The organism is Streptomyces sp. NPDC001549, assembly GCF_042894025.1.
In the GTDB taxonomy this organism is placed as follows: domain Bacteria; phylum Actinomycetota; class Actinomycetes; order Streptomycetales; family Streptomycetaceae; genus Streptomyces; species Streptomyces kutzneri.
The window spans coordinates 1-57,077 of record NZ_JBIAVJ010000017.1 but is presented as its reverse complement, the minus strand read 5'-3'; the positions used below and the strand labels follow the sequence as shown (position 1 = coordinate 57,077).

Sequence of the window (57,077 nt, the reverse complement as noted above, 5' to 3'; positions counted from 1 at the left end):
CCGGAGGCCGGCATCCGCTTGACCAGTTCGTCGAACGGCAGCGTCGGCAGCTCCATGCACGTGGAGTCGGCAAGCACGCTGGAGACCCCGGGCCACTGCCGGTGCAGCTCCTCGGCGGCGGCCCCGGGACGTACCTCCCGCAGGTCCACGACGGCGCCGCGGGCGGCCCGGTGCAGCCCGCGGGCCAGCGCCGGGACGACCTGGTCGGCGTGCTCCGCGGCCACGAGCACGTCGAAGTAGTCGGTGATGGGGCCGCCGAGCGGCACCAGCAGGGGCATCGGCCGGTGTACGAGCATCAGCGCGGCCGCGCCGACCAGCTCCTCGCCCCGCCGGACGAGGACGATCCGGAGCCGGCCGTCCTTGCCGTACGACAGCCACCAGGAGTGGAGCCAGGCGTGGCTCTGGAAGGGGGTGGCGGTGGGGCAGCCGCGGAAGAGCCTGTTCCAGGACTCCTCCAGCGCGGCGAACTGCCGGGGGTCGCGGCACAGCGTCACCGACAGGGCCCCGGCGGAGCCCGACCTCATCGAACGGACTCCTTCTCCTTGGCCGAGACCGGCTCGCCCTGGGCGGGCAGCGAGGCGTACTCCTCGACCGGGGACGGGGCGGCGGCCTCCACCGGGGACTCGACCGGGGACTCGACCGGGGAGCCGGCCTCGGACCCGGCCGCGGACCCGGTCGCACTGTCCTCGGAACGCCGCGCCCGGCCCGGCCGGGCGAGCAGCCACAGTCCGCCCAGCAGCCCGCCGGCGCACATCCCGACGGCGCCGCTGATGGGGGCGGACGGGGAGGCGGGCTCGGACGGGGCGACCGCCTGGTTGAAGAGGAGCAGCTGGACACCAGTGTTCTTGGCGGCCTGATTGCTGCTCAGGGACAGCGCGTCGGCCACCGCGTTCGCGACGTCGGCGGCCTCGGCGGGGCTCTTCGAGGTACCCGTGACGGCGATCATCGGGGACTCGGGGGAGGTCTCGGCCCGTACCTGGGTACGCAGCTTCGCGGCGCTGATGCCGGCCCGCGGCTGGGCGTAGGCGAGGGTGGAACTGCTGGTCGCGATACGGGCGTAGGCCTGCGCGAAGCCCAGGGCGGTGGCCGGCTCGGTGGTGTCGTCGGGTACGGCGACGACATAGCTGGTGGCGGCGTACTCGGGGGCCTTGAGCACCCCGTACGCCCCGCCCGCGGCCAGCCCCAGCAGGGCGCAGGCGGGCAGCGGCCACCACAGGGGCGCCGACAGCTTCCGGCGGCGCGGCCTCCGCTCGGAGCGGTGGTCCGGCTTCCGCTCGGACCTGCTCTCGGACCTGCTCTCGGACCTGCTCTCGGACCTGCTCTCGGCCTTCTTCTCGGCCTTCTTCTCGGGGTTCTTCTCGGGGTTCTTCTCGGTGTTCTTCTCGGGGTTCTTCTCGGACGTGTCGGCCATGGACGTGCTCGCTTCCTGGGTGGAGGGGAGTTCTTCGGGTCCCGTCGGGACCCCTTCGGGCAGGGGAGGGATCAGCCGGTGCCGGTCGGCTCCGCCGGTCCGGGCCCGACCGGCTCGCGCCGGGCGCCGACGACGGCTGCGCCGCCGGCGCCGGGCGCCGGGTCGGCTGCGGCGCGGCCCCGGGCCGTCCCGGCGGCGCCCGGCGCGGCCGAGAGGGCGAGGTCGTACACGTCCAGCAGCTGCCGTGCGCTGCGGGCGATGTCGTAGCGGCGGACCACCGGCGGCGGGGGCAGCCGGCGCGCGCCCGCCTCCATGTGGCCCCGCAGCGCCGCGACCAGTTCCTCCGTGCCGGTGCCGATGCGCCGGGCCCCGGGGGCCTGCGCGGCGGGCAGGTCGTCGATGGCCGGGCAGGTCACGTGCAGGACGGGGAGTCCGGCGGCCAGGGCCTCCACGACGGCGAGCCCGAAGGCCTCCTCCCGCGACGGGGAGACGAACACGTCCATGGCGGCCAGCAGCGCCGGAATGCCCGGGGTGCGGCCGTCCGCGCTGTCGCCCAGCGGATCCCGCTCCCCCAGGAGGTGGATCCGGCTCTGCGCGCCGAGCTCGGCGGCCAGCCGGCGCAGCCCCGCCCGCTCCGGCCCGTCCCCGGCCAGCAGCAGATGCGCCCCCGGCAGCGCGGTCACGGCCCGCACCAGGACGTCGAACCGCTTGCCGGGGACCAGCCGGCCGACCCCGCCGACCACGAAGGCCCGCTCGGGCAGCCCGGTGCGGGCCCGGGTGGCGCGGCGGACGCCCTCGTCGAAGCGGAAGCGGACGGCTTCGATCCCGTTCGGTACGACGTGCACCCGCGCGGCCGGCACCCCCCACCCCTCCAGCCGGGCGGCCACGGTGTCGGAGACGGCCACGGTGGCCGCACCCAGGCGTTCACTGGCCAGATACAGCGTGCGTACCCCGCCCGAGAGCGGCCTGCCCTCGATCTCGCCCTCGCCGAGGGAGTGTTCGGTGGCCACGGTCGCCCCGGTGCCCGCGAGCCGGGCCGCGAGGCGCCCGTAGACACAGGCCCGGTACAGGTGCGTGTGCACGAGGTCGTACTGGCCGCGCCGGATGAACCGCACCAGCCGGGGCAGCGCCCCCAGGTCCCGGTTGCCCCGCATGCCCAGGTGGACGACCCGGACCCCGTCGGCGCGCAGCCCCTCGGCCACCGGCCCGGGGTTGGTCAGCGTCAGCACGTCACACTGCATCGGCATGTGGCGCAGCAGCAGCCGCAGTTGCTGTTCCGCGCCGCCGACGCCGAGCCCGGTGATGATGTGCAGTGCCTTGACCGACTGGAGCGTCTTCACCGCTGCACCCCGCGCCGCAGCTCGCGCACCTGGTGGCGGAGCTGCTTGATCCGCAGCCGGGCGCCGCCGTCGGCCTGGCTGACGTGCGTACGCGGCAGTGCGTGCGGGCCGGCGAGCCGTCCGGGGTCGATGGCGCACGCATAGCCGTAACCGGCGGCCCGGGTGGCGTCGACGACCCGGGCGTCGAGGTGCCCGTACGGGTAGCAGAACCCCTCGGGCAGGGTGCCGGTCAGCTCGCGCAGCAGGTCGCGGCTGCCCCGCAGTTCCTGCTGGAGCACGTCGTCGGCGGTCGCGGTGAGGTCCTGGTGGAGCAGTCCGTGCGAGCCGATCTCCTGTCCAGCGTCGGCGACTTCACGGATCCCCTCGGCGGTGAGCAGGGACTTGCGCGGGCCCAGCGGGTCCCACACGTTGTCCACACCGAGCCGCCCGGGCAGCACGAACAGGGTGGAGGTGCAGTCGTAGCGGCTCAGCAGCGGGAGCGCGTGGGTCAGGAAGTCGGTGTATCCGTCGTCGAAGGTCAGCCCGACCAGCCCGGCTCCGCGCCCGGCGGCGCGGGCCCGCAGCAGTTCGCCGACGGAGACCCCGCGCAGGCCGCGGGAGCGCAGCCACAGCAGCTGGGCCTCCAGAGCGAGCGGGGTGACGGTGATCCCGTACGGATCCTCCGCGGGGTCGGTGAACTCGGCGACCGAGTGGTACATCAGGACCCACGGCGAAGCGGTCCGGCGGGTGGGGACCACCACGGCGTCGGGGGCCGTGTCGGTGTCAGCGGACATTGCGGAACCTCTGCGTGAGCTGGGAGATCTGACCGGGCAGGGCGGTGACTTCGAGGGCGCGTATGGCCATGCCGGTGGCTCCGAACATGGCCGGGACCAGCAGGCAGCCGAGGGCGGCGCTGACCATCGGGTCGGGGATCATCGGGCCGGCGATCCAGCCGGTGGCGCCCGCGGCGACGGCGGCGACGGCGAGCCGGCCGATGCTGACGGCGACCCGGCGGACCTGGATGGCGATGATCCGGGAGCCGAGGCCGGTGAGCAGCAGGACGGCGGTGGTGGAGATGCCGGCGGCGTTGGCGGCGGCGATGCCGTAGATGCCCCACCAGCCGACGGCGAAGGCTCCGGCCACGACGTTGACGAGCAGTCCGGCACCCATCGCGAACGCCGGGAACCAGGTGGGCCGGGCGGTCGAGAAGAAGGGCCGGGACAGTGCGCCGACGAGGCAGTGGCCGAGGAGTCCGAGTCCGTAGACCCGCATGACGGAGGCGGTGGCGAGGGTGTCCGCGTGGGTGAAGGCGCCGCGTTCGAAGAGGACCTGGATGATCTGGGGCGCGTAGCCGATGACGAGTGCGGTGCCCATCAGGACGGCCAGCGAGGCCAGCGCGAGGTCCTGCTCCACCCGCCGCCGGGCCTTCTCCCGCTCTCCCCCGGCCATGGCCTGGGCGACGACGGGGAAGGTGACGGTGCAGATCATCAGCGAGAGCACCATCGGCATCTGCGCGACCTTCTGCGCGTAGTTGAGATGGGAGATCGCCCCGGACGGGAGCGAGGCGGCCAGGAACCTCTCGACGAGCACCTGGGACTGCCGGAAGACCGCGAAGAAGATCACGGGGGCGATGACCCCGAAGGCGATGAGGGTGGGGCGGTCCCGGTCGCGCTGGTTCCGCGGGGCGGCCTTCTTCGCGCGGGGCGGGCCGAAGCCCACGTTCCGGACGAAGGCGGGCAGTTGGACGAGCGCCATCAGGAGCCCGCCGACCGCGACGCCCGCGGCGGCGGCCCGGACGCCCCACAGGGCGTGCAGGGCCACCATCGTGCCGATGATGCCGACGTTGTACGAGACGTAGATCGCGGCGGGTGGCAGGAAGGACCTGTGCGCACGCAGGGCGGCGCTGAAGTATCCGGCGATGCCGAAGGAGAGCACGGTCAGCGCGGTGAGCCGGGTGCACTCGACGGCCAGTGCGGGGTCGGGGAGGCCGGGGGCGAGTACGGCGACGACGGCGGGCGCGGCCACGATGAGCACGGAGGCGACGGCGGCCAGCAACACGACGAGGCGCGGCAGGGTCGCCCCCACCAGGAGCCGTACGGGGTCCTGCGCGCGGGCCTCCCTGCGGGTGAGCCCGGCCCGGCTGGCGGCCCGGCGGGCCAGGGCGTGGCTGAAGGCGGGCACCATCAGCAGCGCCATGGCGTCCTCGATCAGCAGCGTCGAGGCCATCTCGGGCACGGTCCAGGCGATCAGGAAGGCGTCGCTGTCGTGCCCGGCCCCGAAGAGGTGCGCGATGGTCTGGTCGCGCACCAGTCCGAACACCGCCCCGGCGGCGGTCAGTCCGGCGGTGACGGCGGCGGCCTTGGCCAGGAACCGCCCGAGCGGCTGGCCCCCGCCGGAACCGCTCCCACCGGGGATGGCGGACTCGGGCCCTTGGCCCCCGGCGGGGGTGGTGGAGAGCTCGCCCGCGCGGCGGGCATGGCGGAGCCGGGCCCTCCCCCCGAGGGCGGCGGGCTCGGACAGCTCGCCCTCCGCCCGGGCCTCGGGGGCGTCGGCGGAGCCGCTCGCGGCCCGCGCCGCCACCCGCATGCTGTGCCGGCCCGGGGCTCCGCCCGGATATCCGGCGGAGCCGAACACCTCCCTGCGCGTACCCGGCGTACCGCCCGGGAGCCCCCCGGCGACGAACCCGGGGTCCGCCGGGACCGGCACGGCCGGTGCGGCCGCGGCGGCGAATCCCGGATCCCCGGCGGCCGGTGCGCCGTTCCCTACGGCGGGCCGCCCGGCCACGGGTACGTTCCGTGAACGGCCGGCGAAGCCGGGGTCCGTCGGGACACGCGTCGGACCGGGGGCCGGGGCCTCCGGGACACGGGCGTGGCCCGCCCCGGCCGGGGAGCCGGAGGCGGGCCGCCAAGGCGTGGTGTCCGTCACGGGCGAGCCGCAACCCCGGGGGCCTTACCCCGTGAACCCGCACCGGAGGCGAACCCGGAACCCGCAGCCGCCCCACGCAGTGGACCGGCAACCCCCCGGGAGGGAAGCGCCCACCAGGCCGCCAGGCCGATGATCACTCCGGTCAGCACCGTGGACGGCCCGCCGATGTCCGCGTAGAGGAAGTCGGTCAGCTGCCACACGAACAGCCCGATCGCGATCAGCCCGCAGTCCCGCGCGCCCGCGCCCGCGCCTCCGCCGGAGGCGAGCCGACGCAGCCCCGCGACCAGCAGGGCCGCCCAGCCGCCCGCGAGGGCGGCCAGCCCGATCAGGCCCTGCTCGCTCAGGATCAGCAGGTACATGTTGTGCGGGGAGAGCAGCGGCTGGCGCAGGTACGCCTGGCCGGCGCCGGCGGTGTCGCTGCCGGAGGACAGGCCCAGCGAGGCGTGCCCGTCCCGGTTGGCCGGGAAGCCCTTGAGCCCCACCCCCACCGCCGGCCGCTCGCGCCACATCGACTCGGCGGCGGCCCACATCGTGTAGCGGTCGGTCACCGACTGGTCGGGGGCGCTGGAAACCTGGGTGATGGACGTCAGCCGTTCGGCGACCATCTCCGAGCCGACCCCGAACCCGCCGACCAGGACCACCCCGGCGGCGGCGAGAGCGGCGACCACCTTCAGGGCCCGCCGGATCCCGGCCAGTGCCATCACCAGCACCGCCGCGCCGACGGTGGCGATCCACACGCCCCGGCTGAACGACAGCACCAGCGGCAGCACCAGCACCAGTGCCACGCCCCCGCCGATCCGCCGGACCCGCCGTGGCAGCCCGGGCGCCAGACCGGCCGCGGTGGCCACGATCAGCCCGTACGCCACCACGGTGGCCATGCCCATGACGTCACCGGGGCCGAAGGTGCCCACGGCGCGGACGTCCTGGCCCTGGTACGAGGCCCCGGTGTGGGTGGCGTACTGCACCACCCCCACCGCGCCCTGCACCAGCGCCAGGACCACGAAGCACCCGGCGGCCAGCCGGAACTCCGCGGCGTCGCGCACCAGCAGCACCACGGCCGCCGGCACCAGGACGAAGACCTGCAGGTAGCGCACGAAGCCGGGCAGGGCGGCGTACGGATCCCCCGCGGTCATCGTGGCGACCGCGAGGCCCACGGCCGGCGCCCCGAGCACGAGCACGCCCAGCGGGGTCAGCGCCCGTACCCGGCCGCGCAGCGCCTGCACCGCGCAGACGAAGACCAGCAGCAGCGAGGCGGCGTCGGCCGGGCCGACCTTCCCGGAAGCGGTGGCGTCCCCCGCCGGGAGCGGGGCGAGCAGGAACAGGACGGTGGCGGCGAGCGGCAGCAGCGGCCAGTGCCGGCGCAGCAGATCCGTCCCGTCCGGCCGGATCCACCGGCCCGGTACGGCGAGACTCATCAGCTGCCCCCCAGCCGGAAGCGGAAGAAGGAGGCCGCGGTGCGGGCGAGGATCCACAGGTCCTGCCAGAGCGACCAGGTGTCGATGTAGTGGTTGTCGAAGCGGGCCCGGTCCTCGATGGAGGTGTCCCCGCGCAGGCCGTTGATCTGGGCGAGGCCGGTGATGCCGACGGGCATCCGGTGCCGGGCCTCGTAGCCGGGGTGGACGGTGGAGAACTTGGCGACGAAGAAGGGCCGCTCGGGGCGGGGACCGACCAGGGCCATGTCACCGCGTACGACGTTCCACAGCTGCGGCAGCTCGTCCAGCGAGGACTTGCGCAGGAAGGACCCGACCGGGCTCATCCCGCGGTCTCCCGCCACCGTCCAGCGGGTGGCGGCCTCGTGCGCGTCGGCGCGCAGGGTACGGAACTTCAGCAGGGTGAAGGGGCGCCCGTACAGGCCGACGCGCTCCTGACGGAAGATCACCCCCGGCCCGTCCCAGACCCGTACGGCCAGCGCGCACACCCCCATGACGGGCGCGGCGGCGAGCAGCGCGATCAGGGCGAGGACGGTGTCGATGCCCCGCTTGGCCCAGCGTTCCAGCGGCCGGGCCGGGCGCGGCAGCAGCGGCTGCACGGCGTACCCCCAGAGCTGGTCGGCGGGTTGCGCCACCCGCATGCCGGTGACCTTGGCGGTGCCGGCCGGGTCGGCGAGCCACAGCCGGCAGCCGTGGTCGTGGAAGAGCCGGACCAGGGAGGCGGTGCGCTCGTCGGCCTCCGGGGGGCGGGTGAACACCGCGTGCCCGACGGAGTTCTGGATGACTGCGCGCCGGATGTCCTCGTGGGTGGCGAGCAGCGGCAGGGCGCCGCCGTCGCCCTCGGCGGGCGCCGCGGCGTCGGCGAGTCCGACCGGGCGCAGCCCGAATTCGGGGCGGCCGTGCAGGGCGGCGGCCACCGCGTTCGCCCCGGCGCCGGGTCCGACGACGAGGGCGGAGGCGGGTCGGCGTACGGCCGAGCGGCGCTTGAGCTGGTTGACGAGTCCGCGGCCCGCGCACGCCAGGACGACCTGCAGGCAGACGGCGGTGAGCAGCGCGCTCCAGCCCATGGCCCGGGCCGGGTCGGCGGCGGCCGTGACGGCGGCGACCGAGCACCACAGGACGGCGGACCGCCCGGCGAGCACGGGCAGTTCGAGGAGTGCGGAGGGGGCGAGCCGCGGCCGGTAGAGCCCGGCCTGCGCGTGCAGCGCGGCGAGCAGGACGGGGGCCGCGGACAGGACGGGCAGCGCCGTTGCGGGCAGGGTCGTCGCGGTGAGTACGGCGGCCAGCGCGTCGGCGGTGAGCAGTGGGAGCACTCGGCCGTGACGGCGGATGCGCCGGGGGTGTACGGCGGAGCGGGCCTGGTCGGCCCTGGGCCCGCGCGGGGGGTGGATGGCGGTCGCTGAACGGCGGGCCGCCGCGGGATGCGCGGGCGCGAGGGCGCCTCCGCCGGTGGGCCCCGTGCCGCCCTGCCCGGTGTGCCGGGCGGGTGCGCTGTCCATCGTCATCGGCTGATGCGCTCCTGGTTCAAGGGCCGGGGCCTGCCCAGCAGTTCGTGGTACAGGCAGGTGACCGCGTCCGTGGTCCGCCGCACGTCGAAGTCGGTCCGGGCGTGCTGCCGGGCCTGCTCCCCGAGTTCGGCGAGGAGCCGCGGCTCGGCGAGCAGCCGTCCCAGGGCCTCGGCCAGGGCCGTCGGGTCCTCCGGCGGCACCAGGCACAGGCGCCCCTGGCCCGGCGGCAGGCTCTCCCTGGCACCGCTGACGTCGGAGACCAGGACCGGGCGGCCACAGGCCATGGCTTCGAGCGGGGCGAGCGCCATGCCTTCCCACCGCGACGGCAGTACAACGAGATCGGCGGCCCGAAGCCACGGTCGGATGTCGGCGGCGGCGCCCGCGAAATACACGCTGGTGCCGGACAGCGCGGCGATGTGGCGCAGCCGTTCGGTGTCGGGGCCGTCCCCGACGAGGGCGAGACGGGCTCCGGGGACGGTGGCGAGCAGCTCCGGCCAGGCCCGCAGCAGGATGTCCTGCCCCTTCTGGAGGCAGATGCGGCCCACGCACACGGCGAGCGGCCCGTCGCCCGGAAAGCCTGCGGGCAGCGGCAGTTCGGCGCGGGCCCGGGCCCTGTCCCGGTCGGGGTCCGGTCCGCCGGGGCGGAAGTGGTCCAGGTCCACGCCGTTGCGGATCACCGACCATTGGGCGGTGATCCCTTCGGTCTCCCCCGCGCGGCGTTCGGCGTCGCTGACGCAGAGCACCCGGTCGGCCCAGCGGGCCCCGTACCGCTCCCAGCGCAGCGCGAGCGCGCCGGTGGCCCCGCCGACCGCGTCGAAGGACCAGGCGTGGGGCTGGAAGACGGTGGGCAGGCTCCCGCGCGCGGCGAGCCGGCCCACCAGGCCGGCCTTGGCGCTGTGGGCGTGCAGGAGATCGGGCCGCACCTGGTGGAGCACCTGCCGGGCGCCGATGATCTCGGCGGGCAGTCCGGGCCCGGGGGCCCGTCCGGCACGCCAGGTGAGCACCTCGGCCCCGGCGGCGCGGGCGGCGTCGCCGAGCATGCCGCCGGGTGGACACCCGACGACGGTGCGCATCCCTTCGGCGGTCTGTGCGCGGACGAGGTCGGTGACGACCCTGGCCACACCGCCGTCGACGGGTTGTACGAGGTGGAGGACGGTCGTGGGCTGTGCCGCCCGAGGCTGACTGGGCACGTGGAGTGGTCTCCTACGTTCAGCGGCGCGCGTCTGTCTGAACGAAGAGCACACCGAGGAAATGACCCTGACTTTCACCCGTGAACCTGAAGCTCAGACTGCGGGCACCACCGGACAGGGCGGGACTCAGGTCGAACACGTCCGCGTCATATCCGAGATTATTCATATGTTCGGGCTGTCGCACGAACGACTGATCACCGAATTCCGTGATCGTGGAATTCATAACATCATTAAAAGGATTTTCTCCATCGTTGAGACTCACCCGGCGACCACTGTCGGCCGTCACGGTGAGTGAATCTCCGAGGAGGCCCCGGTCCCCGTCGTACCCGACCACCCCGACCCGGCCCGCAGAGCCGGCCGGCGAGTCCAGGCCCTCGATCTCGACGGTTCCGTCACCGCCGCGGGCGGCGATCGACTCGAAGCCGTCCCACAGCGAGATCCGGCGCACCGGCTCCTGCGGGTGCTCGTAGGCCACGACCAGCGTCCAGCCGCCCCAGGCCCCCACGTCGGAGTGGCCCATCGCGATGTTGAGCTGGGCCACCGTCCACAGGCCGGCGCCGCCCTTGCGGACCAGCGGGGTCACGTCGGCGGAGGCCTGGTAGGCATCGCTGCCCGCGTCCGTGCGGTGGCCCATCACCGTGTCGGCGAGGACCTCCTTGTACGCGCCGCCGGGCTCGGCGACCAGCACCCGGCCGTTGTCCTCCGGCGGCTTCTGCTCGCCCACCCGCAGGTTCCCGCCCCAGTAGAGACGGGCGTACGAGACCTTCGCGCCCTGCGGGACCTTGAGCTCGGCGCGGGTGGAGTTGTAGGTGTCCGGGTCCTTGTCGACCTCGCTGTAGAACATCTCGAAGTCGCTGTTGACCCCGGCCGCGCCCTTCTTGACCTCGGCGCACGGCTCGGCCTGCGGGGACTGCTCCTTGCGGCAGCTGATGCCGGAGTTGGAGGCGCGCACCAGCCCGCCGTGCTGCACGGACTGGTAACGCTGGGTGAACGGGATCCGGGGCAGCTCCTTGGGAGCGGGAGCCGCAGCACCCGCCATCTGGGCGTTCACGGAAAGGGTGAGGCAGGACAGCAGACCGAGCGTGCCGAGGATTCTGCGGGAGGAACCCATGACCCTGTCTCCATTTTCAATCAAGGGGACAAAACAGGAGTGAACCTTGGCAGAAATCGGGCTGGAAATCACGCCGGACTCGCTCGTACGGCCTTTTGGGCGATAGCACGCACCCTCGCAACGGGCGGGTCGTTATGGGTTGCACCATCGTTCGAGCCGAAAGGAAATGGGGAGATGAAGACCGGCGGGTCTCCCGGCGCCCTGAGCGGCGGCCCGTTCCAGGCGCCCGTCGGCGTCCCGGTGGACGCCCGCGGCCCCAGGCGAACATGGCCGCCCTGCCGAACCCCACGTTCGGCACCACCCGCAGCAGCGCCTGATCGTCAACCGTGCTGCCCGAAACGCCCGCATCCGAGTGAAGCCACGCAACCCGAGCCGGGGCCGCGGCGTTGTTCCGGGTGCTCCACTACCGGGCAATCCTGCAAAAAAGGGACGACAATGATCAAGAAGATGATGGCCTCGGCCGCGGTTGCCGCCTCGGTCGTGGGCATCGGTGCCGCCATGGCGCCGCAGGCGATGGCCATCGGGAACGACAACGGCGTCAACACCGTCCAGGGCAACGGCGCCGCGCAGATCTACGGCAACCAGGCCACCTACGGCAACATGAGCCCGCAGATGGCGCTGATCCAGGGCTCCTTCAACAAGCCCTGCATCGCCCTGCCCGCGAAGGCCAACGTGCAGTCCGTGCTGGCCCTGATCAACGTCGGCGTCCAGGACATCCCCGTCCTGTCCAGCCCGCAGAACCAGCAGTGCACCGAGAACTCCACCCAGGCCAAGGGCGACGAGGCCCTCTCGCACATCCTGGACAACATCCCGGTCCTCTCCGGCAACGTCTCGAACGGCAGCTGACCGAGGCCCGCGCCAGCGAGGCCGTCGCACCCACCGGGTCGCGGCGGCCTCGCCGCATGTAGGGCCGGGACGCTCCCGGCCCCGGAATTTTCGATATAAATCCGCCGGCACCAGGAATTCGATCCGGACATCGGACCGGGCATCGGGGTGAATTACCGGCGGACGGCCGAAAATGTGCGGTTTCTTTTTCCCGGACCGCTCGTTGTTATTTCTGCAGTGGACACGCCTCTGCGGGAAGGAAAGAAATCAAAATGACGTACAAGAAGGCAGTGGTGCTGGCCGCCGGCGCTCTCATGCTCGCCGGTGCCGCCTCCCCCGCCATGGCCGACGCGGCCGCCGACGGCAAGGCCGTGGGGTCCCCCGGCGTCCTGTCCGGCAACCTGGCCCAGGTGCCGGTGCACGTCCCGGTCAACGTCTGCGGCAACACCGTGAACATCATCGCGCTGCTGAACCCGGCGTTCGGCAACACCTGCGTCAACGCCTGACGAAGCGCTTGTGCCCGCAAGGGCAAGCCTCCTCGGGGTGGCCTCGGAGTGCACGGCGGTGCACTCCGAGGCCACCTCCGATTCCACACCGGCCGTGGCGCCGGTAGACAGGGAAGGACCCATGCGACAGGTACTGAGCCGACAGGTACTGGGCAAGGGGATGCTCACGGCGGCAGCCGCGTCGAGTCTGCTGTCGATCGCGACCGGCGCGGCCTACGCGCACCCCGGATCGAGCGCCGAGGCCTCGCATTCACCGGGCGTGCTGGCCGGCAACAGCGTCTCGGTACCGATCACCTTCGCACCGAACGTGTGCGGCAACAGCGTGGACGGCGGTGCGGCGCTCAACCCTGCGATGGGGAACACGTGCGTCACCGGCACCGGCTCGCACACGGACGACGGCTACGACTACGGGCGCCACCTCAGCCCCGAGCACGCCGAGGCCTTCGAGCGCTACCTCGACGAGCGCGAGGGCCGGCACGCGGTGCCGGAGCAGCGCCACGGGTCGCCGCGCCACGCGGGCGGGTACGAGCAGCCCCACCAGGAGCAGGCCCGGCACGAGCAGCCCCGGCAGGACGGGCCCCGGCACGCGAAGCCGCGCCAGGAGGAGCCGCGCCACGAGGGCGGCTACGGCGGCCCGGGTGAGCAGCAGGGCAAGGAGGAGTGCGACGACCACCCCGAGTCGACGCCGCCGCCCCCGCCGGCGCACCACGCTCCCCCCGCGCCCGAGCGGCCGCACCCCAAGCCGGAACCGGTGGAGGAGCATCCGGCCCCGCTGCCCACCCCGGAACCGGTCCAGGAGGCGCCCGCGCCGATGCCGGAGGCTCCGCCGGCACCCCCCGCGCCGCAGCCTCCGGCCGAGGAGGCCCCGCACACGCTCCCCGCCCCGGCGCCGGCCGAGGAGGCTCCGCACACGCTCCCCGCCCCGGAGCCCGTCCCGGCGCCGGCCGAGGAGGCTCCGCACACGCTGCCGGCCCCCGCACCGGGACCTGCTCCCGTGGTGGAGGAGGGGCCTGCACCCGGGCCGCCGCACGGCAGCCTGCCCGTGGAGCACCCGGCCCCGGCCCCCGCGCCCGTACAGCCGTCGGCTCCGGCTCCGGCTCCGGCTCCGGCGTACGTGACCGGGCCCGTACTGGCCGAGACCGGCGCGGGTCAGCCCGCGGCCGCGGCGGCCCTCGCCAGCGCCCTGATCCTGGGCGGCGCCATTCTGTACCGGCGGTCGCGCGTCTCCTGACCGGCAACACCGGTAATCGGAATAAATATCGGCCGGAGAATCCTCGTTGGATTCTCCGGCCGCTGTCGCGCCCCCGTCCCTTAACCGCGTGCGCGTTCGCGTTTCCGCAGCGATGGGGAATCGTTACCCAGGGCGAAAGCGGCGCGACGGTCGCCGCTGACGCCTCTGTCCACGAAAGAAGAGGATTTCGATAATGAAGCTCACGAAGGTCGCCGCTGTCGTCGTCGGCTCCGTCGCCGCCCTCGGCGCCTCCGCCACCGCCTTCGCCGCCGAGCCCGCGGCCGCGATGCCCCCCATGAGCCTGACCGGCGGGGTGACCGAGACGCTGAACGCCGTCGGGCCCGTCTCCGAGTCCCTTCCGCAGACCGTGGGCAACGGGCTGGCCGAGCAGGGCGACACCGTCAACAAGGTCGTGGGTACCGCACAGAAGGTCAACAAGGTCCGCAACGACGTGCCCGGCACCGTGCTCGGCCTCGCGAACGGCGCCACCCAGGCGTCCCCCATGCTCGGCGGCGTGAAGCTCAACGGCGGCCAGGGCTGAACCGTCCCGGCTGACCACCCGCCGACACGACTGTGGGCGCCACCGGCAAGGCCGGGGCGCCCACAGTCGGTTGTCCGGCAGACGTCAGTGGTTGATGCAGACATTGCCGAACGCGGGGTTCAGCAGGCCGACGATGTTCACGGAGTTGCCGCAGACGTTGATCGGGATGTGCAGCGGCACCTGGGCCAGGTTGCCGGACAGGACGCCGGGAGAACCCACGGCCGCGCCTTCGGCCGACGAGTCGGCGGCGGCGGAGCCGGCGGCACCGGCCGCAGCGAGACCAGCGGTGGCCAGGACCAGGGCGGCCTTCTTGGCAGAGTTCATGGGAAGTGCACCTTCTGTTCGATGTTCTGCCCCGAACCGGGGCTCACATCGAGCGAAACGGTCCAGCATCCCAGACGACACGGTCACGCGCACGATGAGACCTGTTCGGCTCAATTGTCGTAACCATCGGACGGGTTACCGGTCGGCGCCGCCCCTACGGGAGGGCCGGAATCGCCGGGAGAGCGGGAATCGCGGGGGTGACCGGGACCGCCGGGACCGCCGGGACCGCGGGCAGGGCGGGCACCGCGGGCAGGGCGTCCACCGGGGGAACCGCGGGCAGGGCGTCCACCGGGGGAACCAGCCCGTCGACCGGCGGGAGCTCCGCCGGCGGCAGCAGGGGGATGAGGCCGGACAGGCCGGGAAGCTCGGGGAGCGTGATGTCCGGCAGCTTCGGCAGTTCGATCGGCGGCAGCTTCACCCCGTCGGGCAGCAGACCTCCGACCGTCGCGAGAAGCCCCTCAAGGGTCTTGGTGAGGCTCGCCAGAAGGTCGTCGATGGGACCGGCGGCCGCCGCGCGCCGCTCGATCTTCTCGACCTGCTGCTGGACGGAGGCCACACGATCGGTGAGGGCCGCGGAGCCGTCACCCTCCGCGGCGCCCGCGGGGGCAGCCGCGCCGGACAGTATGACGACGGCGAGGGCCGACGGGACGAGGAGGCGGGCGCGGGACGGCTTCGTGCGGTGCATGGATGTTCCTTCGCGGTGGGGACACGAAAGTGGACCTGAACGGTCCGCTTCCTCACCCACCGTGCGAACACCTCGCACGGAGCGCAACCGGAGCCCCGGCGGGTACTGGCTGCGTACGGGCTTCGCGCAGGCGTCCGGAGGGCACTCACCCGGGCCGGGGAAAACCTCGACACGCGCAGGCCGTTTGAGTGAAGCAGCGGAACCAACCGCCTGGTCGGGCAGTTGACCAGGGCGCTCCATCAGCGGGCACTCGTGCGACAGAAGGATCAAGATGTTCAAGAAGTTCATGACCGCCGCCGCGGTCTCCGCCGTTGCGATCGGCGCGGGCGCTGCCGCCGCGGCCCCGGCCATGGCCATCGGCAACGACAACGGGGTCAACACCGTCAACGGCAACGGTGCCCAGCAGATCTACGGCAACCAGAAGACCCACGGCGACATGAGCCCGCAGCTCAGCCTGGTCCAGGGCACCCTCAACAAGCCCTGCATCGGCCTGCCGGCGAAGCTCAACGCCCAGTCGCTGATCGCCGCGCTCAACATCGGCGTCCAGGACATCAACGTCCTGTCCAACCCGCAGAACCAGCAGTGCACCGAGAACTCCACCCAGGCCAAGGGCGACGAGCCGCTCTCGCACATCCTGGACAACATCCCGGTCCTGTCGGGCAACCTCTCGAACGGCAGCTGATCTCCGGCTGCTCCGCCCTTCGGGTGATCGCGGGCCGCTGAGCCTGTGGAGTGAAGGACGAGGGCCCCGGCGGCGTCCAGCCGCCGGGGCCCTCTTCGCGTTCCGCGCCACCGGCGGTCAGCCGGTCCAGAAGTCCCACCAGCGGGTGAGGACGAGCATGCCGATCACTCCGATGTGCAGGGCGGGCGGGGCCCAGCCGAATTCGGTGAAGAAGCCCCGCAGCGGGCCGGGGGCGGGCAGGGCGCGCGTACGGACGTTGTGCGCGGTGACCGCCCAGAACATCAGCAGGGTCGCGACCCAGGCCAGGCAGCACCACAGGCAGAGCGCGTTGATCTCGTAGAGCGACTGGACCATCAGCCAGCTGCAGAAGCCGACGCCGAAGAGCGTGCCGGCGTTCAGTCCGAGCCAGAACCAGCCGCGGTAGCGGGCGCCGGCCAGCAGCCCCACGCCGACGCAGACCACGACGGCGTACGAGACGAGCCCCAGCATCGGATTGGGGAAGCCGAAGGCCGCCGCCTGCTCGCTCGCCATCACGCTGCCGCAGGAGACGACCGGGTTGAGACTGCACGCGGGCTTGAAGTCCGGGTCCTCCAGCAGGAGGAACTTGTCGAGGGTGATCACCCACGAGGCCAGCAGCCCGGCCGCCCCGGTGACGGCCAGCAGCCAGGCCAACCCCCTCGGCGCGGCGCTCTGTTCGCCCTCGTGTCCGCTGCGGGGCCGAGCCTGCTGACGCGGGAGGCCCACTGTATTCGTTGCCATGTGGCCCATAGTCCCGCGCTTCCCCTCAGATCGGGCCCAACCGTGCGCATCCGTACGCAAGTTGACCTGAAGGTGTGGCGGGAACCTCCGATGCTTCCCGGACGTTTTACCGAACCCCGGACGTGATGTCAGAACCAGGGGTTACGTTGAGCTTCCGCGAAGTGACAAGCTGCGACGGCCTGGAGACCCACCTTGAGCGATCCGTACGAGACAACCGAGGCGCACCTCGAACGACTCCTCGGCCGCGCCCTCAACTCCTTCGACCTGCCGGACAGGCTGGTCGAGCGCCTCGGCACGGCGCTCGCCCACAGCTCTTCGCTCTACACCACCCACCACAGCCCGGAGGCGGGCATCTGGCGGGAGACCCACCGGCACACCTATCTGCTGACCGACGGCGGTTCGGTCTCGCTGTGGGAGCTGGCCTACCGGCTGGAGGGCGACCGGGCCGTCCGGCACGAGGTCTTCGCGAGCAAGGCGGAGACCTGCCTGGCCGTGACCCGGCTGTTCGGCGAGGCGTCGGCCGGGGCGTCCCCGGATCCGGTGCTGGTGCCGGGCGAGGACGAGCCGGAGGGCGGCGTGGCACTGCTGAGCGCGCTGTATGCCGCGGCCCCGGCCCCGGTGCGGCGGCACCGGGAGTACGCGGTGGAGGACTCCGCCGACCATGCCCGGCGGGTGCTGCGCCGCGCGGAGAACGCCGACCGGCCGGGCGATCGGGTGGCGACGCTGCTGCGGTCGGCGTACGCGCACCAGATCACGCAGGCGTTCGGCGCGCGGCACTGCCTCGCGGACGGGCGGGGCGCGGGTTTCAGCCTGTACGAGCACGCCTTCGTCCTGCTGGACGGGACCGAGGTCAGCCTGTGGGAGGTCGAGCACACGGCGACGCCCGACGGGCGGCACATGTGCGAGGTGTACGAGAGCGAGGCGGCCGCGCGCGGAGCGATGGAACTGCGCTCGCGGGTGCGCTGAGGCGGGCCGGGTGGAGCGGGGGTCCGGATGCGCGGAACGGCCCGCCGGAGAATTCGGCGGACCGTTCCGAGAACCGGAGGGAATGATTCAACCCCGCGTGGAGGACCCCTGGTACCCACGGGCAACGCGGCGGTCCCTGCGGCTGCGCCGAATGGATGCCATGTAGCCGATCAGCGTCAGGGTGACGATCCCGATGCTGGCGCCGAGGATCAGCTGATCCATGTTCTCCACTTTGGTCAGCGCGAAGGCGATGGCCCCAAGCACCGCGCAGACCCCCAAGCCCTTGAGGGAATTCATTGCTCTCCTTGAATCATTTCCACGCGGATACGCGGGTCACGTACGACTTGATGATGGAGGACACGAGCCAGTAGGTCCGGACCACGGTGAACACCAGCTCGGGGAGCAGCAGCGCCTCGACGAGCATTGCCTTCCAGCCCATATTCCGTACGCGGAGTGCGGGATAGACGATCCAGAAGGCGAAGAGCAGCAGGAGGATCGGCTGCGTCGAGAAGCCGTGCTTCGCCGCCGCCACCAGCTGCGTCGTTCCCCAACCGAGAATGTAAGCAGCGCCGAGCAGCCCCAGGATCAGGGTGCTGATGGAATGCCAGGTGAACTTTGTCCAACCACGGGCGCGCAAAGTGTCGACCGTGCCGCGGCTCCACCGCTCGCGCTGCTGGATCAGCTCGCGCAGCGTGGGCATGAGGTCGGTGTACGCGATGCAGAGCTGGTTGGCCGTGACCTTCCAGCCCGATTCCTTGAGGGCCAGGGTGGTCTCGTAGTCCTCGACCAGATTGGCGTGGTCCTCCCAGAAGACCTCGCCCCGCCAGTCGAGGAGTCCCTGCAGGGCCTCCGCCCGGTAGAAGGAGCCGGCGCCCGACATGGTGTGGACGTCCCTGCGGAAACGGGTGTTGGCGGCGCGGCCGTACTCGATGATCTGCATGCCGAGGAGGTACCGCTGCCACGGGTTGCGCCACAGGTCGGTGCGGCCGAGGCAGGCGGCGCTGACGCCGCCGAGCTCCGGGTCGGACGCGATGACGTTGCGGGCCCGTTCGATGAACTTCGGGTGCAGCTCGGTGTCGGCATCCATGACCAGGACGTGCTTCACCCGGTTGGTGAGCCGGCCACCGACGGCCTCCCTGAGCCAGCGGAGACCGTGATTGAGGGCGCCCGCCTTCTTGTGGGGGTTGTTCTCCAGGTTCAGGACCACCGTCGGCGGCGTGTTCTCGTCGTCCGCGAACTGCTGGGCGAAGTCCAGGGTCCGGTCGGTCGAGTTGTTGACCACCACGATGATCAGGTCGGGGGTTCGGCTCTGGCCGGCCAGGGACCGCAGGGACGTGAATACCCCGACCTCCTCGTTCCGTGCCGGAACGAGGACAACGGTCTCGTAGAGGGCGGCGCTGTCGACCCCCTCGGGGGAGACGCGGCCTCGCCGGTGCCGACTGCGCGACGCACGCGCCGCATCACCGCGATCACGGCGTAACGCCGCACCGCGCCCACGGCGCGACGCATCGGCACGCTCACGGCGCGCAACAGTGCCCGACAAGATCTCTCTCCCCCACCCAAGTCAACATCACACGATCTGCACAGTGTGCAGATCCAGTGAAAGCACACGCAGAAAGTACCGCACACCCGTGCGGCCGCCCCGCGCCAGTCGGCCCGGTCAGAGGGTGCGACGGCCACTCGGCGGCGCACCGCGAGGCCTTTACTCTCTGGCAAAACACGACAACATGGGCACCGAGAGTGCAGCATCCCCGCCGCACAGTGATGAAGAACACTTCTGGATCGGCTCTATGGCCGATCTCCCCCCGAACAATTGACGATTGAGCCACAGTTTCGGCGCCGAAGGAAATCGGGCCCAATTATTGCCCTATCCGCGGCTTCCGAGCTCTGGCGCACCATGGTTACGATGGCGCTCAATATGCCACCCCGTCAAGGAGTTTCTGTGAGCCGTTCCAGCCGAAAACCTCGCCGTCGAGGCTGGAACGTACTCAAAGTGCTCCTCTTGGTGGGCGCACTGGCAGTCGGCGGCGGCGCCTTCGTGCTCTATCCCAAATGGCGTTCCGGTTCTGCCGCTCACGGGTCCGCCGACCTCACGGTCCGATACCGGACCGACGCCCCGGCCACAGGCGCTGCGGCCAAGCCGTGGTTGGAAGTCATCAACAATTCCAAGAAGACCGTGGCGTTGAGCGATGTGGCCCTTAGGTACTACTTCTCTGCGGATGATGCTTCCGCTTACGGTTCCAATTGTGTCCAGACGGCTCTCGGCTGCTCGAACATCACCGCCAAGATAGGCACGCTGACCGGTTCCGGTCCGACTTCCAGCCATTACCTCCAGATCGGCTTCACGGCGGCGGCCGGCAGCCTGGAGCCGGGCAAGACCAGTCAGGGGATCGGGCTCCAGCTCTTCCGTCTCGACCACAAAGAGCTGAACCAGGCGAACGACCTCTCGTTCGACGCCAAGTCCACCCACTACGCCCCGTCGGAGCGGGTGGCGGCGTACCTCGGCGGCAAGCACGTCTGGGGTGACGAGCCGAGCGGCAGCGACGCGGCAGCGGGGCAGGGCCCGCTCGCCGTGACGGCACCGGCCGCGGCCGCGCCGCCGGCGGGGGTCATGTTCGACGACTTCTCCTACACCGGCCCCGACGACCCCGCGCTCGCCTCCAACGGCTGGCGGGTCCGCACCGGCCAGGGCGGTCCGGGGATCAAGGACACCTGGTCCGCCGCGGGCATCAGCTTCCCGGCCGAGGGGACCGGCAAGGCGGGCCAGTCGCTGCAGCTGCAGGTCACCAGCGACGGGACCGCGAAGGGCACCCAGCAGTCCGAGCTGCAGACCAGCAAGCCGTACTTCTTCACGGGGACCCTCGCCGCCCGGGTCTACTTCAGCGACAAGCCCACGAGCGGACGCAACGGCGATCACATCAACGAGTCCTTCTTCGCGATCTCGCCCGACCACACGTCGGCGCAGTACAGCGAACTCGACTACGAGTACATGCCGAACGGCGGATGGGGTGCGCCGGGTCCCAGGCTCGACACCACGAGCTGGCGCAACAGCACGAAGGGCGACCGGGTCACCAAGGCCCAGAAGGACAAGCTCGAAGGCTGGCACGTCCTGATGATCACTGCCGTGAACGGATCGGTCACCTACTCCATGGACGGCCGGGAGCTGTTCACCAGCGACAGCAAGTACTTCCCGCGCGAGCGCATGGGCATCCACTTCAGCGCCTGGCTCGTCGACCTCCCCTTCCAGGGGCCGCGCACCTGGGATATGCGGGTCGACTGGCTCTACTACCAGGCCGAGAAGGCCGTGCCGACAGCGGAGGTCGAGAAGGCCGTGAAGGGCTTCTCGACCAACGGCACCGCCTACGTCAACACCGTGCCGCTGCCCAAGTCCTGACCGTCACCCGCTGCGGGACCGGGACCGCGGGCGGGGCGGAGGGAGACAAAAAGGAACGGACATGCCCGCCCGGGAGGGCGGGCATGTCCGTGCGGCGGTTCCCCGGGTCCGGCTCAGCCGGCCGGGACCTTCTCCACGGTGCGGCCGGCGTGCTCGGCGGCGCCCTCGCGCTCCTCCATCGGGAGCGCCCTGCGCGGCAGTACGAACATCACCGCGAAGATCACGACGAGTACGGCCACGACCCACCAGAGCGCGCCGCGGAAGGCCTCCACGTACGGCGGACCGAAGACCATGTCGTCGTCGATCAGGCCGAAGAAGACGACTGAGGTCAGGGCGAGGCCCAGCGCGTTGCCCATCTGGCCGGTGGTGTTGATCAGGCCCGAGGCGGAGCCGGCGTGCTCGCGCGGCACCTCGGAGAGCACGGTGTCGTTCAGCGGGGCCACGATCAGGCCCATGCCGACGCCCATGACGATCAGCGGGGCGGCCATCTGCCAGGAGGCGATCTCCATGCCGTAGTGCTGCGACTCCCAGATGTAGAGGAGCAGACCGGCGGCCATGACCAGCGCGCCGGCCTGGAGCACCTTGCGGCCGAAGCGGGGGACGAGCTTCTCGACCGAGAGGCCGGCGGCGACCGAGACCGCGATGGAGAACGGGATGCCGGTGAGGCCCGCGCGCAGCACGCTCCAGCCGAGGCCCATCTGCATGTACATCGTCCAGACCAGGAAGAAGATGCCGGTGGCGATGCCGAAGGTCAGCTGGACGGCGATACCGCCGGCGAAGCTCTTGACCTTGAAGAGGGAGAGTTCGACGAGCGGGGAGCCATCCTTCTTGATCTTGTACTTCTCGTACGCGATGAAGGCGGCGAAGACGAAGGGCGCCGCGCTCATGCAGACGAAGCCCCACAGCGGCCAGTCGTTCTCGTGGCCGTGGGTCAGCGGGAAGATCAGCAGGACCAGGGCGAGGGTGGCGAGGACGACGCCGACCAGGTCCAGGCGCAGCGCCTTGGGGGCCTTGGACTCGGCGATGAACTTGCGGCCCAGGATCACGCCCATGATGCCGACGGGCAGGTTGATCAGGAAGATCGGGCGCCATCCGAGACCGAAGAGGTCCCACTCGATGAGCAGCGCGCCGAGCAGCGGACCCGAGACGGCGGCGAGGCCCACGATCGCGCCGAACATGCCGAAGACCTTGCCGCGCTCCTGCGGCGGGAAGGTGACGTGGATGATCGCCAGGACCTGCGGCACCATCAGGGCGGCCATGCCGCCCTGCAGCAGGCGGGCCACGACGAGCACGTCCGGGTTGGCGGCGATGCCGCAGAGGAGCGAGGCCACGGTGAACCCGGCGATGCCGATGAGGAAGACGCGCTTGCGGCCGTAGATGTCACCGAGACGGCCGCCGGTGATCAGGCCGGCGGCGAAGGCGAGGGCATAGCCCGCGGTGATCCACTGGATCGCGCTGGTGGAGGCGCCGAAGTCCTCACGCATGGTGCGGATGGCTATGTTGACGATCGTGACGTCGACCAGGTCCATGAAGGCCGCGGTCATGACGATGGCGAGCGCCAGCCAGCGGCGGCGGTCGGCGGGCGAGCTGGGTGCGTCGTGGGCTGCGTCGTTCCGCTCTTCTTGTACGGGCCCGTTCTCTCTTTCGGGCGATGTCTTGGACGTCTCGGTGCTCATGAGGAGAAACTTAGACGGCGTCTAGGTCAGTCTGTGTCCTATTTCGCTGGCAGCCTGGATTCATGACCGACACACCCGCACGGCTGCTCTCCCTGCTGTCCCTCCTCCAGACCCCGCGGGAATGGCCCGGGAGCGAGCTGGCGCAGCGGCTGCGGGTGAGCGCGCGGACCATCCGGCGCGACATCGAGCGGCTGCGGGACCTCGGCTACCCGGTGGAGGCCACCCTGGGCGCCGAGGGCGGATACCGGCTGGTGGCGGGCGCGGCGATGCCCCCGCTGCTCCTGGACGACGAGGAGGCCGTGGCGATCGCGGTGGGGCTGCGGGCCGGGGCCGGGCATGCGATCGAGGGGGTCGAGGAGGCCTCCGTACGGGCCCTGGCGAAGCTGGAGCAGGTCCTGCCCTCGCGGCTGCGGCACCGGGTGAGCGCGCTCCAGTCGGCCACGATCGCCCTGTCCCGGGGGGACGGGGCGAGCGTGGACCCGCGGACGCTGACCACGATGGCGGCGGCGGTGGCGGGGCCGGAGCGGCTGCGGTTCGCGTACCGGGCGGGGAACGGGGCCGAGACGCGGCGGCTGGTGGAGCCGTACCGGCTGGTGAGCACCGGGAGCCGGTGGTACCTGGTCGCCTACGACCTGGAGCGCGAGGACTGGCGGACCTTCCGGGTGGACCGGGTGGAGGAGGCCTTCGCGACGGGGGCCCGGTTCGCGCGGCGGGAGCTGCCGATGGAGGCGGAGGAGTTCGTCCGGCGGGGGCTGCGGGGCGGGGAGAAGCAGCCGTACCGGGTGGAGGCCGACTTCGCGGCCGGCCCGGCGGAGCTGCCGGCCTGGCTGCGGGCCGCGGCCCTGCCGGGTGAGGGGACGGGGACCTCGGTGCGCTTCGAGAGCGCGGACGCGCCGGAGTGGACGGCGGCGCGGCTCGCCCTGACGGGGCTGCCGTTCACCGTGCGGGAGCCGGCGGAGCTGCGTGCGGCGGCCGGAGCGCTGGCCGCGCGGCTGTCCGACGCTGCGGCGCCGTAGCCGGGAGCCCCGGCGCCTGGGGGGGATAGGCACCGGGGCTCGTCTGGGGGGCTTGGCTGCGGGCCGCTCTAGGCCACGGCGTCGAAGCCGGTGTCACGCGCCATCCGCTTCAGTTCCAGCAGCGCGTGCTTCTCGATCTGGCGGATCCGCTCACGGGTCAGGCCGTGCTGCTTGCCGACCTCCGTCAGGGTCCGCTCGCGGCCGTCGTCGATGCCGTACCGCATCTTGATGATCGACGCCGTGCGCTGGTCGAGCTTGCCCAGCAGGTCCTCCAGCTCCTCGCTGCGCAGCAGGGAGAGCACGGACTGCTCGGGCGAGATCGCCGAGGTGTCCTCCAGGAGGTCACCGAACTGGGTGTCGCCGTCGTCGTCGACCGCCATGTTGAGGCTGACCGGGTCGCGCGCCCAGTCCAGTACGTCGCCCACGCGCTTCTCCGTCGAGTCCAGCTCGGCGGCGATCTCGGCGTGCTCCGGGTCGCGGCCGTTCTCGCGGTTGAATTCCCGCTGGATGCGGCGGATCCGGCCGAGCTCCTCGACCAGGTGGACGGGGAGGCGGATGGTGCGGGACTGGTCCGCGATGGACCGGGTGATCGCCTGCCGGATCCACCACGTGGCGTACGTGGAGAACTTGAAGCCCTTGGCGTAGTCGAACTTCTCGACCGCGCGGACCAGGCCCGCGTTGCCCTCCTGGATCAGGTCGAGGAGGGGCAGACCGCTGCGCGGATAGCGCCGGGCCACGGCCACGACGAGGCGGAGGTTCGAGCGGATGAAGACTTCCTTGGCCCGCTCGCCCTCGGCGGCCAGCGCCTCCAGCTCCTCGCGGGCCGGGGCGTCCCCGTCGCGTTCCATCGCGCCGTCGAGGATCTGCTGGGCGTAGACGCCCGCCTCGATGATCTGGGAGAGCTCCACTTCCTTGGCGGCGTCGAGCAGCGGGGTGCGCGCGATCTCGTCCAGGTACATGCCGACCAGGTCACGGTCTGCGATCTCCCCGCCCACAGCGCGAGCGCTGCTCGTGGACTGACGACGGGCGACGGCGCGGGTTGCCATGCGTGCTCCCTTGCGAAGTGTTCGGTCGCGGTGCGGCTGGTGGACGCCGCCGGGACGGCTGCCAACCGGTCCGGTGCGTCACGGACACTCTCCCGAGTGCCCGCTTCCGAAGGAAACAACGACTGGAATCGGGACAGAATTCCCACGCCGCTCCCTGTTTTTCGAGATCTTGCAGTATCCTGCCCCGCCACCAGAGAGGGAGCGGATGTCACAAGATCTCGAAGAGGTGCAGGTCAGACCCGGAACGGAGGCCGATCTGGTGCCTCTCACGGACCTCTACAACCACTACGTCCGTGAGACCGCCGTCACATTCGACACGGCCGCTTTCACTCCGGAACAGCGCCGCCCTTGGCTGCACTCCCACCCTGAAGACGGGCCGCACCGGCTTCTGGTTGCCTGGACAGGCGATCGAATAGCCGGATACGCCACGAGCAGCGCATTCCGCCCCAAACCGGCCTACGCCACATCGGTGGAGGTGAGCGTCTACCTCGCCCCGCACGCGGTCGGCCGGGGCGTCGGCACCCTCCTCTACGAGGCGCTCTTCGCGGCCCTGGCCAAGGAGCCCGTGCACCGCGTGTTCGCCGGGATCGCCCTGCCGAACGAGGCCTCGGTGCGCCTCCACGAGCGCTTCGGCTTCCGCCGGATCGGAGAGTTCACGGAGGCGGGCTGGAAGTTCGGCCGGTACTGGGACGTCCGCTGGTACGAGAAGCGCCTAGGCCACCGCCCGTCCGGTTGAGCGGCCAGGGCCGGCCAAGGGGTTCGTGGGCACCGGAGCGATCACCGGCACATCGCGCAGGTCCTGGCGCTGCGACCGGAAAGGTTCACCGGGTCACCGGGTCACCGCACTAGCCGAACTGGAGGGAGCGCTTCGAGAGGCCCATCCAGAAGCCGTCCACCGGGGTGCGGGCGGCGGTCAGGTCGGATCCGGCCGCGCCGAGGGCGACGAAGAGCGGGGCGAAGTGTTCCGTGCGGGGGTGGGCCAGGCGGCCCGCCGGGGACTTGTGCTCGAAGTCCAGCAGGGCGTCCACGTCGGACGCGGCCAGGGCCTCGCGGCCCCACGCGTCGAACTCCGCCGACCAGGCGGGGACGCCCGGGCCCGTATGGCGCAGCGCAGCCAGGTTGTGCGTGAAGAAGCCGCTGCCCACGATCAGTACGCCCTCGTCGCGCAGCGGGGCCAGCTTGCGGCCGATGTCCATCAGCCCGGCCGGGTCCAGCGTGGGCAGGGAGATCTGGAGGACCGGGATGCCGGCCTCCGGGTACATCTCCACCAGGGGGACGTACGCCCCGTGGTCCAGGCCGCGGTCGGGGATGTCCTGGACCGGGGTGCCGGGGGCGCGCAGCAGTTTGCGGACCGAGGCGGCCAGCTCCGGGGCGCCGGGGGCGTCGTAGCGGACCTGGTAGTAGTGCTCCGGGAAGCCCCAGAAGTCGTACACGAGAGGGACGCGCTCGGTGGCGCCGAGGGCGAGCGGGGCCTCCTCCCAGTGGGCGGAGACCATCAGGATCGCCCGGGGGCGCGGCAGGCCGGCGGCCCAGGCGGCCAGCTCGCCCGGCCAGACCGGGTCGTCGGCCAGCGGGGGTGCGCCGTGGCTCAGGTACAAGGCCGGTATGCGGGTCACGGGGGCGCTCCTCTTTGGTTGAAACGCGTACGGAAACAGACTAACCCCGTCTCGTTCAAATTTGAACGAGACGGGGTCGTCAGTCATTCCGCGGGGCCCTCGGCCTGATCAGTGGGCGAGCACCGGCACCTTGAGCTCGGCGTCCTCGCCGGAACCGGAGGCCGCCGGGCCGCCGGCGCCCGGACGGCCGGTGTTGATCAGCGTCAGCGCGATGACCGAGCTGGCGACCAGGATGCCGACCGCCCACCAGATGGCGGACGCGTAGCCCTCGACCATGGCCTGCGCCTGGATCAGCTGCCCGGCCGGGCCGCCCGCAGCGGCCTCGGCCGCGTGGTCGGCCAGGTAGGCGGTGGTCGCCGAGGCGGCGATGGTGTTCAGCAGCGCGGTGCCGATGGCGCCGCCGACCTGCTGCGAGGTGTTGACCATGGCGGAGGCGACACCGGCGTCGGCCGGGTCCACCCCGTGCGTGGCCAGGGACATCGCCGGCATGAACGCCGTACCCATGCCGAGGCCGAGCAGCAGCTGCGCCGGCAGGATCAGCGCCGGGTACGAGGACCCGACCTCCAGCTGGGTCAGCAGCAGCATGCCGAGGCCGGCGACCAGGAAGCCGGGGCCCATCAGCAGGCGCGGCGGGACCCGGGTCATCAGGCGGGCGCCGATCTGGGTGGAGCCCGCGATCATGCCCGCGATCATCGGCAGGAAGGCGAAGCCGGTCTTGACGGGCGAGAAGCCCTTCACGACCTGCAGGTAGTAGGTGAGGAAGAGGAACAGGCCGAACATCGAGATGACGGCGAGGCCCAGCGAGAGGTAGACACCGCCGCGGTTGCGCTCCAGCAGGACGCGCAGCGGCAGCAGCGGGGACTTCACCTTGGCCTCGACGAGGACGAAGGCGGCCAGCAGCACCGCCGAGGCGACGAACATGGCGACCGTCAGGGTGTTCGACCAGCCGGCGGACTCGGCGCGGGTGAAGCCGTACACGAGGGCGACGAGACCGGTGGTGGACAGGACCACGCCCGGGATGTCGAGCGGCGCGCGGTTGCGGGAGCCGGCGGGCTCACGGATGACCATCCAGGCACCCACGGCCGCGACGATCGCGAAGGGGATGTTGACGAAGAAGGTCCAGCGCCAGTTGAGGTACTCGGTCAGGAAGCCGCCGAGGATCAGGCCGACGGCGCCGCCGCCGCCCGCGATGGCTCCGTAGATGCCGAAGGCCTTGGCGCGCTCCTTGGCGTCGGTGAACATGACGGCGAGCAGCGACAGGGCCGCCGGTGCGAGCAGCGCGCCGAAGGCACCCTGCAGGGCGCGGGCGCCGAGCATCATGGCCTCGCCGTTCGCGGCGCCGCCGAGCGCGGAGGCCAGGGCGAAGCCGATGAGGCCGACGACGAAGGCGTTCTTACGGCCCCACTTGTCGGCGATGCGGCCGCCGAAGAGGAGCAGTCCGCCGAAGGCCAGCGCGTACGCGGTGATGACCCACTGGCGGTTGCCGTCCGAGATGCCGAGGTCGGTCTGGGCGGAGGGCAGGGCGATGTTCACGATGGTCGCGTCGAGGACGACCATCAGCTGGGCCAGGGCTATGAAGACGAGTGCCTTCCAGCGGCTGGGATCGGCAGCCGGCGCGAGGCTCGCGGCCGTTTTGGACATGGGGGTACCCACTTCACTGTGCGGAATGACTGAAAAAGGATATTTCTTTAGCTTTGTGCGCGTCACATGGTTTTCTGCCGCAGGTCGTCCAAGGTCGTTGCCGAACCCGGGAGTTCGGAGCGGGCCGGGGCCCGCAACCCGTCGAGGAAGAGCTGGAGATGGCGGTGGGCGAAGCGGTCGGTGTCGAGGCAGGCGGTGCCGGGGAGGGGGCGGCTGAGCTGGGACAGGGCGACCATCAGGTCGCCGACGCCGATGTCCGCGCGGACCAGTCCGGCGTCCTGGCCCGCGGCCAGCAGGGTGACGACGGCCTCCTCCAGCGCGGTGCGTGCTGCGAGGAGTTCGGGGTGCTCGCCGTCGAAGCCGTCGGCGAGCATCGGGCACAGGGCCCCGATCCGCTCGTCCGCGGCGGCGTGCGTGAACCGGCACAGGGCGGCGAAGGCGTCGGACTCCTCGGCCAGGGAGGCCTCGGCCGAGGCCGTCACCCGGCCCATGGTGAAGAGAACGACGTGGTGGACGAGGGTGGGGCGGTCGGGGAAGTGCCGGTAGAGCGTGGCATTGCCGATGCCGGCCCGGCGGGCGACCTCGTCGAAGGGGGCCGCGGAGCCGGATTCGACGAAGGCCTCGCGGGCCGCCGTCAGGATCCGCTCGCGGTTGCGGACGGCGTCGGCGCGCGGACGCGGGACTCCGGTCGCGGACCCCTGCGGCTGCACCTCCTGCGGCTGCACCTGCACCTGCGTCTGCGCCGGGTCCGGGGTGGGCCGGGCCGCCGGGGCGGTGCTGGTGGCGCTCTTCATTCCGGGGCCTCCCTGGCGCGGATTCGCGGACTCGCGGTGCGGACTGCGCGACCGCCCGCCCAAACGGGGAGCCGCTCCCCGCTTAGCGGGACTCCCGTACAAACGGGGATCGGGTCCCCGGTTATTTCACTCCCCCGTGTGACCTGAGTCACGGGCGTGTCCACGTTCGGCCTCTCCCGACGCGCGGGCGCGCCGCGCCCGGCGGAGGGTGATCGAACAGAGCGCAGACCGGGCAGGGCCGGCTGCCGCGGACCCGAAGGCGATCTCCATGTCGCAGACCCGCCACCGGATACGCAGACCACGCCGCACCAGCGCGTACATCGGCCTGACCGCGCTGGCCCTCGGCGTCACGACGACCGCCAGCACGGGCATATCCAGCCGCGGCAACTCGGCGGCCGGAGCGGTGGCCACGACCGTCGAATCGGCTCTCGCGCCCTGCCGGATCGCGGGCACCATGGGTGTGCAGATGTCCGAGGGCATGCCGACCCCGCCCGGGTACTCACGCTCGACCGGCGAGATCCGGGCCCTGAACCTGATGATCGACTTCCCTGATGCCAAGGGCGAGGGCACGGCGGCGGACCGGATGGCGGAGTTCTTCCCCCAGACGGCCGAATGGTTCCGCACCAGTTCCTACGGCCGGCTGGTCTACCGGGCCGAGGCGCCGATAAAGGACTGGCTGCGGATGCCGATGCCCTTCGCGGCGTACGGGATCGAGCGCGGGTCCGCGTACGAGCCGGGCTACCGGCAGCTCGTCGAGCACATAGCGAAGGCCGCCGACCCCGAGGTGGACTTCACCCGGTACGACCTGGTCAACGTCCTGGTCACGCCGAACGCCGGGCCGTCCGCCCTGGACACCGTCCTGTCGGTGACCTTCTCGGGCAACGGCGAGGCTCCGGTCGCCGACGGCGTGCCGCTGGCCAACACGTCCTTCGTCTACAGCCGGCAGGACGACGGCTCCGGCACCTACCAGGAGACCGGCTACCGGGTGCTCCCGCACGAGAACGGGCACGTCTTCGGGCTGCCCGACCTCTACACCTCGGACGGCGGGAACACGGTCGGGCACTGGGACATCATGAGCGAGGACTGGGGTGCCAACAACGACCTGATGGGCTGGCACAAGTGGAAGCTGGGCTGGCTGGACAGTACGCAGATCAGCTGCGCGGCCAAGTCGGGCACCAGCGACCACACCCTGTCCCCGCTGGGGATACGGGGCGGCACCAAGCTGGCCTTCGTCCCGCTGTCGGAGAGCGTCGGGTACGCGGTGGAGGTGCGGACCCGGGCCGGGAACGACGAGGCCGTCTGCAAACCGGGCGTCCTCATCTACAAGGTGGACTCCGACGTGGACACCGGGCACGGCCCGATCACCGTGTCGGACAGCGCGAGCACGAGCGGCGGCTGCACCCGGCGGCCCAATGTGCACGCGGAGCTCTCGGACGCGCCGTTCCGGCCGGGCGAGACCTTCACCGACGAGAAGGCCGGCATCAGCGTGTCCGTGGTGGGTGAACTGCGCAACGGCAGCTACCAGGTCCGCGTCATCCGGCCGTGACGTCCGCGGGCCGGGGACCGACCCCGGGCCGGAGCCACGCGCCACGTGACTCCGGACCTCCGGCCCTCCGGCCTTCGGCACGCCCGGGCGGCCCGGCCCGGCTCGGCGCTGCGCCCGGCCGGCCGGCCCTGGCAGCCCTGACAGCCCTGCCGGCCCCGGGCGCCCGGTCAGCCCTCCGTGAGCGCCCGGCGCAGCACGTCCACGACCGTGGGGCGGTGCTCGTCGGCCAGCAGGAAGAAGTGGTCGCCGTCGAACCGGAGCACCTCGCACGCTCCGGTCGTGTGCGCGGCCCAGCCGTCCAGCGGCTCGTGCGGGACCAGTGGGTCCGCCGTGCCGCCCAGCGCGTGCAGGGGCACGTCGAGCCGTACGTCCTCGAACCCCGCCGCGGCCTCCCGGCCGAGTTCGATGTCCGCCCGCAGTACGCGCGTCACGTGCGCCAGCATGTCCGGATCGTGGAGCACCCACTCCGGGGTGCCCCCGCCGTCGCGCAGCAGCCGCACGGCGTCCTCGTCGGTGGCGGTGGCGTGGGCCCGGCGCGGGGTCCGGCCGGGGACCTGCCCGCTGACGACGGCCGCCCGGCAGTGCGGGCCGAGCAGGCGCGCGGCGCGGGTGGCCAGGAGCGCGCCGAGGCTGTGCCCGAAGACCACCGTGGGCAGCGGGTGGCGGCCGAGCACCTCGTCGGAGACGGAGTCCAGGACCTGGTCGAGCCGGCAGCCGGGCGGCTCGCCGAACCGGCGCTCCCGCCCGGGCAGCGAGAGCCCGAGCACTTCCACGTGGTCGGGCAGCGGCTCGATCAGGGGGAACAGGGTGTTGGGGCCGGACCCGGAATGCGGGAACACCAGCAGCCGCGCCCGGGGCGCGGTCACCGCCTCCCGCAGCCGCAGCAGCGGCCACCATGGCACGCGCGGGGATGTCATCGCCGTCAATCCTCCGGCGCCGGTCACGGGCAGTTGATGATCTGGCCGGCGTAGGACAGGCCGCCGCCGAACGCGAAGAGCAGCACGGGCGATCCCTTCTCGATCTCACCCCGCTCGATGAGCTTGGACAGCGCCAGCGGGATGCTCGCGGCCGAGGTGTTGCCCGACTCGACGACGTCCTTGGCCACGACGGCGTTGACCGCACCGATCTTGCGTGCCAGGGGCTCGATGATCCGCAGGTTGGCCTGGTGCAGGACGACGCCGCCCAGTTCCTCGGGCTTCACGCCGGCCCGCTCGCAGACCTGGAGGGCGACCTCCGGTAGCTTCGTGGTGGCCCAGCGGTAGACCGACTGCCCTTCCTGCGCGAAGGTGTTGGAGGGCGCCTCGATGCGCACGGCCTGGCCCATCTCGGGTACGGAACCCCACACGACCGGGCTGATCTCCGCCTCCTCGGAGGCCACGACGACGGCCGCACCCGCACCGTCGCCGACGAGCACGCAGGTGGTGCGGTCGGTCCAGTCGACGAAGTCGGTGAGCTTCTCCACGCCTATGACCAGGGCCTTGGTGGCGGAACCCGTCCGTATGCCCTGGTCGGCCAGTGCCATGGCGTGCGGGAATCCGGAGCAGGCCGTGTTCACGTCGATGGCCGCGGGAGCCTGTGCCCCGACCGCGGCGGCCACCCGGGCCGCCATGTTGGGCGAGCGGTCGAGCGCCGTGCAGGTGGCCACGATGACGAAGTCGATGTCCGCACCGGTGAGTCCGGCGTTGGCCAGTGCGTGCTCGGCGGCCTTCGCGGCCATGTCCGAAACGGACTCGTCCGCGGCCGCCACCCGGCGCGTTCTGATCCCGACCCGGCTCTGGATCCACTCGTCGTCGGTGTCGACCATTTGCTCAAGATCGGCATTGGTCAAGACTTTTGGCGGCTGATAGTGCCCGAAGGAAAGGACCCGCGACCCGACCATCAGTGTTTCTCCTCGCTCCGTGGACCCCGATGCGGATCCTGATCGACCGATGATCAGACTATGCAGCGCCCGGCCGGGCCCATCCCTTCGAATAGGCCGTTTTCCGCCAGTGGCGCCCGTGATTCGGACAGACGCCGGAACCGCGCCCTTCCCATCCGGTGTCCGCCCCGGCCTTTTGGCCCCGGCCTTTTGTATCTGCCGTGTATCGGTGAGCGCTCGGCCGCCGATCGGATCACGCACCCGGCCCCGACGGCGACCGCCGCGCCCGGTGCCTCCCGTATCGTTCCTTCCGGGTCGCCGGCGGCGTGTGGTGTCACGCCGGGACGGCGCTTCGCCCGGCCCGTACGAACAGGAGTCCCGCCCGTGTCCTCACCCGCCCCGGCGCCGGAATCTCTGCCTCCGGTCCGAGTGCTGCTGGTCGAGGACGACGAGCTGATGCGCCGGTCCTTCACCGTCGCCCTCGAACGCTACGGCTACCGGGTCACGGCCGCGGCCGACGGACTGACCGGGCTGGAGTTCTTCCGCGACGACGACGGCTTCGACCTGCTGATCCTGGACGTGATGCTGCCCGGCCTCGACGGGATCGGGCTGTGCCGCCGGGTCCGCGAGACCAGCCTGGTGCCGGTGCTGATGATGTCCGCCCGCGGCGACGGCCTCGATGTCGTGGCCGGTCTGGAGGCCGGGGCCGACGACTACGTGGTCAAGCCCGTGGACACGTACGTCCTCGTGGCCCGCATCCGCTCGCTGCTGCGCAGGGCGGCCTACGCGCCCGCCCCGGGCGGCGAGCCCGCCGCGGGCCGGGAGGACGGCGTACTGACCTTCGGGGACCTGACCATCGACACCGGCGGGATGGAGGTGTGCCTCTCCGGAAGCCCCGTGGCGCTCACCCCCACCGAGCTGAAGCTCCTGCTGGAGTTCGCCGCCCACCCGGGCACCGTGCTGGAACGGCACACCCTGCTGCGCAACGTCTGGGAGTACGGCTGGGACGGCGACAGCCGCGTCGTGGACCTGGCCGTGCAGCGGCTGCGCAAGAAGCTGGGCCGGGAGCGGATCGAGACGGTCCGCGGCTTCGGCTACAAGCTCAGGCGCTGAGGCCGGTGCACCCCCCGCGCCGGCCGTGGTGGCCGGCCCGCGTGCCCCTGCGCTGGAAGATCGCCGCGCTGGCGGCGGCCACGGCCTGCCTGGTCGCCCTGGCGGTGGGCCTCCTCGTCCACGTGTGGACCGCGATGGACATCCGCAGCCGGGCCGAAATGGAAGCCACCAACACGGTGTACTCCGCCATGGACGTCTACCGGCGCACCGGAACGCTGGCGGGTGGCGCCGAGCTCGATCCGGCCGAACTGCCCACCGCCCTGCGCCACCCGGCCGACGGTGACCGGCGGGTGGCCTACGACGGGCGCGTCGAGGGGAACCTCGGGCCGAGCGTCTGGGGTGCCCAGCGGGTCGGCGGCGCGGGCAGCCCGGTGCTGGCCGTGCGGATCAACATGAGCCCGCAACTCCACGACCTGCGCCGCCTCGACGCGAGCATGGCGGTGGCCTCGCTGCTCTCGCTCGCCGCCGCGCTGCCCCTGGCGGTCTACGGGGCCGGGCTGGTCGCCCGCCGACTGCGCCGGGTCGCCGAGACCGCGGCCCGGATCTCCGCCGGGGACCTCGACGCCCGCACCGGCCCCGCCCTGGGCCACGCCCGGGGCCGCGACGAGGTGACCGCCATCGCCGCCACCGTCGACCTCATGGCCGACAGCCTCGGCCGACGGCTGCGCATCGAGCGGCAGTTCACGGCGGACGTGGCCCACGAGCTGCGCACCCCCGTCGGCGGCCTGCTGGCCGCCACCGACCTGCTGCCGGCCGGCGAGACGGAGGACCTGCTCCGGTCCCGCGTACGGGACCTGCGCGGCCTGGTCGAGGACCTGCTGGAGATCTCCCGGCTGGACGCTGGCGCGGAGGCGCCGGTACGCGCCCGGGTCCCGCTCGCCGCGGTGGTCGCCGAGGCGGTGGCCCGTACCGGTCTCGACACGGAGGTCGGCGTCACCGAGGCGCCCGACGCGGCGCACGCGCCGCACGCAGCGCACGCACCGGCCGTGGAAGCCCTGGAGACCGCGAAGACCGTGGACACCGTGGACACCGTGGAGACCGATCCGCGCCGCCTGGAGCGGATCGTCGGCAACCTCGTCATCAACGCGCACCGGCACGGACGGACCCCGGTCCGCGTCACCGTCGAGGGCCGGACCGTCGTCGTCCGCGACCACGGCCCCGGCTTCCCCGCCGACCTGCTGCTCGACGGCCCGCGCCGGTTCCGTACGGGCGCCACCGAGCGGGGCGCGGGGCACGGCCTCGGCCTGACCATCGCCCTGGGCCAGGCCCGGGTGCTCGGCGCCGAACTGCGCCTGGACAACGCCCCGGACGGCGGCGCGGTCGCCACCCTGCGGCTCCCGCGCTGACCGACCGGCCACCCCGGCACCCCGGCACCCCGGCACCCCGGCCGCCGCCGCACGACTGCCGCGCAACGGCGCGGAAGCCGATACACGGCGGCCCCGGCCCTGATACGTCCCCCCGACACCCTTCGGCGTGCAGCCCTTTCGCACCGCACCCGAAGTGGAGTCCCCGTGACCGCCGACCCGTTCACCCCCTGCCCGACGCCCGGTATCGCGGCTTCCACCACCGACCTGTCGAAGGTCTACGGCAGCGGCGACACCCGCGTGGTGGCCCTGGAGCGCGTGAGCGTCTCCTTCCGGGAGGCCGAGTTCACCGCGATCATGGGTCCCTCCGGCTGCGGCAAATCCACCCTCATGCACTGCGCCGCGGGCCTCGACTCCGTCAGCTCCGGCTCCGTCCGCATCGGCACCACCGAACTGGGGACGCTGGGTGACCGGCAGCTCACCGAGCTGCGCCGGGACCGGATCGGCTTCATCTTCCAGGCGTTCAACCTGCTGCCCACCTTGACCGCGCTGGAGAACATCACCCTGCCGCTGTCCATCGCCGGACGCCGTCCCGACCGGCAGTGGCTGGACCGCGTGGTGTCCATGGTCGGCCTCGCCCAGCGGCTGGACCACCGGCCCGGGCAGCTCTCCGGCGGGCAGCAGCAGCGCGTCGCGGTGGCCCGGGCCCTGGTCACCCGGCCCGCGATCGTCTTCGGCGACGAGCCCACCGGCAACCTCGACTCCCGCGCCGGGGCCGAGGTCCTCGGCTTCCTGCGCGACTCCGTGCGCGAACTGGGCCAGACCGTGGTGATGGTGACCCACGACCCGGTCGCCGCCGGCTTCGCCGACCGCGTCGTCTTCCTCTCCGACGGGCGGCTGGTCGACGAGATGGTGCACCCCACGCCGGACCGGGTGCTGGACCGGATGAAGCAGTTCGACACCCGCGCGCACACGAGCTGACCCTCGCCCTCGCGCGCCCCTCCCCCGTCCCCGCCCCGGAAGCCACTCACCCATGCTGAAAACAGCCCTGCGCAACGTCCTGGCGCACAAGGCCCGGCTGCTGATGACGGTGCTCGCCGTCACCCTCGGCGTCGCCTTCGTCTCCGGCACCCTCGTCTTCGCGGACTCCTCCACCGCGGCCCACCGGGCCGCCGTGTCGAAGGACTACGCCGACATCGCGGTCACCGTGACCCCGAAGGACCCCCCGCCCGGCGCACCCGGCGGACCCGGCGCACCCGGCGCACCTGGCGCGGCCGGATCCGCCGGGGACGCCGGGTCCGCCGGGTCCACCGGGGACGAGCACGCCACCGTGCTCGACGACGCCCTCGTCCGCAAGCTGGCCGGGCTGGCCGGCGTCGCCGCCGTACGGCCGTCCGCGGACGGCCTGGCCACGCTGAACTCCTCGAACGGCACCCCCCTGCGCACCGGCAGGATCTGGGCGCACCGGGCGGCCGCCCACGTCCCCGGCGCCGACGGCAAGGACAGCCGCCACCCGCTGACCGAGGGCCGCGCCCCCCGCGACGGCGAGGAGATCGCCGTGGACAGCGGCACGGCCGCCGCCGGCCGGTTCCGTATCGGCGAGGAGATCACCCTGGCCACGGACGGCCCGGTCATGACGAAGCGGCTCGTCGGCATCGTCACCACCCGGGACACCCGGGTGACGGCCGGCGGCACCCTCGTCCTGTTCGACAAGGCCACCGCACAGCAGCTGTTCGCCTCCCCGGGCCGCTACACCTCGATCGACCTGTCCGCCGTACCCGGCACCGACGATGCCGAACTCGCCCGCCGGGTCGCCGCCCTGCTCCCCGCCGACCGGGCCGAGGCCACCACCGGCACCGCCCAGGCCGCCCAGCAGGCCGTCCTCGTCGACACACTCACCCGCGGCAACGAGAAGCTGTCGCTGGTCTTCGCCGGAGTCGCCCTCTTCATCGGGTCGTTCCTGATCGTCAACACCTTCGCCATGCTCGTCGCCCGGCGCACCCGTGAGATCGCCCTGCTGCGCGCGATCGGTGCCACGCGCCGCCAGGTCGTGCGCTCCCTCCTCTGGGAGGCCGTCCTCCTCGGCCTCGCCGCCTCGGCCCTCGGTTTCCTGCTGGGCCTCGGGATCGCCTCCGTACTGCCGGAGATCCTGAGCACCACCGGGGAGCCGCTGCCCCGCGGCCCCCTGGTGATCGGCCCGCTCCCCGTGGCGGCCGCGCTCGCCGTCGGGGTGGGCGTCACCGTGCTCGCCGCATGGCTGCCGTCCCGCAAGGCCGCGCGGATCGCACCGGTCGAGGCCATGCGCGCGGCCGAACAGCCGCCCACCGCCACCGCGTCCCGGGTCCGCGGCGCGGCCGGTACCCTCCTGCTCGCCCTCGGCGCCGGACTGCTGCTGTCGCTCGCCGGGGCGAAGGACGCCTCCGAGGAGAACCTGCGGAGCGCGATGTCCGGCTGCGCCCTCCTCGTCGTCGCCGTGATCGTGCTGGCGCCGCTGCTCGCCGTCCCCGTGCTCCGGCTGAGCGGACGGCTGACCGGCCGCCTCGGAATCGCCGGCCACCTCGCCCACCGCAACGCGCTGCGCGACCCGCGGCGAACCGCCGCCACCGCCTCCGCCCTGATGGTCAGCACGGCCTTGGTCGCCGGGCTCGCCGTCATCGGCCACTCCACCGGGCAGGCCCTCGACCGCCAGGCCGCGGCCGGCCTCGCCGCCGACTACGTGATCAGCACCCACACCTCGTCGGCCGGCATCGACCCGGCCGCCGTACAGCGGGTGACCGCCACCCCCGGTGTACGGACGGCGACCGCTGTCACCGACTCCACCCTCTTCATCGGCGGTGGCGTCCGCCAGATCTCCGGGGTCGACCCGGCCGCCGCCCCGTCCGTCATGAAGCTGGACTTCGTCAACGGCTCCCTGAAGGACCTCGGACCGGGCCGCATCGTCCTCTCCAGCACCCTCGCCCGCGCGAACGGCGTGCGCACCGGCGACCGGATCGACGCCCGGATCGGCGGCTCCGGCCAGGACCTCACCCCGTACACGGTCGTCGGCGTCTACGAGGACAACCCCACCGCCCAGGACGCCCTGGGCGCCCGCGCCGAGGTCCAGCAGAAGAGCCTCGACCCCGGCTCCGTCCAGCGCGTCCTCGTCCGCGCGGACAGCGGCGCCGATGACGGCGACGGCGACGGGGACGGCGCCGCGAAGGACCGCCTGCGTTCCGCCACGGGCAACAACCCGCTGCTCCAGATCCAGGACCGGCAGGAACTCGTCCAGGAGGCCGCCGGTTCCCTGAGCACCCTGCTGACCCTGACGTACGGCCTGCTCGCCATCGGCGGTGTGATCGCCGCCCTCGGCATCATGAACACCCTGGCCATGTCGGTCTCGGACCGCACCCGGGAGATCGGCGTCCTGCGCGCCATCGGCATGGACCGCGCCGGCATCCGCCGGATGATCCGCCTCGAATCCCTGGCCGTGTCCGCCTTCGGCACCCTGCTGGGCCTGGCGGCAGGCCTGTTCGGGGCCTGGACGGTCGGTGCCCTGACCAACGGCGCGCTGAAGGACTACTCCCTGGCCCTCCCCTGGGACACGCTGCTGCTCATCTGCCTGGTCTCCCTCGCCACGGGCGCGGTGGCGGCCGCCCTCCCGGCCCGCCACGCGTCGGCCCTGAGCCCCCTGGAGGCCGTCGCCGAGCTGTAGGGGTCAGGCTTGGTCAGGCCTGGTCAGGCCTGTTCCCAGGGCACGGGATCCGGACGGCGGTACCACCACCGGCCGAGGGCGCCCCGTCCCGGGGACCGGCCGCCCGTCAGCTCCTCGACGAGACGCCCCGACGGGTCCTCCTCCGTCGCCCGGACGAACCGTACGTCCAGCCCCGCCACCGTCTTGTCGAGCAGCCGGCGGACCGCGGGCGGCAGTTGGGCACCGATGCGGGCGAGCTCGTCGCGGGCTTCGAGGCGTTCCCGGTAGAGGCCGGCCGGATACCACCCCGAGGGCGCCCAGCCGGATTCCAGCTGCAGGACGACCCGCTCCCACACGGTCAGATTCCCCTCCAGGGAGGGGTGGGGCCCCTCGTCGGGCCACAGCGGTGCCGCCGACGCCATGAAGGCCTCGGCCACCGGGGACGGCGGCCGCTGCTCCCGGACGATCTCGGCGAACCTCTCGACGACCGCGCGGGGCAGCTGCGGGACCGGCGCCTCCGCGCTGCCGACCGTGTACAGGGGAGGCTCGTCGTCGGACAGTTCGAGCCGGACCCGCGTGACGAGGCCCTGCGGGGTCGCCGCCCAGTAGGCGCTCGGAGACGCCTCCTCGGCGGGGAACAGGACGGTCGTCCCGGCGGCCCGCGCGAGCCGTGCGGCGACCTCGGACTCCGGTGGCCGATCGGTCACCTGGTCCTGGGCGTAGAGGTCCAGCGACCGGGCCAGGTCGCCTGAGACCGCTTCGAACGTGCACAGGACGGGGGCGGCCCAGTTCCGCAGTTCGGGGTCGGCGTCGGCCCCGGCCACGCCGACGTCGCCGGCCTCCACCCCGAAACACCGGGCCAGTGCGGCGGCCATGGTCTCGGGGCCGAGGGCGTCGACGGTGAGCAGGTTGTAGCCGGTGGGCACGGTGCGGTCGGCTCCTCGTCAGTTCTGCGGGCGCTGTCCCAACGCGATGTCCGTGTCCTTGCCGCCCCATCCTTCGGGGCTCCACCAGATGACGTGGACACCGAAGACATCGCGGACGGTTTCCGCGGACCAGTCCTCGGCCGGGGGTTCGGAGAGGACCAGGTAGAGGCCGTCGGCCCGCACGGTCAGGGTGTGGTTGATCTCCAGCAGGCGGGTGGCGCCCGAGCGGAGGTCCGCGTACGCGGAGCGGCCGGAGCCCAACGCCTCGTAGAGGAAGAGTCCTCGGCCGGTGACGCAGCTGACGTCGACGACGGGCGAGTCGGTCGGCTGGAGGTCGGCCCAGAGGAGGGACGACTTCAGGGCGTGGCGGACCGACTCGTGCTTCTTGCACGTCCGGTCGGCTTCGGCCGACGCTTCCAGCGCGCGCAGGAAGCCTTCCTTCGTGGCCGAAGCCGGCGCGGCCGTGTCTTCCGCGAGGATCATCTGCTCTACGTCCTTCTGCTCGGGCTGCGGTGGGGCGGGGGAGGCGGCGGCTTCGGTGGTCTCGTCGTCGGGGGCCGGTGCCGGGTCCGGTGCGGGTGCCGGGGCCGATTCCAGGTCCGGTGCCGGGTCCGCGTCCGCGTCCGCGTCCGCGTCCGCGTCCGGGTCTGCGTCCGGGTCTGCGGTGAAGCGGTCCTGGAGCGCCCGGCGCGCCTCGGCCAGGGTGTCCGTCCAGCCTGACGCCGTCAGGTGTACCCGGAGCCGGCCGGTGTCCAAGGTGCCTTCCTTGAGCGCGCGGTTGGCGCTCGCGGCGAGGTCGCGCAGAACGCCCAGCCTGTCCCTGTCGGGAGCGCCGAACAGGTGCAGCACGTCGACCCAGTCGGCCTGGTCCCTGCGAAGGACGCGGTTGGCCATCCCCTGCAGCTCGGAGAGCCTGCCGCGGGCGTCGGGAACGTCGCCGTCGTTCTCGGTCAGCTCGCGGAGCACGTCCAGTGCCGCGAGGTAGCGGCCCGCCATCCTCGGCGAGACGGACGAGCGGCCCCGCTGGTCGGAGGTGAGGACCGTCTGGCTCGTCTCGTTGGCGAACACCCAGCAGTCCAGCTTGTCGCCACGTCGCGGGGGCACGGATCCGTGCCGGACGGTGAGCACCAGGGGACGGTCGAAGCCGGGGGTGAGGGCCTTGACCTTGTAGCGGCCGCCGGGGGCCTGGTCCACGACCTCGACCCGTACGTCGGCCCCGATCCGGGGAAGCCCGCTCGGGGCCACCGCCACCTCCGTCTCCACCTCCGCCTCTACCTCCGCCTCTACCTCCGCCTCTACCTCCGCCTCCGCCTCGGCCGTGGCCTCGGGGGCCGGCGCTCCGGAGCCGTCCGCGGGGTTCGTGAGTACGCCCGGCAGCGGGGCGGTGTGCAGGACGGTCAGGCTCTGGGTGCTGCGGGTCAGGGCCACGTACAGCTGCCGCAGGCCCGCGGGACCGCGGTCGGCGATGGTGGCGGGCTCGATGACCAGGACGTGGTCGTACTCCATGCCCTTGGCCTGGGCGGCGGCCAGGACGGACACGGCGGCGCGGTGCCGGTCGCCGATGTCCCCGCCCCCGTCGATCCTGCGGCTGATCGCGTCGAGCCAGTCCGAGTCGTCGGGGACGATGACGGCCACGGAGCGGAGGGTGCTCCCGTCGCTGGTGCCCACGAGGCGCGTCACGTGGCTGACGGTGTCGTCGAGGAGCTTCCACGGCTCGGTCGCCACCGTCCGTACGGCGTCCTCGCCCGCCTCGCGCACGGCCTGCGGGTAGGGCAGGGCCGGTGCGATCTCCCGGGCGAGGGGGGCCACGAACTCCATGATCTCGGCGGGCACGCGATAGCTGGTGTTGAGCTCGGCCACCCGCCAGTCGCCGTGGTCGGAGAGGACCGTACCGAGGCGGTCCCAGCTCGCCGGGATGTGGGGCCCCGTCGCCTGCGCGAGGTCGCCCAGGACGGTCATGGAGCCACCCACGGCGCAGCGCCGCCGCAGGGCACGGGCCTGCATGGGCGTGAGGTCCTGTGCCTCGTCGGCGACGATGTGCCCGTAGCGGCTCGGGGTCTCCCCGCTGATGAGGACCCGGAGCTCTTCGAGGCAGACGTGGTCGTCGAGGGTCCAGGGGTCGGCGTCGGCGCTTGCGGCACGGGGCCTCAGCAGGGCCGCCTGCTCCCCTTCGTCGAGAATCCCGTCGGCGCAGGCGTGCAGGAGGTCGGGCGAGTCGTAGAGGGTGCGCAGGGCCTCCCTGGCGCCCGGGGACGGCCAGACGCGTTCGATGAGGCGCTCGACCCGGCGGTTGCGCTCCAGGTCGCGGCGGATCGTACCGGCCTGCCCGCGCCGTGGTGCGATGTCGGAGAGCTCTTGCAGGAGACGGTCGACGAGCAGGCCGCGGAAGCGGTCGCGGCGCTCCCGGTAGGGGCTGTCGCCCTCGTGGGCCTGGTCGAGGAGGGCCAGGACCTCGGACCGGGGTACGCGCAGGGTCGTACTGCCGGCGGGGACGACGATCGCGGGCTCGTCGCCTTCGAAGGAGGGCGCGACGACGAGGTCGTCGAGTGCTTCGGGGCGGTAGTCGTTCTCCACGCGGCGGCGCAGGACGGCCGCCATGCGCTCGTCGGACTTCACGCGTCGCGCCTGCGGGGAGTCGGCGCCGAGTATCTCGCCGTCCCACAGGCGGTTCAGCTGGACGGCGTTGACGTCCCGGGTGCCGAGCGTGGGCAGGACCTGGCCGACGTACTCGAGGAACCGCTGGTGGGGGCCGATCACCAGGATGTCCTGGGCCTTGAAGTGGTCGTTGTTGACGAGCCAGGTCACGCGGTGGAGACCGACCGCGGACTTGCCGGTGCCCGGGCCGCCCTGCACGACGAGGATGTCGGAGGGGGAACCGGTGACCAGCTCCATCTGGTCGCGGCGGATGGTCTCGACGATGTCGCGCATGCGGCCGCTGCGCGACCGCTGGAGCTCGCGCAGCAGGAAGTCGTCCGGCTGGAGCGTCTTGCGGCGCTGCCGGCGGACGATGTCGCCCGGGGTGGCCGGGGACGAAGGCCGGGGCTCCGGAACGGTCGTGGGTACGGGAGCGGTCTCGGGTACGGGTACGGGAGCGGTCGCGGCTACGGGAGCGGTCTCGGGTTCCGGTGCCTGAGCGGCGGCGGCCGGCGGGGCGATGTCGTCGAAATAGCCCTCCACGATCCGCTGGACGCAGCGCAGTTGGCGCCGCAGCGTCACCTCACCGGGGCTCTCGGGCCGGGCGTCCAGCCACTTCCTCGCGAGGGGGCTGGTCCACTGCAGGACCACCGGCTCGTTCGAGGCGTCCCACACGACCCGCCGTCCGACGTACCAGGGGCGGGGTGGCGTGCCGGGCTCCTCCGGCGCGTCGACCCGGGCGAACACCAGGGCCTCGTCGCCGAGTCCCCCGTACGAGGCGGCGCGTGCCTCCGCGTCGATCCGGTTGGCGATCCCGTCCTTGCCGCTCGCGGAGGCCGTGGCCGCCGACGTTCCGCTCATCTCGGCCAGTCGCGCGGTGTAGCAGTCGTACGCGTGGTCGACGGCCCGCTGCTCGACGGCGAGGTCCTCGCCCCGAGTGGTGGTGCTCATGTGCGTCCTCCCTGCGGCGCCGCAGAGGCACCGCTACGGGCCTGCGCCCGTACCCCGCTGAAACAACTATCAGAGAGAGGGTGGTGACGGACACTCAGTACATGAGTTCTGGTTCCGAGCCTCAGCGCCAATGCGCCGAGGGGGCGCGCAGCGCGAGCGCGGCGGCGTAGCCCTCGGGGGCCGGCAGGTCGGCGAGGGACCAGTGCGGGCGGGCGGAATCGGCGGCCGGGCCCGTCCCCAGGTAGGTCCGGTGACCGCCGTGCCCCAGCCCCGCTCCGGTCCCCTTGAGATGGGCCTCCTTACGCGTCCACAGGCGGGCGAACGCCGCAGGGCGGCCGGCCTCGGGGAGCGCGGCGAGTTCGGCGCTCTCGTCGGGGTGGAAGAAGTCCTCGCTCTGCGCCACCACCCGCGGCGCCGGCAGGGCCTCCACGTCCACCCCGACCTGCGTGGACGCGCAGGCCACGAAGACCGCATCGCGGCTGTGCGACACGGAGAAATGGGCGCGGCCGCCCACGAGGACCGGCCGCCCGTCCGGGCCGCCGCACTCGGGGCAGGCGTCGCGGGTCATCACCAGATCGCGCGGCGCGGTGTCGAGCAGCGCGCCCAGCAGCAGCCTCAGCGCCACGTGCGCGACCAGATAGGAGCCGCGGTCCTGGGGGCGCACGAACCGGTCGGCTCGCCGGCGCTCGGCCGCGTCGAGCACGTCGGGGGCGAGGCGTTCCGCGAAGGGGGCCTGCGTCGCGGCGTCCACGAACCGCACCAGCGCCGCGCCGCGAGCGGGCAGCCGATGCTCCCCGACCGGCTGGTCGAGCCGCAGCGCGGCGGAGCTGAGGCCGGCGGGTGTGGTCATCCGGAAATCCTATCCAACGGCCGTTTCGGTTCCCTGCGGTTCGGGGCGCGGACGCCGAGGCGTATCGGACTCGTCCCTGTGACGACCCGCTATCAGCGAGCCGGGCCGCGACGACGCCGGGCCAGCGCGTACGCCCCCACAGCGGCCAGTCCGGCGGCCGCGGCCGCGCCGCCGACCAGCCAGGGAGTCCGCCCCGTGGCCAGATCCGACGCCCCGTCCCGACAGGAGGCGCGGGTCGCGTCGTCGATCCGGGCCACCCGGTAGCGGGCCCAGACCTCGTCCTCGCCCACCCAGCGGACCTCGTACAGACCCGGTTCGGCGTCGCAGCGGATCGTCGCCGTCGCCGTCACGACCGCCTTGGTCCCGCGCATGACGGGCCGGCCGGTGAAGCCCCGCGAGGTCAGGGGCTGGTCGTACCCCATCACCGTGGCCGTCGGCGTCACCTTGGCACCGGGCTGGAACGTCCTTACGTCCCAGGGCGATTGCGGCCAGGAGTCACCAGCGGGCCACTGTTCCTCCACTTCCTCCGGGGGAAGGGCCGCAACCTTCCCGGGGCAGGCCGCGCGCTCGGCCTCGTCGATGTCCACGACCTTGACGGTCACCCAGGAGGCGCCGTCGCTGCCGTCGGCGGGCCCGCCGGGCATCTTCCTCCCGACCGGGTAGACGCCTGGTGGGGTGTCACACGCCACGATGGCCACGGCGGTGATGGCCGGATCGTGCATCCTCAGCGTCCCGTGCTGGACGAAGATCTTGGAGATCACCCAGTCCCCGATCCACCCCGGCAGATACCGGGGTGACGTGAACGTGAGGCGCTCACCGGGACGCGCGGACAGTTGGTCCCCCTCGGACAGCTCGGCGGGCGGATCCGCGGCCTGCGCCGCGAAGGCACTCGCCGCGGGCGTCATCATCAGCAGCAGCGCCAGCACGGCGCCGACCCCACCGACCCTCATCCCCGTCACGGCCATTCGTCCCCTTTTCCATGCCCATTGACGATTCGGGGGAGGAGCTCCGGGCTCACGTCCGTGCGTCGAGCCGCTGCGCGCACCGGCCCAGCAGCTGGATGAGCTGCTCCCGTTCCTCCCCCGTGAACTCCTGTGCGAGCGACCGCTCCACCGCCACCGCCCCCGCGTCCGCGACCTCCATCACGGCGCGTCCCTCGTCCGTGAGCCGGGTCTCCAGCACGTTGCCGTGCAGCTCGTGCGGGGTCCGTTCGATGAGCCCGCGCTCCTGGAGGTTCTTCAGCACGGTGTTCATGGTCGGCGGCGTCACCCCGCACAGGCGGGCGAGCCCGGCCGCGGAGATGCCGGGCTTCTCGGAGAGCCAGAGCAGCACGGCGTACTGCGGAACCGTTACTGCGGCCGACTTCACGGCGGCGTTCTTGGCCGCGAGGAGCGCCTGTTCGGCGCGCTTGAGGTGGGAGCCGATGCGCTCCTCGACGGGCATGGAGGTCATTGCGGCATCCTACGGGGCCCTTGTGCGAATGAGGGCTCTCACCCCGCATTTAACAGAACCCTGTCACTGAACAGGATATTGCCTTCTATGAGATGCATGGTAGCGTTGCCATGAGGATTGGCTCGGCATATTTATATACGCCTCAGCGGGGGACAACCCGTATCTGTACATCAAGGGAGCGGCATGAGCCGGTCGTCCAGAGTGGCCGAATTCGAACAGGAAGTGGCTGCTCGAGTAGGACACGTCATCAAGCGTGCCGAACAGGCTTTGATCGGCGAGAAGAGCAGAGCACTCCGCGATCTCGGCCTGACAGTTCCGCAGTATGCGGCGCTGATGGCGCTCTCCTATTCGCCGGGCATGTCCGGTGCACAACTGGCGCGCGTCTGCCTCGTAACGCCTCAGAGCATGGCCACGGTGCTGGCCAATCTCGAATCGAAGCGCTTGATCGAGCGACAGACTTCCGACCTTCACCAAAAGGTGCTCGTCACCAAGTTGACGCCGGCCGGACGCGCTCTTGTCAAGAAAGCCGACACCGTCGCCCGCAAGGTGGAAGCGAAACTTTCAAACGCCTTGTCGGCCGATGAGCAGAAGCAGTTGCGGGACCTTCTGGAACGGTGCATCACCGCTCTGACGGAAGAGGAAACCCCGTAACCCGACAACGCGGCGAGGTACGGTGCCGGGCGTCGCGGGCCTGGGGGCACCTCCCAGCGGTAGCCGGGGGAGGCACTTTGACGACAGGGCCTGGAGGAACCTGCGTACCGCGCCCACCGTGGTGGTGCCCCCGTGACCGGGCAGCACCGCGGTCCGGTCCCGCCGCGGGCCGCAGACCCCGGACATCGAGCCGGCCAGTGCGTCCGGGTCCCCCACCGGCGGGAACGCCCGGCCGGGACCGTACGCGAGCAGACTGTCCCCGGTCAGCAGCAGCGCGTCCTCGCCGGCCCGCAGCGAATACGCCACCGACCCCGGGGTGTGGCCCGGGGCGTGGTGCACCCCGATGTGCAGGCCCGCGAGGCCGAGCGGGCCCTCGTCGGGCAGCGGGCGCACCAGCTCGGGCTCCGAGCGCGGGAAGCCCCGTAGCACCGCCGCCGGGAAGTCCGCGGGCAGCCCCGCCTCGGGGCGGACCGGCATCTCCCGGTCCAGGGGGTGGATGTACACGGGCACGCCGAACTCCTCGCACAGCGGCGCCACGGACCAGGTGTGGTCCACGTGCCCGCGGGTCAGCAGGACCGCCTCCAGGCGGAGGCCGCGCTGTCCCAGGGCGGCGCGGACCGAGGCGGTCGCGTCCTGCCCCGGGTCCACGACGACGCACGGGCCGTCGGGGCCCGCCGCCAGCACGTAGCAGTTCGTACCGAAGGAGCCTGCCGGAAACCCGAGGACGAGCACGTCACGTCACCGGCCGTCGACGGCTACCACGTACTTGCCGACGGAGGAACGGGACTCCAGCAGCTCGTGGGCCTTGGCCACGTCCGCCAGCGGCAGCTCGGTGACCTCGATGCGGACCGAGCCGTCGGCCACCGCGCGCAGGGCGCTGCGCAGGTGGTCACCGAGGACCCCGGGGCGGCTGCCGGCCAGGCCGCCGAGGTTGTAGCCCACCAGGGCGGTGCCGGTGAACCAGACGTGGTTGGCCTGGTAGGAGGTGTCCTGGGCGGCCGCGTCGCCGAAGACGACGTGCCGGCCGAGCGTCGCGAGCAGCCCGTTGGCCGTGCCGCGGGTGTCGCCGCCGATGGAGTCGAGGACGACGTCGACCCCGGCGCCGTCGGTCAGCCGCCGGACCTCCTCCTCCAGCCGGTCGTACGTGACGACCGCGTCGTAGCCGAACTCCCGGGCCTGCGCGGCCTTCTCCGGCGTGCTGGTGGCGCCGATGACGCGGGCGGCACCGGCGGCCCGGGCGAGCTGGGCCGCCGCGGTGCCCACGCCGCCGGCCGCGGCCAGGACGAGTACGGTGTCGCCCTGCTCGACGCGGCCCGCGGCGTGCACCACGCCCCAGGCGGTCGCGCCGTTGCACAGGGCGGCCGCCGCCAGGGCGGACGGCAGCCCGGCGAGCTCGTCCTCCAGCGGTACGGTCAGGTCGGCGCGTGCCGAGACGAACTCGGCGTTGCCGCCGCCGTCGAGGGTCAGCGCGGCGACCCGCTGGCCGGCACGCAGGCCGGTCACGCCCTCGCCCACGGAGCGGACGGTGCCGACGGCCTCCAGGCCGGGCACGTGCGGCAGGCCGACGGGGAACTGGCCGCGGCGGAACATCACTTCGGCGAAGTTCACACCCGCGTGGCTGACCTGGATGACCACGCGGCCGGGCGCCGCCTCGGGCTCGGGAGCGTCGTGGACGACGGTCAGGACGTTGTGGTCGCCGAATTCGGCGAAACGTGCGGCGCGCATGGCCACCTCCGGTGGGAGAACGATGATGCGAGGGACGAGGCCGAGCAGATGAATCTTCGACCTCGATTGAGTGTCAGAACTCTGACACAAGGCAGGACGCTATGCCCCACGGACCGCACCGTCAAGGGACTTGATCAACCACGTGAACGACACGCCTTGTTGATCGACTGAGGGCATCGCCACAGGTCACATCGCATACGACGCGTGGTAGAACTCACACTAGTGTCAGACATCTGAGATAACTTTCGATCCGCTGTGAATCAGCATCCACCACTGGCGACAAGCCCCTTGGAGGCCCCTGTGCACACCATCGACTTGGGAACCGAAGGGCCTTCCGTGGGTCGGGTGGGACTGGGCTGCATGGGCATGCCCTGGGGCTATGACCAGGAGGGATGAGACGACGCGACGTCGGTGCGGGTCATCCACCAGGCCATCGGCATGGGAGTCCGCTTCTTCGACACCGCCGACCAGTACGGCCCGTTCACGAACGAGGACCTGCCGCGCGTCGACGCCCGCCGCGGGATCCCCGGTTCCAGCCGGACGCCATCGCCGCCAACCAGGCGATCACCGAGACCACCGGCAGGATCGCGGCCCGCCTGGGGATCACCGTGCCCCAGCTGGCCATCGCCCGGGTGCTGGCCCAGGGCCCCAGGGTGATGGCGCTGCCCGGCACCAAGACCCCGAGGTACCTCGAGGAGCGCCCCACCACGCACCCAGCCTCCGCGCCCGCCACCCCGGACCTGCAGAACCCCCAGGTCACGACCACACTTTCGCCTCAGCCCCGCTCCCACGGCAATCCATGCGACCACTCCCAGCACGATCCGCTAGGCTGTCAGCGGTCAGACGGCTACCAGGCGCGTGCCCGGGAAAGTGTCCGCGAGGGCAACTCGACCCGAATGTGCGCACGCCATCTGACCAGCATGTTTGTCGAGACTGGTCGCGCGATCCCTCCGGGGTTTCCGGCAAGGTTTCCGACAAGCCCCCGCCTTCGTAGCTCAGGGGATAGAGCACGGCTCTCCTAAAGCCGGTGTCGCAGGTTCGAATCCTGCCGAGGGCACGGGCGAGGCCCCGCGGTCGATGTCGATCGCGGGGCCTCTTCGCGTTGTGGTTACATGGCGCATGTGTCGCGTGACGCCGCCTACTGAGATGTGGGCCGGGCGGTGGTTGGGCAGGCACCTGTTGTTGAAGGACCGGGCCCATGGGCATGTACGCCACCGGCTACGGGTGATCTCCCTCGGTTGTTTCGCTGCCGTCGCACGCACGCACACACCGTGAGGAATTCCACACTCCGTGTCATCGTTCAATCACACCGTCATCGAAGAGTTCAGGGCGAACGCCGGCCAGGTCGGCGGGCCCTTCGAAGGTTCCGAGCTGATTCTGCTCACCACCACCGGCGCCAGGTCCGGGAAGCCGCACACCGTTCCGCTCGGGTTCGCCCGCGAGGACGGCGACGGGGAGCTGCTCGTCGTCGGGTCCGCCGCCGGGGCCGACCGGCATCCCGCCTGGTATCACAATCTGCTCGCGCGGCCCCTCGTGGAAGTCGAGACCGGGACGGAGACGTACGAGGCCGTCGCCGTTCCCGCCCAAGGGGCGCGGCGCGACGAGCTGTTCGCGCGGATCGTCCGCGCGGAGCCCGGATACGGGGAGTACCAGGCGCGCACCCGGCGGGTGATCCCCGTCATCGCACTCCAGCGCACGCACGAGGTCCCGGCCCAGGAGGGCGGGATCGCCGGGAAGCTGCTCGACGTGCACGGCTGGCTGCGGGCGCAGCTGGCCCTCGTACGGGACCTCGCGCGCGAGGAGCCGCAGGGTGCCGGGGCGGCCTCGCTCGGGCTGCAACTGCGCCAGCACTGCCTCGCGTTCTGCCATTCGCTGGAGTTCCACCACCGGAGCGAGGACGCCGGTCTCTTCCCGTACCTGGAGCAACAGCATCCGCACATGCGGGAGTTCTTCCGCCGGATCGGCGCCGAGCATCGCATCATCGCTCGGCTCCAAGAGGAGTTGGTACGGGCCCTGGACGCGCCCGGCGCCGGGTTCAGCGAGCGGGTGGACCGGATGAGCCGGGAGCTGGAAGCTCACCTCGACGGCGAGGAAGCGCAGTTGCTCCCGGTGCTGCGGGCCCTGGAAGCGTGACGCGGGCCTCGGCGCCGCCCGCCTCCCGGTTGCGGAAGGTGAGGGTGGCGCCGAGGACCCGGGCCTGGCCGACGGCGATGGTCAGGCCCAGCCCGTGGCCCTTGTTCGTGCCCTCCGTACGGAACCGCTGCGGGCCCGTGGTCAGCAAGTACTCGGGATAGCCGGGGCCCGAGTCCGTCACGGTCAGGGTCCGGCCGTCGACCGTGAGCGTGACCGGGGCCGCCCCGTGACGGTGCGCGTTGGCCACGAGGTTGCCCAGGATCCGCTCCAGGCGCCGCCGGTCCGTCTCCACCCGCAGGGGTCCGCGCGGGCCGCGCACCTCCAGGGCCGTGTCGGTGCCCGAGGCGCGGATCGCGCGTGCCGCCAGGTCGGCCAGGTCGTGCGAGTCCAGTTCCAGGCGTTCGCTGCGCGTCTCCAGCCGGGAGATCTCCAGGAGGTCCTCGGTCAGCGAGCGCATGGCCCGCACCCGGTCCCGTACGAGCTCGGCCGGGCGGCCCGGTGGCAGGAGCTCGGCGGCCGCGTTCAGGCCGGTCAGCGGGGTGCGGAGCTCGTGGGCGACGTCCGCCGTGAACCGCTGTTCCGCTTCGAGCTTGCACTGCAGCGACGAGGCCATGGTGTCCAGGGCCCGGGAGACCGCCGCCACCTCGTCCTTGCTGCGCGTGCTGTCGTCGACGCGCGCGTCGAGGTCGCCGGCGCTGATCCGGCGGGCCACCTGTGCGGTCAGGTGCAGCCGCCGGGTGATCCGGGTGACGACGAACGCGCCGATGAGGAGGGTGCCTGCGATGGCGAGCCCGGAGGAGCCGAGGATGGCCCGGTCCAGCTCTGCGATGGTCCGCTCGCTCGCGCGGAAGTCCACGGAGACGGCTATCGCGCCGCCGTGGGCGGCGGGCCCGGCGGCCCACATCACGGGCCGGCCCCGGTAGGTGCCGACGGCCGTGCCGCGCCGGCCGCCGACGGCCAGGGCGCGCAGCTCCGGGGGCAGGCCCGACGGGTCGATGCCCTCGCCGCGCGGCATGCGCGCGCCGGTCTCGTAGGCCTCGATGGTCCGCTCCAGCCGGGTCAGCGCCTTCTCGCGGGCCGTGCCCACGGTCTGGCGGGTCATGGCGCCGTGCACGAGGCAGCCCAGCAGTGCCGCGAGTCCGCAGCACATGAGGGTGATGAAGACCGTGGCCTTCCAGGTCAGGGTAGAGGTCCAGGCCGGCAGCCGCGGGCGCGGCCGCAGCCGCTCGTCGCGCTGCGTGTCGTTCATGGTCACGTCACGGTAATGCGCGAGCCCCGGCGGGTGAGCGGCGGGATCCGGCCGGATCGCACCGGTTCAGGCCGGATCGCATCGGCTCGGGCCGGATCGCGGCCCACAGCGGCATGAAGGCGCACGAAGCCCTCCCGGCCCAGGCCGGAAGGGCTGTGCCATCACGGTCAGCTCAGGCCACTGCTGCGTTCGCCGATACGGTCGCCCTGCGGAGTGCCGGCCCGCTTGAGCGCGGCCTTCGTGTGCGGTCCGCCCTTGACCTTGCTCCGTACCGGACCACTGAAGCCGTGTCCCGGAGCGCGCGGCGGTTGTGCCTGCTCCTGCGCCTTCGCGATGGCCGCCCGGACATCCCGCTTCTGCTCTTTGTTCATCCCGTCGTCAACTCCTTCGGGAAGCACCCAATCGGACTACTGGGATCGTATGCACATATACGGACCAACGCACCCGGACCGATGTGTAAAGAATTCCGATCAAGAGCCTTGATCAAGGACGCGGCGGAGCCGGACGCTTCGGCTGGCCCAGCGTCTGGTGCACCAGGTCCTCCGGGCAGGGCGTCCCCCGCGGCAGCTGGTACTTCGCCGCCACCCGGTACTCCCCCGGCGCCGGCGCCAGCAGCTCCGTCCACACGTCCCCGGTCTCGTCCGGAGCGGCCTTGAAGAGGCATCCCGCCGTGTTCGCGTACTGCTTCCGCAGCGCACCGCCCTCCCCGCTCCCGCCGCGCGCCTTCGAGGCGAAGGTCTCCTGCGGCGGCGGTACGGGCTTGCCCGCCGCGTCCACCAGCCCCAGCCACGGCGAGTGCGGGATCCGCACCAGCACCCGTCCGGGCTGCTTCACGTCGACGACCAGCTGGTCGGCGCTCGCCCGCACGACGGTCGCCGGTCCGGCCACCAGGTCGGTGGGCTCCTGGACCTTGAAGAGCTGCCAGTTCGCGTCGCCCCACACCTGCTGGAGGTACGGGAGCCCCCCGCGCACCAGCTTCGCCTCGTCCTCCCCGCCCGAGTCGGGTTTGTCGGCGGGCAGCACCACGTAGTGCACGGCCCAGCGCTCCAGCCAGGCCCGGTAGCTGTCGGCGGTGAGGGTGTCGTCGTAGAAGAGCGGGTTGCGCTCCAGGTCGGCCTGCCGGTTCCAGCCGCGCGCGAGGTTCACGTACGAGGGGAAGGCGGAGGACTCACGGTGGCTGCTGGCCGGGACTACCTCGACCCGGCCGCGGTCGGCGCCCGCCTTCTGCAGCCGGTCGACGAGCGGGGCCAGCTCCCGGCTCCAGGCGGCCAGCGGGGTGGTGCGGACGATGTCGGTGACGCTGTTGGTGGTGATCCAGGCGTTGAGCCCGACGAAGGCCAGCAGTACCGCGTACCAGCGCCGCGAGCGCGGAAGCTCGTACGGGAGGGCCGCGAGCAGCGCGACCCCGCCGAACAGCATCACCAGGCGGGTGACGTTCGAGCCGACCTGGGAGTCGATCACCCAGGTGAGGAAGACCCCGAGGGCGTAGACGGCCGAGGCGATCCGGACGGTCTTCCACCGCCTCGGTACGAGGAACAGGATCAGCAGCCCGAACACGAACGGCAGCCCCGCCGAGCCGATCTTCATCGGCTGCGTCCCGGAGAACGGGAACAGCCACGCCGACAGCCCCACCACGGCCACCGGGGCCAGCCCCAGCGCGTACGCGCCCGGGCGCCGCCCGCTCAGGAACAGCGCGGCCGCGATCACCCCCAGGAAGAGCCCGGCGACGGGGCTGGCGGCGGTCGCGAGGCCGGCCAGCGGGGCCGCCACCGCGGCCTTGGCCCAGCGCCGCTCCGCCCACTTGCGGGGCCAGCAGAAGACGGCGGCGACGGCGCCGAGCGCGAACATCACGCCGAGGCCGAAGGTGACACGGCCCGAGAGGGCGTTGCAGAGGAGCCCGTAAACCCCGGCCAGGGCGGGCCACAGGGGCTCGCGCACGGCCCCGCGGCAGCGGGTCAGGATCAGCGCGAGAAGCCCCGCCGAGACGGTGCCGGCGATCATCATCGTGGTCCGGACGCCGAGCATGTGCATGAGGTACGGCGAGACCACGCTGTACGAGACGGGGTGCATGCCGCCGTACCAGGCGAGGTTGTACGCCGAGTCCGGATGGCGGCCGACGAACTCGGCCCAGGCGTCCTGCGCGGCCAGGTCGCCGCCGCTGTTGGCGAAGCTGAAGAACCAGACGACGTGCAGCAGCCCGGCGAGGACGGTGGCGACGACCACCGGGTGGCGCCGGGCCCCGTCGAGAACGGCACCGAGCGGGCCGCGGGGCGGCCGTATGCCTCCGGGCGCGGAAGGTGCCGCGGAGGCGGCGGTCGCGGCAGACGCGGCGGGCGCCGCGGACCCGGCGGACCCGGCCACCACGCCGGGCGCGGCGGGCGCGGACACCCCGGAAGCACCGCCGTCGGCCGACGGGATGGCCTCCTGGCGCCGACCCTGCTGCTCAGCGGTGGTCACTGCCGCACTCCCCAACCCATGAGTACACGAACTTCCCGGGGGCCTAGACGCGGCCCGGCGCCCCGGGGTTGCCCGGGGCGCCGGATCCACGTTCTCACCGGAAGTCAGCCGACGCGCGTCAGCTTGCTGCCGATACCCGGCGCGGCCAGGTCGGTCTTCAGGGCCACCGGCACCTTGACCTGGCTGGCGCCCTCGCCGACGGTCAGCAGGCCGACCTCTGTGCCGGCCGTCGCGGTCTGCGGCAGCTTGCCGCCGCCGTCCGCGAGCTTGACCTGGACGGTCAGCCCGGACCAGCCGACCGCCTGCACGTCGGCGGTGGCCACGACCGGCGTGCGGCCGCCGAGCCCGTCGTCGACGTAGCCCACGACATCGCCCTTCTTCACGACGGTGGCGCCGTCGAGGGCCTTCTGCGTGGCGACCATCAGCTGCTTGCTCGCGGCGAGCACGGTGTCGATGATCGACGGCTTGTGCTGGCCGAGAACGGCTCCGACGATCAGCTGGTTGGTGTTGCCGACCTTCTTCTGCGCGGCGAAGAGGAGGTTTCCGCCCGCCTTGGTCGTCGTACCGGTCTTGATGCCGAGCGCGCCGGAGGGTCCGGTCAGTCCGTTCCAGTTCCGCCAGCTCTTGCCGTACGGGTCGACCCAGTTGGGCTTCTTGGTGATGTCGAGCAGCGTCTCGATCTCGACGAGCTTCAGACCCAGCTTGACCTGGTCCTCGGCGGTGCTGACCGTGGTCGCGTCCAGGCCCGAGGGGTCCGTGTACGTGGTGTTGGTCATGCCGAGTTCCTTGGCGGTGTCGTTCATCTTCTTGACGAACGCCTCCTGGGAACCGGAGTCCCAGCGCGCGAGCAGCCGCGCGATGTTGTTGGCCGACGGGATCATGAGGGCGGCGATCGCGTCGTACTCCGAGATCTTGTCGCCCTCCGTGACCGTGTCGAGGGTGGACTCGTTGTCGGTCGAGTTGTTCTTCTTGCCCTCGGTCTCGGCCGTCTTGTCGACGTCGATCATCGCGCCCTGTTCACCCTTCTTGATGGGGTGGTCGCGCAGGATGATGTACGCCGTCATCGACTTGGTGACGCTCGCGATCGGCACCGGCTTCTGCTCGCCGGACTGCCCGAGCGTGCCGAGGCCGGCGGCCGCCATGTACGCCTGCCCCTCGGTGGGCCACGGCAGCTGCGGCTTGGCGCCCTCGAAGGTGTACGAGGACTTCGCGGTCATCACGAGCGTCGGCTCGGGCAGCGGGCGCACCAGCTGCACGACGGCCAGGATGACCACCAGGAGCGCGACGAGCGGCGCGTAGATCTTGAACCGCCGGACGGCGGTGCGCATCGGGCTCGGCGGCGGGGGCGGGTTGTTCGTGAGGTCCGCCAGCATGTCGAGCGGCGGCTTGGGCGGCAGCGGCTGCTGCGTGGTCCGCTCGGAGTGGTCGAGGCGCGCGGCGGCGGGCGGAACCGGAACCTTCGGCCGCTGCCCGGCCGCGGGCGTCGGCGCGGGCGCGGGCGTCGGCGCGGGCGCGGGCGTCGGCGCGGGCGCGGGCGTCGGCGCGGGCGCGGGCGTCGGCGCGGGCGCGGGAGCGATGCCCTCCGGACGCAGCGGCACGAAGGTGCTGCCCTTGGGCGGCTCGGCCGCGGGCCTGGCCTCGGCGGGCTTGGCAGCGAACCTGGCCTCGGCCGGCTTGGCCAGGTTCGGCCTGGCGGCGGCGGGCTTTGCGGGGGCCGGCTTCGGGGCCTCCGCCTCGACCGCGTCCGTCTTCGGGACACGGAAGACGGCGGTGCGCTCGCTGTCCGCGGGCTTCTCGGCCGCCGCGGCCGGCTTCGCCTCGGCGGCGGGAGCCGAAGCGGAAGCGGGCTTCACGGCGCGGAACACCGCGGTGCGCTCGCTGTCCGCGGGCTCTTCGGCCTTCGGCTTCTCGGTCGCGGGTTTCGGCCGCTCCGCCGCGGGAGCCGAAACGGAATCGGTCTTGAAGGCGCGGAACACGGCGGTGCGCTCGCTGTCCGCGGGCTCTTCGGTCTTCGGCTTCTCGGCCGCGGGCTTCGCCTCGGCGGGCTTGAAGGCCCGGAAGACGGCGGTGCGCTCGCTGTCCGCCGACTCCTCGGCCTTCGGCTTCTCGGCCGCGGGCTTCGCCTCGACGACCGGGGCGGGGGCAGCGGAAACGGAATCAGAGCTGGAGTCGGAATCGGACTCCGGCGCCTCGGTACGGACATCCGGCACGCCGGACCCGACGGCGTCGGGCTCGTCCGCGCTCGCCTCGTCGTCCACCGAAGCGGAATCCTCGGATTCGCCCGCAGCGGCCTCGTCGCCGGCATCGTCGGCGTCGTCGTCGGCATCGTCGGCGTCGTCGGCGTCGTCGTCGGCATCGTCGTCGGCGGAGGCGACCCATGCCGCCACCGCATCCCGCAGCGGGTCCCGCAGCGGGTCCCGCAGCGGGTCCCGCGCGCCGGCTCCGGACTCGGACTCGGCTCCGGACTCGACCCCGGCTTCGGACCCGGCATCGGCATCGGCCTGGACATCGACGTCGGCATGGACGTCGACGTCAACATCGGCATCGGCCTGGACGTCGACCCCGGCGCCAGCACCGGCACCGGCACCGGCACCGGCAGCCGCGGCCCCGCCGCTCTCGGGATCCCGCGGCCGGAACACCGACAGCCTCGGATCACGTTCCGCGGACGACTCCGCCGCCCCCGGCGCTCCTTCATCTACCGACTTGTCGGGGGACTCGCCCGCCACCGTTCCTCCTCCATCGCCGCCACGTCCGGCTGTCCGAATGTCTAACAGTGTCCCGTCTCGGGAGCATCGCCCCCGTGCTAGACGAGAACGACATAGCTGCGGGTTCCCCCACAAAGCGGCCACGCGCTCTCGACAGATGAATGTGAGAGGCGTCACCCTGTCACTCATCCACGCGGGGAGGCATGGATGGGCAGGAGCCGCAGAACAATTCCGGAGGAGCTTCTGCTGCTCGCCTTGGACCCGGCCACGGGTACCACGGCGCAGCCGCAGTCGCTCGACCTCGGCCTGGCCGGGGCACAGCTAGTGGAGCTGGCTCTGGCAGGACGGATAGCCCCTGATGGGGATCGTATCGCCGTGGTGATGCCACGGCCGACAGGAGATCCGACTCTGGACTCCGCACTGGAACTGCTGCGCAGGCGCGGCAGCCCGGTACGGGCCGTCCACTGGATCGGCGGACCCCGACTGGGGCTCCGTCAGATTTACCTCGCTCATCTGGAGCGCTGCGGCATGGTGCATGCCGTCGCGGGACAGATGTGCGGAGTGCTTCCGACGACTCGCTACCAGGCGACGGACACGGAGATCAGCCGGGAGATCCGAGCCCGGCTCGACAGTGCGATCCGCACCGGCGTACCGCCGGACCCGCGGACCGCGGCGCTCGCCGCACTGGCCCACGCGGTCGGACTCGGCAAGCACCTGTACCCCGGCAACGAGGGGCGGTCGTCCAGGTCCCGACTGCGGGACCTGATCCGGCACGACCCGATGGGCGGACTCGTGGCGCATGCCGTGATGGACGTCCAGAACGGTGTGGCCGCACAGCCACGCCGTGACCGCGCACCCGCACCGCCGGTCCGGGCCACGGCGAGCAGCGTTCCGCTGCAGCCGCGCCGGACGGGCGCGATGGCCCGCGCGGCCGCGCACTGATCCACCCCGTTTCACCCCGTTCCACCCCGATCCACCTTGTTCCACCCCCGTTCCACCCGATCGCCCGTTCCACCCGCTTGACCGCACCACCATCGCAACGCCACCGCCCCGACCGACGTCCGCGAGGACCCGGTCGGTTCGGGAGCCGCCAGCGCGGGGGGGGGGGGGGGGGGGGGGGGGGGGGCCCCCCCCCCCCCCCCCCCCGGGGGGGGGGGGGGGAAGGGGGCGTGCGTGGGGTGCGGTGAACCGCCGTCAGGCATAAGGGATTTTCCGTATCACCCTACCGGTAGTGATCATGGTGCGGGCGGCAGCGGA

General features: G+C 72.3%; 49 protein-coding genes and 1 tRNA gene (1 of these 50 running past the window's edge). 18 read left to right on the top strand and 32 right to left on the bottom strand.

What is annotated here, in order from left to right; genetic code table 11:
• The 9 genes from ACFY04_RS25715 to ACFY04_RS25675 all read right to left on the bottom strand — a co-directional run.
• Nucleotides 1-524, bottom strand: the start of a protein-coding gene (locus tag ACFY04_RS25715) for a GNAT family N-acetyltransferase (RefSeq protein ID WP_389119952.1). Its footprint begins 619 nt before the window's first position; only the first 524 of its 1,143 coding nucleotides appear in the window; the start codon lies at nt 522-524; its stop codon lies off the left edge, out of view.
• A complete protein-coding gene (locus tag ACFY04_RS25710; protein ID WP_389119949.1) occupies nt 521-1,411 on the bottom strand; it encodes a lipopolysaccharide biosynthesis protein in 891 nt (296 codons plus the stop codon). Before ACFY04_RS25710 ends, ACFY04_RS25715 begins: the two co-directional genes overlap by 4 nt.
• Nucleotides 1,412-1,482: 71 nt before the next feature.
• The gene (locus tag ACFY04_RS25705) at nt 1,483-2,751 is read right to left on the bottom strand and encodes a glycosyltransferase (protein WP_389119948.1); all 1,269 of its coding nucleotides are present in this window, start codon (nt 2,749-2,751) and stop codon (nt 1,483-1,485) included.
• Nucleotides 2,748-3,524, bottom strand: a complete 777-nt coding sequence (locus ACFY04_RS25700; protein WP_389119945.1) for a polysaccharide deacetylase family protein — start codon at nt 3,522-3,524, stop codon at nt 2,748-2,750. The genes ACFY04_RS25705 and ACFY04_RS25700 overlap by 4 nt, the downstream gene beginning before the upstream one ends.
• Nucleotides 3,514-5,514 (bottom strand): murein biosynthesis integral membrane protein MurJ, encoded by a 2,001-nt coding sequence (gene murJ, locus ACFY04_RS25695; protein WP_389119943.1) that lies wholly within the window; start codon nt 5,512-5,514, stop codon nt 3,514-3,516. The genes ACFY04_RS25700 and murJ overlap by 11 nt, the downstream gene beginning before the upstream one ends.
• A 137-nt stretch (nt 5,515-5,651) precedes the next feature.
• Nucleotides 5,652-7,070, bottom strand: coding sequence for an O-antigen ligase family protein (locus ACFY04_RS25690; RefSeq protein WP_389119940.1), 1,419 nt, complete (start codon nt 7,068-7,070; stop codon nt 5,652-5,654).
• The gene (locus tag ACFY04_RS25685; RefSeq protein ID WP_389119938.1) at nt 7,070-8,590 is read right to left on the bottom strand and encodes an exopolysaccharide biosynthesis polyprenyl glycosylphosphotransferase; all 1,521 of its coding nucleotides are present in this window, start codon (nt 8,588-8,590) and stop codon (nt 7,070-7,072) included. Before ACFY04_RS25685 ends, ACFY04_RS25690 begins: the two co-directional genes overlap by 1 nt.
• On the bottom strand, nt 8,587-9,783 hold the full coding sequence (locus ACFY04_RS25680) for a glycosyltransferase (RefSeq protein WP_389119936.1): 1,197 nt from the start codon (nt 9,781-9,783) through the stop codon (nt 8,587-8,589). The genes ACFY04_RS25685 and ACFY04_RS25680 overlap by 4 nt, the downstream gene beginning before the upstream one ends.
• Before the next feature lie 19 nt (nt 9,784-9,802).
• Nucleotides 9,803-10,966 (bottom strand): DUF3344 domain-containing protein, encoded by a 1,164-nt coding sequence (locus ACFY04_RS25675; protein WP_389119934.1) that lies wholly within the window; start codon nt 10,964-10,966, stop codon nt 9,803-9,805.
• Between the two features lie 363 nt (nt 10,967-11,329).
• Here ACFY04_RS25675 and ACFY04_RS25670 point away from each other — a divergent pair, with 363 nt between their 5' ends.
• From ACFY04_RS25670 to ACFY04_RS25655, 4 genes are all read left to right on the top strand, one after another.
• Nucleotides 11,330-11,740, top strand: a complete 411-nt coding sequence (locus ACFY04_RS25670; RefSeq protein ID WP_030011310.1) for a rodlin — start codon at nt 11,330-11,332, stop codon at nt 11,738-11,740.
• Nucleotides 11,741-11,991: 251 nt separating this feature from the next.
• On the top strand, nt 11,992-12,225 hold the full coding sequence (locus ACFY04_RS25665) for a chaplin (RefSeq protein ID WP_314250595.1): 234 nt from the start codon (nt 11,992-11,994) through the stop codon (nt 12,223-12,225).
• A gap of 121 nt (nt 12,226-12,346) precedes the next feature.
• Nucleotides 12,347-13,456 (top strand): chaplin, encoded by a 1,110-nt coding sequence (locus ACFY04_RS25660; protein ID WP_389119931.1) that lies wholly within the window; start codon nt 12,347-12,349, stop codon nt 13,454-13,456.
• A gap of 193 nt (nt 13,457-13,649) precedes the next feature.
• Entirely contained in the window at nt 13,650-13,997 is a 348-nt protein-coding gene (locus tag ACFY04_RS25655; RefSeq protein ID WP_373042054.1) for a hypothetical protein, read from the top strand.
• A gap of 84 nt (nt 13,998-14,081) precedes the next feature.
• On the opposite strand, the gene ACFY04_RS25650 is transcribed toward ACFY04_RS25655, so the two are convergent.
• Together ACFY04_RS25650 and ACFY04_RS25645 are read right to left on the bottom strand one after the other, a co-directional pair.
• On the bottom strand, nt 14,082-14,321 hold the full coding sequence (locus ACFY04_RS25650) for a chaplin (protein ID WP_389119928.1): 240 nt from the start codon (nt 14,319-14,321) through the stop codon (nt 14,082-14,084).
• Nucleotides 14,322-14,475: 154 nt separating this feature from the next.
• On the bottom strand, nt 14,476-15,006 hold the full coding sequence (locus ACFY04_RS25645) for a hypothetical protein (RefSeq protein ID WP_389119925.1): 531 nt from the start codon (nt 15,004-15,006) through the stop codon (nt 14,476-14,478).
• Nucleotides 15,007-15,277: 271 nt separating this feature from the next.
• Here ACFY04_RS25645 and ACFY04_RS25640 point away from each other — a divergent pair, with 271 nt between their 5' ends.
• Complete coding sequence (locus tag ACFY04_RS25640) at nt 15,278-15,688, top strand: rodlin (RefSeq protein WP_389119923.1); 411 nt, start codon at nt 15,278-15,280, stop codon at nt 15,686-15,688.
• A 117-nt stretch (nt 15,689-15,805) separates the two neighbouring features.
• On the opposite strand, the gene ACFY04_RS25635 is transcribed toward ACFY04_RS25640, so the two are convergent.
• Entirely contained in the window at nt 15,806-16,447 is a 642-nt protein-coding gene (locus ACFY04_RS25635; RefSeq protein WP_389119921.1) for a vitamin K epoxide reductase family protein, read from the bottom strand.
• Nucleotides 16,448-16,639: 192 nt separating this feature from the next.
• Between ACFY04_RS25635 and ACFY04_RS25630 the strand changes: the two genes are divergently transcribed.
• Nucleotides 16,640-17,413 (top strand): DUF6227 family protein, encoded by a 774-nt coding sequence (locus ACFY04_RS25630; protein ID WP_389119920.1) that lies wholly within the window; start codon nt 16,640-16,642, stop codon nt 17,411-17,413.
• Nucleotides 17,414-17,500: 87 nt separating this feature from the next.
• Here the strand turns inward: ACFY04_RS25630 and ACFY04_RS25625 are convergent, their stop codons facing one another.
• Both ACFY04_RS25625 and ACFY04_RS25620 read right to left on the bottom strand, forming a co-directional pair.
• Nucleotides 17,501-17,710 (bottom strand): hypothetical protein, encoded by a 210-nt coding sequence (locus ACFY04_RS25625; protein ID WP_314250580.1) that lies wholly within the window; start codon nt 17,708-17,710, stop codon nt 17,501-17,503.
• Between the two features lie 13 nt (nt 17,711-17,723).
• Entirely contained in the window at nt 17,724-18,956 is a 1,233-nt protein-coding gene (locus ACFY04_RS25620) for a glycosyltransferase family 2 protein (RefSeq protein ID WP_389119917.1), read from the bottom strand.
• 462 nt (nt 18,957-19,418) lie between these two features.
• Between ACFY04_RS25620 and ACFY04_RS25615 the strand changes: the two genes are divergently transcribed.
• Nucleotides 19,419-20,807, top strand: coding sequence for a cellulose binding domain-containing protein (locus ACFY04_RS25615; protein ID WP_389119914.1), 1,389 nt, complete (start codon nt 19,419-19,421; stop codon nt 20,805-20,807).
• 113 nt (nt 20,808-20,920) lie between these two features.
• Here ACFY04_RS25615 and ACFY04_RS25610 read toward each other — a convergent pair whose 3' ends face one another.
• The gene (locus ACFY04_RS25610; protein WP_389119912.1) at nt 20,921-22,483 is read right to left on the bottom strand and encodes an MFS transporter; all 1,563 of its coding nucleotides are present in this window, start codon (nt 22,481-22,483) and stop codon (nt 20,921-20,923) included.
• A gap of 62 nt (nt 22,484-22,545) precedes the next feature.
• Between ACFY04_RS25610 and ACFY04_RS25605 the strand changes: the two genes are divergently transcribed.
• A complete protein-coding gene (locus tag ACFY04_RS25605) occupies nt 22,546-23,499 on the top strand; it encodes a helix-turn-helix transcriptional regulator (RefSeq protein WP_389119909.1) in 954 nt (317 codons plus the stop codon).
• 68 nt (nt 23,500-23,567) lie between these two features.
• Here the strand turns inward: ACFY04_RS25605 and ACFY04_RS25600 are convergent, their stop codons facing one another.
• The gene (locus tag ACFY04_RS25600) at nt 23,568-24,545 is read right to left on the bottom strand and encodes an RNA polymerase sigma factor RpoD/SigA (RefSeq protein WP_389119908.1); all 978 of its coding nucleotides are present in this window, start codon (nt 24,543-24,545) and stop codon (nt 23,568-23,570) included.
• Nucleotides 24,546-24,750: 205 nt separating this feature from the next.
• Here ACFY04_RS25600 and ACFY04_RS25595 point away from each other — a divergent pair, with 205 nt between their 5' ends.
• Nucleotides 24,751-25,281 carry a GNAT family N-acetyltransferase gene (locus ACFY04_RS25595; RefSeq protein WP_389119906.1) on the top strand — a complete coding sequence of 177 codons (531 nt, stop codon included), beginning with the start codon at nt 24,751-24,753 and terminating at the stop codon, nt 25,279-25,281.
• A gap of 109 nt (nt 25,282-25,390) precedes the next feature.
• On the opposite strand, the gene ACFY04_RS25590 is transcribed toward ACFY04_RS25595, so the two are convergent.
• The 3 genes from ACFY04_RS25590 to ACFY04_RS25580 all read right to left on the bottom strand — a co-directional run bounded on the left by ACFY04_RS25590 (nt 25,391) and on the right by ACFY04_RS25580 (nt 28,596).
• Nucleotides 25,391-26,152 (bottom strand): dioxygenase, encoded by a 762-nt coding sequence (locus ACFY04_RS25590; protein WP_389120198.1) that lies wholly within the window; start codon nt 26,150-26,152, stop codon nt 25,391-25,393.
• A 117-nt stretch (nt 26,153-26,269) separates the two neighbouring features.
• The gene (locus ACFY04_RS25585; RefSeq protein WP_389119905.1) at nt 26,270-27,802 is read right to left on the bottom strand and encodes an MFS transporter; all 1,533 of its coding nucleotides are present in this window, start codon (nt 27,800-27,802) and stop codon (nt 26,270-26,272) included.
• Nucleotides 27,803-27,864: 62 nt separating this feature from the next.
• A complete protein-coding gene (locus tag ACFY04_RS25580) occupies nt 27,865-28,596 on the bottom strand; it encodes a TetR/AcrR family transcriptional regulator (RefSeq protein ID WP_389119904.1) in 732 nt (243 codons plus the stop codon).
• Between the two features lie 268 nt (nt 28,597-28,864).
• On the opposite strand from ACFY04_RS25580, the gene ACFY04_RS25575 reads away from it, so the two are divergent.
• Complete coding sequence (locus ACFY04_RS25575; protein ID WP_389119901.1) at nt 28,865-30,142, top strand: M6 family metalloprotease domain-containing protein; 1,278 nt, start codon at nt 28,865-28,867, stop codon at nt 30,140-30,142.
• Between the two features lie 167 nt (nt 30,143-30,309).
• Here ACFY04_RS25575 and ACFY04_RS25570 read toward each other — a convergent pair whose 3' ends face one another.
• Together ACFY04_RS25570 and ACFY04_RS25565 are read right to left on the bottom strand one after the other, a co-directional pair.
• On the bottom strand, nt 30,310-31,059 hold the full coding sequence (locus ACFY04_RS25570) for a thioesterase II family protein (RefSeq protein WP_389119900.1): 750 nt from the start codon (nt 31,057-31,059) through the stop codon (nt 30,310-30,312).
• A 23-nt stretch (nt 31,060-31,082) separates the two neighbouring features.
• Nucleotides 31,083-32,021 (bottom strand): beta-ketoacyl-ACP synthase III, encoded by a 939-nt coding sequence (locus ACFY04_RS25565; RefSeq protein ID WP_389119898.1) that lies wholly within the window; start codon nt 32,019-32,021, stop codon nt 31,083-31,085.
• A 363-nt stretch (nt 32,022-32,384) separates the two neighbouring features.
• Between ACFY04_RS25565 and cseB the strand changes: the two genes are divergently transcribed.
• The 4 genes from cseB (at nt 32,385) to ACFY04_RS25545 (ending at nt 38,108) form a co-directional block, all read left to right on the top strand.
• Nucleotides 32,385-33,113 (top strand): two-component system response regulator CseB, encoded by a 729-nt coding sequence (gene cseB / locus ACFY04_RS25560; RefSeq protein WP_389119897.1) that lies wholly within the window; start codon nt 32,385-32,387, stop codon nt 33,111-33,113.
• A 41-nt stretch (nt 33,114-33,154) separates the two neighbouring features.
• Nucleotides 33,155-34,459 (top strand): sensor histidine kinase, encoded by a 1,305-nt coding sequence (locus ACFY04_RS25555; protein WP_389119894.1) that lies wholly within the window; start codon nt 33,155-33,157, stop codon nt 34,457-34,459.
• A 165-nt stretch (nt 34,460-34,624) separates the two neighbouring features.
• A complete protein-coding gene (locus ACFY04_RS25550) occupies nt 34,625-35,398 on the top strand; it encodes an ABC transporter ATP-binding protein (protein ID WP_389119893.1) in 774 nt (257 codons plus the stop codon).
• 52 nt (nt 35,399-35,450) lie between these two features.
• Nucleotides 35,451-38,108 carry an ABC transporter permease gene (locus tag ACFY04_RS25545; RefSeq protein ID WP_389119891.1) on the top strand — a complete coding sequence of 886 codons (2,658 nt, stop codon included), beginning with the start codon at nt 35,451-35,453 and terminating at the stop codon, nt 38,106-38,108.
• A gap of 23 nt (nt 38,109-38,131) precedes the next feature.
• Here ACFY04_RS25545 and ACFY04_RS25540 read toward each other — a convergent pair whose 3' ends face one another.
• The 5 genes from ACFY04_RS25540 to ACFY04_RS25520 form a co-directional block, all read right to left on the bottom strand.
• The gene (locus ACFY04_RS25540; protein WP_389119890.1) at nt 38,132-39,013 is read right to left on the bottom strand and encodes a hypothetical protein; all 882 of its coding nucleotides are present in this window, start codon (nt 39,011-39,013) and stop codon (nt 38,132-38,134) included.
• 18 nt (nt 39,014-39,031) lie between these two features.
• Complete coding sequence (locus ACFY04_RS25535) at nt 39,032-42,598, bottom strand: HelD family protein (protein WP_389119887.1); 3,567 nt, start codon at nt 42,596-42,598, stop codon at nt 39,032-39,034.
• A gap of 121 nt (nt 42,599-42,719) precedes the next feature.
• Entirely contained in the window at nt 42,720-43,448 is a 729-nt protein-coding gene (locus tag ACFY04_RS25530; protein ID WP_389119885.1) for a 4'-phosphopantetheinyl transferase family protein, read from the bottom strand.
• A 92-nt stretch (nt 43,449-43,540) separates the two neighbouring features.
• The gene (locus tag ACFY04_RS25525; RefSeq protein WP_389119882.1) at nt 43,541-44,407 is read right to left on the bottom strand and encodes a hypothetical protein; all 867 of its coding nucleotides are present in this window, start codon (nt 44,405-44,407) and stop codon (nt 43,541-43,543) included.
• Nucleotides 44,408-44,462: 55 nt separating this feature from the next.
• Nucleotides 44,463-44,900: a MarR family winged helix-turn-helix transcriptional regulator gene (locus ACFY04_RS25520; RefSeq protein ID WP_389119881.1), complete on the bottom strand. Its 438-nt coding sequence runs from the start codon at nt 44,898-44,900 to the stop codon at nt 44,463-44,465.
• A 183-nt stretch (nt 44,901-45,083) separates the two neighbouring features.
• On the opposite strand from ACFY04_RS25520, the gene ACFY04_RS25515 reads away from it, so the two are divergent.
• Nucleotides 45,084-45,551 (top strand): MarR family winged helix-turn-helix transcriptional regulator, encoded by a 468-nt coding sequence (locus ACFY04_RS25515; RefSeq protein WP_382544816.1) that lies wholly within the window; start codon nt 45,084-45,086, stop codon nt 45,549-45,551.
• Here the strand turns inward: ACFY04_RS25515 and ACFY04_RS25510 are convergent.
• Entirely contained in the window at nt 45,462-46,283 is an 822-nt protein-coding gene (locus ACFY04_RS25510; protein WP_389119878.1) for an MBL fold metallo-hydrolase, read from the bottom strand. The genes ACFY04_RS25515 and ACFY04_RS25510 overlap by 90 nt on opposite strands.
• A gap of 6 nt (nt 46,284-46,289) precedes the next feature.
• The gene (locus ACFY04_RS25505; RefSeq protein ID WP_389119876.1) at nt 46,290-47,276 is read right to left on the bottom strand and encodes a zinc-binding alcohol dehydrogenase family protein; all 987 of its coding nucleotides are present in this window, start codon (nt 47,274-47,276) and stop codon (nt 46,290-46,292) included.
• 984 nt (nt 47,277-48,260) lie between these two features.
• On the opposite strand from ACFY04_RS25505, the gene ACFY04_RS25500 reads away from it, so the two are divergent.
• Nucleotides 48,261-48,333 (top strand) — tRNA-Arg (locus tag ACFY04_RS25500).
• A 233-nt stretch (nt 48,334-48,566) separates the two neighbouring features.
• On the top strand, nt 48,567-49,409 hold the full coding sequence (locus tag ACFY04_RS25495) for a nitroreductase/quinone reductase family protein (protein WP_389119875.1): 843 nt from the start codon (nt 48,567-48,569) through the stop codon (nt 49,407-49,409).
• Here ACFY04_RS25495 and ACFY04_RS25490 read toward each other — a convergent pair.
• The 4 genes from ACFY04_RS25490 to ACFY04_RS25475 form a co-directional block, all read right to left on the bottom strand.
• The gene (locus ACFY04_RS25490; protein ID WP_389119873.1) at nt 49,312-50,658 is read right to left on the bottom strand and encodes an ATP-binding protein; all 1,347 of its coding nucleotides are present in this window, start codon (nt 50,656-50,658) and stop codon (nt 49,312-49,314) included. The genes ACFY04_RS25495 and ACFY04_RS25490 overlap by 98 nt on opposite strands.
• A 167-nt stretch (nt 50,659-50,825) precedes the next feature.
• Nucleotides 50,826-51,029, bottom strand: coding sequence for a hypothetical protein (locus ACFY04_RS25485; RefSeq protein ID WP_314250530.1), 204 nt, complete (start codon nt 51,027-51,029; stop codon nt 50,826-50,828).
• Nucleotides 51,030-51,141: 112 nt separating this feature from the next.
• Entirely contained in the window at nt 51,142-53,115 is a 1,974-nt protein-coding gene (locus ACFY04_RS25480; protein ID WP_389119872.1) for an MFS transporter, read from the bottom strand.
• Between the two features lie 104 nt (nt 53,116-53,219).
• Nucleotides 53,220-55,841 carry a hypothetical protein gene (locus ACFY04_RS25475; protein ID WP_389119870.1) on the bottom strand — a complete coding sequence of 874 codons (2,622 nt, stop codon included), beginning with the start codon at nt 55,839-55,841 and terminating at the stop codon, nt 53,220-53,222.
• A gap of 186 nt (nt 55,842-56,027) precedes the next feature.
• Here ACFY04_RS25475 and ACFY04_RS25470 point away from each other — a divergent pair, with 186 nt between their 5' ends.
• Nucleotides 56,028-56,762 (top strand): GPP34 family phosphoprotein, encoded by a 735-nt coding sequence (locus ACFY04_RS25470; protein ID WP_389119868.1) that lies wholly within the window; start codon nt 56,028-56,030, stop codon nt 56,760-56,762.
• The last annotated feature ends 315 nt before the right edge of the window (nt 56,763-57,077 follow it).

Excerpts from the sequence above, each read along its gene's own strand:
- ACFY04_RS25710 (WP_389119949.1), bottom strand. The coding sequence starts at position 1,411 with ATGGCCGACACGTCCGAGAAGAACCCCGAGAAGAACACCGAGAAGAAC.
- ACFY04_RS25700 (WP_389119945.1), bottom strand. The coding sequence starts at position 3,524 with ATGTCCGCTGACACCGACACGGCCCCCGACGCCGTGGTGGTCCCCACC.
- ACFY04_RS25690 (WP_389119940.1), bottom strand. The coding sequence starts at position 7,070 with ATGAGTCTCGCCGTACCGGGCCGGTGGATCCGGCCGGACGGGACGGAT.
- ACFY04_RS25685 (WP_389119938.1), bottom strand. The coding sequence starts at position 8,590 with ATGACGATGGACAGCGCACCCGCCCGGCACACCGGGCAGGGCGGCACG.
- ACFY04_RS25670 (WP_030011310.1), top strand. The coding sequence starts at position 11,330 with ATGATCAAGAAGATGATGGCCTCGGCCGCGGTTGCCGCCTCGGTCGTG.
- ACFY04_RS25665 (WP_314250595.1), top strand. The coding sequence starts at position 11,992 with ATGACGTACAAGAAGGCAGTGGTGCTGGCCGCCGGCGCTCTCATGCTC.
- ACFY04_RS25660 (WP_389119931.1), top strand. The coding sequence starts at position 12,347 with ATGCGACAGGTACTGAGCCGACAGGTACTGGGCAAGGGGATGCTCACG.
- ACFY04_RS25655 (WP_373042054.1), top strand. The coding sequence starts at position 13,650 with ATGAAGCTCACGAAGGTCGCCGCTGTCGTCGTCGGCTCCGTCGCCGCC.
- ACFY04_RS25650 (WP_389119928.1), bottom strand. The coding sequence starts at position 14,321 with ATGAACTCTGCCAAGAAGGCCGCCCTGGTCCTGGCCACCGCTGGTCTC.
- ACFY04_RS25645 (WP_389119925.1), bottom strand. The coding sequence starts at position 15,006 with ATGCACCGCACGAAGCCGTCCCGCGCCCGCCTCCTCGTCCCGTCGGCC.
- ACFY04_RS25640 (WP_389119923.1), top strand. The coding sequence starts at position 15,278 with ATGTTCAAGAAGTTCATGACCGCCGCCGCGGTCTCCGCCGTTGCGATC.
- ACFY04_RS25635 (WP_389119921.1), bottom strand. The coding sequence starts at position 16,447 with ATGGCAACGAATACAGTGGGCCTCCCGCGTCAGCAGGCTCGGCCCCGC.
- ACFY04_RS25625 (WP_314250580.1), bottom strand. The coding sequence starts at position 17,710 with ATGAATTCCCTCAAGGGCTTGGGGGTCTGCGCGGTGCTTGGGGCCATC.
- ACFY04_RS25610 (WP_389119912.1), bottom strand. The coding sequence starts at position 22,483 with ATGAGCACCGAGACGTCCAAGACATCGCCCGAAAGAGAGAACGGGCCC.
- ACFY04_RS25605 (WP_389119909.1), top strand. The coding sequence starts at position 22,546 with ATGACCGACACACCCGCACGGCTGCTCTCCCTGCTGTCCCTCCTCCAG.
- ACFY04_RS25600 (WP_389119908.1), bottom strand. The coding sequence starts at position 24,545 with ATGGCAACCCGCGCCGTCGCCCGTCGTCAGTCCACGAGCAGCGCTCGC.
- ACFY04_RS25595 (WP_389119906.1), top strand. The coding sequence starts at position 24,751 with ATGTCACAAGATCTCGAAGAGGTGCAGGTCAGACCCGGAACGGAGGCC.
- ACFY04_RS25585 (WP_389119905.1), bottom strand. The coding sequence starts at position 27,802 with ATGTCCAAAACGGCCGCGAGCCTCGCGCCGGCTGCCGATCCCAGCCGC.
- ACFY04_RS25580 (WP_389119904.1), bottom strand. The coding sequence starts at position 28,596 with ATGAAGAGCGCCACCAGCACCGCCCCGGCGGCCCGGCCCACCCCGGAC.
- ACFY04_RS25575 (WP_389119901.1), top strand. The coding sequence starts at position 28,865 with ATGTCGCAGACCCGCCACCGGATACGCAGACCACGCCGCACCAGCGCG.
- ACFY04_RS25570 (WP_389119900.1), bottom strand. The coding sequence starts at position 31,059 with ATGACATCCCCGCGCGTGCCATGGTGGCCGCTGCTGCGGCTGCGGGAG.
- ACFY04_RS25565 (WP_389119898.1), bottom strand. The coding sequence starts at position 32,021 with ATGGTCGGGTCGCGGGTCCTTTCCTTCGGGCACTATCAGCCGCCAAAA.
- ACFY04_RS25545 (WP_389119891.1), top strand. The coding sequence starts at position 35,451 with ATGCTGAAAACAGCCCTGCGCAACGTCCTGGCGCACAAGGCCCGGCTG.
- ACFY04_RS25535 (WP_389119887.1), bottom strand. The coding sequence starts at position 42,598 with ATGAGCACCACCACTCGGGGCGAGGACCTCGCCGTCGAGCAGCGGGCC.
- ACFY04_RS25530 (WP_389119885.1), bottom strand. The coding sequence starts at position 43,448 with ATGACCACACCCGCCGGCCTCAGCTCCGCCGCGCTGCGGCTCGACCAG.
- ACFY04_RS25520 (WP_389119881.1), bottom strand. The coding sequence starts at position 44,900 with ATGACCTCCATGCCCGTCGAGGAGCGCATCGGCTCCCACCTCAAGCGC.
- ACFY04_RS25515 (WP_382544816.1), top strand. The coding sequence starts at position 45,084 with ATGAGCCGGTCGTCCAGAGTGGCCGAATTCGAACAGGAAGTGGCTGCT.
- ACFY04_RS25505 (WP_389119876.1), bottom strand. The coding sequence starts at position 47,276 with ATGCGCGCCGCACGTTTCGCCGAATTCGGCGACCACAACGTCCTGACC.
- ACFY04_RS25490 (WP_389119873.1), bottom strand. The coding sequence starts at position 50,658 with ATGAACGACACGCAGCGCGACGAGCGGCTGCGGCCGCGCCCGCGGCTG.
- ACFY04_RS25485 (WP_314250530.1), bottom strand. The coding sequence starts at position 51,029 with ATGAACAAAGAGCAGAAGCGGGATGTCCGGGCGGCCATCGCGAAGGCG.
- ACFY04_RS25470 (WP_389119868.1), top strand. The coding sequence starts at position 56,028 with ATGGGCAGGAGCCGCAGAACAATTCCGGAGGAGCTTCTGCTGCTCGCC.